56 protein-coding genes and 3 pseudogenes (2 of these 59 running past the window's edge) are annotated in these 54,713 nt (G+C 70.6%); 34 read left to right on the top strand and 25 right to left on the bottom strand.

The genetic code is table 11. The features are described 5' to 3' along the window. Positions 1–490 carry the 5' portion of a dihydrodipicolinate synthase family protein gene (locus tag H9Y04_RS25305; protein ID WP_187816307.1) on the bottom strand. It extends 428 nt beyond the left edge of the window, so the window shows 490 of its 918 coding nt (coding positions 1–490); it begins with the start codon at positions 488–490; its stop codon lies off the left edge, out of view. A gap of 2 nt (positions 491–492) precedes the next feature. After that, complete coding sequence (locus H9Y04_RS25310; protein WP_187816308.1) at positions 493–1,659, bottom strand: mandelate racemase/muconate lactonizing enzyme family protein; 1,167 nt, start codon at positions 1,657–1,659, stop codon at positions 493–495. A 157-nt stretch (positions 1,660–1,816) separates the two neighbouring features. On the opposite strand from H9Y04_RS25310, the gene H9Y04_RS25315 reads away from it, so the two are divergent. The 3 genes from H9Y04_RS25315 (at position 1,817) to H9Y04_RS25325 (ending at position 5,125) form a co-directional block, all read left to right on the top strand. Further along, positions 1,817–2,470 (top strand): bifunctional 4-hydroxy-2-oxoglutarate aldolase/2-dehydro-3-deoxy-phosphogluconate aldolase, encoded by a 654-nt coding sequence (locus tag H9Y04_RS25315; protein WP_187816309.1) that lies wholly within the window; start codon positions 1,817–1,819, stop codon positions 2,468–2,470. After that, on the top strand, positions 2,467–3,477 hold the full coding sequence (locus H9Y04_RS25320) for a sugar kinase (RefSeq protein WP_308801094.1): 1,011 nt from the start codon (positions 2,467–2,469) through the stop codon (positions 3,475–3,477). Before H9Y04_RS25315 ends, H9Y04_RS25320 begins: the two co-directional genes overlap by 4 nt. Positions 3,478–3,796: 319 nt before the next feature. Then, positions 3,797–5,125 carry an NsdA family TPR-like regulatory protein gene (locus H9Y04_RS25325; RefSeq protein ID WP_187816310.1) on the top strand — a complete coding sequence of 443 codons (1,329 nt, stop codon included), beginning with the start codon at positions 3,797–3,799 and terminating at the stop codon, positions 5,123–5,125. 188 nt (positions 5,126–5,313) lie between these two features. On the opposite strand, the pseudogene H9Y04_RS25330 reads toward H9Y04_RS25325, so the two are convergent. From H9Y04_RS25330 to H9Y04_RS25350, 5 genes and pseudogenes are all read right to left on the bottom strand, one after another. Next, a pseudogene (locus tag H9Y04_RS25330) lies at positions 5,314–6,245 on the bottom strand (IS256 family transposase); the annotation flags it as partial. Positions 6,246–6,265: 20 nt separating this feature from the next. Beyond that, a pseudogene (locus H9Y04_RS25335) lies at positions 6,266–7,095 on the bottom strand (IS5 family transposase). Positions 7,096–7,142: 47 nt separating this feature from the next. Further along, a pseudogene (locus tag H9Y04_RS25340) lies at positions 7,143–7,493 on the bottom strand (transposase); the annotation flags it as partial. A gap of 111 nt (positions 7,494–7,604) precedes the next feature. Continuing rightward, positions 7,605–7,949 (bottom strand): hypothetical protein, encoded by a 345-nt coding sequence (locus H9Y04_RS25345; protein ID WP_187816313.1) that lies wholly within the window; start codon positions 7,947–7,949, stop codon positions 7,605–7,607. Between the two features lie 254 nt (positions 7,950–8,203). After that, positions 8,204–8,749, bottom strand: coding sequence for a GNAT family N-acetyltransferase (locus H9Y04_RS25350; protein ID WP_187816494.1), 546 nt, complete (start codon positions 8,747–8,749; stop codon positions 8,204–8,206). A 115-nt stretch (positions 8,750–8,864) separates the two neighbouring features. On the opposite strand from H9Y04_RS25350, the gene H9Y04_RS25355 reads away from it, so the two are divergent. The 3 genes from H9Y04_RS25355 (at position 8,865) to H9Y04_RS25365 (ending at position 11,556) form a co-directional block, all read left to right on the top strand. Beyond that, complete coding sequence (locus tag H9Y04_RS25355) at positions 8,865–9,995, top strand: LacI family DNA-binding transcriptional regulator (RefSeq protein WP_187816314.1); 1,131 nt, start codon at positions 8,865–8,867, stop codon at positions 9,993–9,995. Positions 9,996–10,200: 205 nt separating this feature from the next. Then, positions 10,201–10,659 (top strand): SUKH-3 domain-containing protein, encoded by a 459-nt coding sequence (locus tag H9Y04_RS25360; protein ID WP_187816315.1) that lies wholly within the window; start codon positions 10,201–10,203, stop codon positions 10,657–10,659. 234 nt (positions 10,660–10,893) lie between these two features. Continuing rightward, the gene (locus H9Y04_RS25365) at positions 10,894–11,556 is read left to right on the top strand and encodes an HAD family hydrolase (RefSeq protein ID WP_308801096.1); all 663 of its coding nucleotides are present in this window, start codon (positions 10,894–10,896) and stop codon (positions 11,554–11,556) included. A gap of 352 nt (positions 11,557–11,908) precedes the next feature. On the opposite strand, the gene H9Y04_RS25370 is transcribed toward H9Y04_RS25365, so the two are convergent. After that, the gene (locus H9Y04_RS25370) at positions 11,909–12,907 is read right to left on the bottom strand and encodes an acetylxylan esterase (protein WP_187816316.1); all 999 of its coding nucleotides are present in this window, start codon (positions 12,905–12,907) and stop codon (positions 11,909–11,911) included. Positions 12,908–13,368: 461 nt separating this feature from the next. Between H9Y04_RS25370 and H9Y04_RS48960 the strand changes: the two genes are divergently transcribed. The 6 genes from H9Y04_RS48960 (at position 13,369) to H9Y04_RS25395 (ending at position 20,766) form a co-directional block, all read left to right on the top strand. Further along, entirely contained in the window at positions 13,369–13,545 is a 177-nt protein-coding gene (locus H9Y04_RS48960; protein ID WP_498067167.1) for a DUF8847 domain-containing protein, read from the top strand. Between the two features lie 1,067 nt (positions 13,546–14,612). Beyond that, positions 14,613–15,860 (top strand): sugar ABC transporter substrate-binding protein, encoded by a 1,248-nt coding sequence (locus H9Y04_RS25375; protein WP_187816317.1) that lies wholly within the window; start codon positions 14,613–14,615, stop codon positions 15,858–15,860. Positions 15,861–15,921: 61 nt separating this feature from the next. Then, positions 15,922–16,896 carry a carbohydrate ABC transporter permease gene (locus tag H9Y04_RS25380; RefSeq protein WP_187816318.1) on the top strand — a complete coding sequence of 325 codons (975 nt, stop codon included), beginning with the start codon at positions 15,922–15,924 and terminating at the stop codon, positions 16,894–16,896. Beyond that, positions 16,893–17,801 carry a carbohydrate ABC transporter permease gene (locus tag H9Y04_RS25385; protein WP_236071371.1) on the top strand — a complete coding sequence of 303 codons (909 nt, stop codon included), beginning with the start codon at positions 16,893–16,895 and terminating at the stop codon, positions 17,799–17,801. Before H9Y04_RS25380 ends, H9Y04_RS25385 begins: the two co-directional genes overlap by 4 nt. Before the next feature lie 63 nt (positions 17,802–17,864). After that, the gene (locus H9Y04_RS25390) at positions 17,865–19,067 is read left to right on the top strand and encodes a glycoside hydrolase family 1 protein (RefSeq protein WP_187816319.1); all 1,203 of its coding nucleotides are present in this window, start codon (positions 17,865–17,867) and stop codon (positions 19,065–19,067) included. Positions 19,068–19,359: 292 nt separating this feature from the next. After that, positions 19,360–20,766 (top strand): glucoamylase family protein, encoded by a 1,407-nt coding sequence (locus H9Y04_RS25395; protein ID WP_187816320.1) that lies wholly within the window; start codon positions 19,360–19,362, stop codon positions 20,764–20,766. Positions 20,767–20,790: 24 nt separating this feature from the next. Here H9Y04_RS25395 and H9Y04_RS25400 read toward each other — a convergent pair whose 3' ends face one another. Both H9Y04_RS25400 and H9Y04_RS25405 read right to left on the bottom strand, forming a co-directional pair. Beyond that, positions 20,791–21,468: an ABC transporter ATP-binding protein gene (locus H9Y04_RS25400; RefSeq protein ID WP_187816321.1), complete on the bottom strand. Its 678-nt coding sequence runs from the start codon at positions 21,466–21,468 to the stop codon at positions 20,791–20,793. Continuing rightward, the gene (locus H9Y04_RS25405) at positions 21,465–22,553 is read right to left on the bottom strand and encodes an ABC transporter permease (RefSeq protein ID WP_187816322.1); all 1,089 of its coding nucleotides are present in this window, start codon (positions 22,551–22,553) and stop codon (positions 21,465–21,467) included. Before H9Y04_RS25405 ends, H9Y04_RS25400 begins: the two co-directional genes overlap by 4 nt. A gap of 184 nt (positions 22,554–22,737) precedes the next feature. On the opposite strand from H9Y04_RS25405, the gene H9Y04_RS25410 reads away from it, so the two are divergent. Both H9Y04_RS25410 and H9Y04_RS25415 read left to right on the top strand, forming a co-directional pair. After that, positions 22,738–23,982: a sensor histidine kinase gene (locus tag H9Y04_RS25410; RefSeq protein WP_187816323.1), complete on the top strand. Its 1,245-nt coding sequence runs from the start codon at positions 22,738–22,740 to the stop codon at positions 23,980–23,982. Then, positions 23,979–24,638, top strand: a complete 660-nt coding sequence (locus H9Y04_RS25415; RefSeq protein ID WP_187816324.1) for a response regulator — start codon at positions 23,979–23,981, stop codon at positions 24,636–24,638. Before H9Y04_RS25410 ends, H9Y04_RS25415 begins: the two co-directional genes overlap by 4 nt. Here the strand turns inward: H9Y04_RS25415 and H9Y04_RS25420 are convergent. Further along, entirely contained in the window at positions 24,625–25,641 is a 1,017-nt protein-coding gene (locus tag H9Y04_RS25420; RefSeq protein WP_187816325.1) for a helix-turn-helix transcriptional regulator, read from the bottom strand. The two genes, H9Y04_RS25415 and H9Y04_RS25420, sit on opposite strands and share 14 nt — an antisense overlap. 96 nt (positions 25,642–25,737) lie before the next feature. On the opposite strand from H9Y04_RS25420, the gene H9Y04_RS25425 reads away from it, so the two are divergent. Then, on the top strand, positions 25,738–26,133 hold the full coding sequence (locus tag H9Y04_RS25425; RefSeq protein WP_187816326.1) for a RidA family protein: 396 nt from the start codon (positions 25,738–25,740) through the stop codon (positions 26,131–26,133). An 86-nt stretch (positions 26,134–26,219) separates the two neighbouring features. On the opposite strand, the gene H9Y04_RS25430 is transcribed toward H9Y04_RS25425, so the two are convergent. From H9Y04_RS25430 to H9Y04_RS25445, 4 genes are all read right to left on the bottom strand, one after another. Beyond that, the gene (locus tag H9Y04_RS25430) at positions 26,220–26,837 is read right to left on the bottom strand and encodes an isochorismatase family protein (RefSeq protein ID WP_187816327.1); all 618 of its coding nucleotides are present in this window, start codon (positions 26,835–26,837) and stop codon (positions 26,220–26,222) included. A 106-nt stretch (positions 26,838–26,943) separates the two neighbouring features. Continuing rightward, positions 26,944–27,936, bottom strand: a complete 993-nt coding sequence (locus H9Y04_RS25435; protein ID WP_187816328.1) for a GlxA family transcriptional regulator — start codon at positions 27,934–27,936, stop codon at positions 26,944–26,946. A gap of 82 nt (positions 27,937–28,018) precedes the next feature. Next, positions 28,019–28,639, bottom strand: a complete 621-nt coding sequence (locus H9Y04_RS25440) for an L-threonylcarbamoyladenylate synthase (protein ID WP_187816329.1) — start codon at positions 28,637–28,639, stop codon at positions 28,019–28,021. Between the two features lie 36 nt (positions 28,640–28,675). Then, positions 28,676–29,167, bottom strand: a complete 492-nt coding sequence (locus tag H9Y04_RS25445) for an FBP domain-containing protein (RefSeq protein ID WP_187816330.1) — start codon at positions 29,165–29,167, stop codon at positions 28,676–28,678. Between the two features lie 73 nt (positions 29,168–29,240). Between H9Y04_RS25445 and H9Y04_RS25450 the strand changes: the two genes are divergently transcribed. The 3 genes from H9Y04_RS25450 to H9Y04_RS25460 all read left to right on the top strand — a co-directional run bounded on the left by H9Y04_RS25450 (position 29,241) and on the right by H9Y04_RS25460 (position 31,481). Next, on the top strand, positions 29,241–29,870 hold the full coding sequence (locus H9Y04_RS25450; RefSeq protein ID WP_187816331.1) for a TetR/AcrR family transcriptional regulator: 630 nt from the start codon (positions 29,241–29,243) through the stop codon (positions 29,868–29,870). 3 nt (positions 29,871–29,873) lie between these two features. After that, positions 29,874–31,055 carry a GDSL-type esterase/lipase family protein gene (locus H9Y04_RS25455; RefSeq protein ID WP_187816332.1) on the top strand — a complete coding sequence of 394 codons (1,182 nt, stop codon included), beginning with the start codon at positions 29,874–29,876 and terminating at the stop codon, positions 31,053–31,055. A gap of 162 nt (positions 31,056–31,217) precedes the next feature. Continuing rightward, on the top strand, positions 31,218–31,481 hold the full coding sequence (locus tag H9Y04_RS25460) for a DUF6221 family protein (protein WP_187816333.1): 264 nt from the start codon (positions 31,218–31,220) through the stop codon (positions 31,479–31,481). A 193-nt stretch (positions 31,482–31,674) separates the two neighbouring features. On the opposite strand, the gene H9Y04_RS25465 is transcribed toward H9Y04_RS25460, so the two are convergent. Continuing rightward, on the bottom strand, positions 31,675–32,052 hold the full coding sequence (locus tag H9Y04_RS25465) for a peptidoglycan-binding domain-containing protein (RefSeq protein ID WP_187816334.1): 378 nt from the start codon (positions 32,050–32,052) through the stop codon (positions 31,675–31,677). 489 nt (positions 32,053–32,541) lie between these two features. Beyond that, entirely contained in the window at positions 32,542–33,036 is a 495-nt protein-coding gene (locus H9Y04_RS25470; RefSeq protein ID WP_187816335.1) for a hypothetical protein, read from the bottom strand. Positions 33,037–33,322: 286 nt separating this feature from the next. On the opposite strand from H9Y04_RS25470, the gene H9Y04_RS25475 reads away from it, so the two are divergent. After that, positions 33,323–33,700, top strand: a complete 378-nt coding sequence (locus tag H9Y04_RS25475) for a hypothetical protein (protein WP_187816336.1) — start codon at positions 33,323–33,325, stop codon at positions 33,698–33,700. 49 nt (positions 33,701–33,749) lie between these two features. On the opposite strand, the gene H9Y04_RS25480 is transcribed toward H9Y04_RS25475, so the two are convergent. The 3 genes from H9Y04_RS25480 to H9Y04_RS25490 form a co-directional block, all read right to left on the bottom strand. After that, positions 33,750–35,321 carry a helix-turn-helix domain-containing protein gene (locus H9Y04_RS25480; RefSeq protein WP_187816337.1) on the bottom strand — a complete coding sequence of 524 codons (1,572 nt, stop codon included), beginning with the start codon at positions 35,319–35,321 and terminating at the stop codon, positions 33,750–33,752. Between the two features lie 266 nt (positions 35,322–35,587). Next, positions 35,588–36,838 (bottom strand): RNA polymerase sigma factor, encoded by a 1,251-nt coding sequence (locus tag H9Y04_RS25485; RefSeq protein WP_187816338.1) that lies wholly within the window; start codon positions 36,836–36,838, stop codon positions 35,588–35,590. A gap of 49 nt (positions 36,839–36,887) precedes the next feature. After that, positions 36,888–37,472, bottom strand: coding sequence for a TetR/AcrR family transcriptional regulator (locus tag H9Y04_RS25490; protein WP_187816339.1), 585 nt, complete (start codon positions 37,470–37,472; stop codon positions 36,888–36,890). Positions 37,473–37,552: 80 nt separating this feature from the next. Here H9Y04_RS25490 and H9Y04_RS25495 point away from each other — a divergent pair, with 80 nt between their 5' ends. Both H9Y04_RS25495 and H9Y04_RS25500 read left to right on the top strand, forming a co-directional pair. Next, a complete protein-coding gene (locus H9Y04_RS25495; RefSeq protein WP_187816340.1) occupies positions 37,553–37,966 on the top strand; it encodes a VOC family protein in 414 nt (137 codons plus the stop codon). A gap of 33 nt (positions 37,967–37,999) precedes the next feature. Further along, entirely contained in the window at positions 38,000–38,518 is a 519-nt protein-coding gene (locus tag H9Y04_RS25500) for a GNAT family N-acetyltransferase (protein WP_187816341.1), read from the top strand. A gap of 71 nt (positions 38,519–38,589) precedes the next feature. Here the strand turns inward: H9Y04_RS25500 and H9Y04_RS25505 are convergent, their stop codons facing one another. Further along, complete coding sequence (locus H9Y04_RS25505; RefSeq protein ID WP_187816342.1) at positions 38,590–39,045, bottom strand: MarR family winged helix-turn-helix transcriptional regulator; 456 nt, start codon at positions 39,043–39,045, stop codon at positions 38,590–38,592. A 229-nt stretch (positions 39,046–39,274) separates the two neighbouring features. Between H9Y04_RS25505 and H9Y04_RS25510 the strand changes: the two genes are divergently transcribed. The 8 genes from H9Y04_RS25510 to H9Y04_RS25545 all read left to right on the top strand — a co-directional run bounded on the left by H9Y04_RS25510 (position 39,275) and on the right by H9Y04_RS25545 (position 46,601). Then, positions 39,275–40,054 (top strand): CoA transferase subunit A, encoded by a 780-nt coding sequence (locus H9Y04_RS25510; protein WP_187816343.1) that lies wholly within the window; start codon positions 39,275–39,277, stop codon positions 40,052–40,054. Further along, entirely contained in the window at positions 40,051–40,704 is a 654-nt protein-coding gene (locus H9Y04_RS25515; protein ID WP_187816344.1) for a CoA transferase subunit B, read from the top strand. The genes H9Y04_RS25510 and H9Y04_RS25515 overlap by 4 nt, the downstream gene beginning before the upstream one ends. Continuing rightward, positions 40,701–41,909 carry a thiolase family protein gene (locus tag H9Y04_RS25520; protein ID WP_187816345.1) on the top strand — a complete coding sequence of 403 codons (1,209 nt, stop codon included), beginning with the start codon at positions 40,701–40,703 and terminating at the stop codon, positions 41,907–41,909. Before H9Y04_RS25515 ends, H9Y04_RS25520 begins: the two co-directional genes overlap by 4 nt. A 91-nt stretch (positions 41,910–42,000) precedes the next feature. Further along, the gene (pcaH, locus tag H9Y04_RS25525) at positions 42,001–42,768 is read left to right on the top strand and encodes a protocatechuate 3,4-dioxygenase subunit beta (RefSeq protein ID WP_187816346.1); all 768 of its coding nucleotides are present in this window, start codon (positions 42,001–42,003) and stop codon (positions 42,766–42,768) included. Continuing rightward, positions 42,768–43,322 carry a protocatechuate 3,4-dioxygenase subunit alpha gene (pcaG, locus tag H9Y04_RS25530; RefSeq protein WP_187816347.1) on the top strand — a complete coding sequence of 185 codons (555 nt, stop codon included), beginning with the start codon at positions 42,768–42,770 and terminating at the stop codon, positions 43,320–43,322. The genes pcaH and pcaG overlap by 1 nt, the downstream gene beginning before the upstream one ends. 81 nt (positions 43,323–43,403) lie before the next feature. Next, entirely contained in the window at positions 43,404–44,717 is a 1,314-nt protein-coding gene (gene pcaB, locus H9Y04_RS25535; protein WP_187816348.1) for a 3-carboxy-cis,cis-muconate cycloisomerase, read from the top strand. After that, positions 44,714–45,820: a bifunctional 3-oxoadipate enol-lactonase/4-carboxymuconolactone decarboxylase PcaDC gene (pcaDC, locus tag H9Y04_RS25540; RefSeq protein ID WP_187816349.1), complete on the top strand. Its 1,107-nt coding sequence runs from the start codon at positions 44,714–44,716 to the stop codon at positions 45,818–45,820. The genes pcaB and pcaDC overlap by 4 nt, the downstream gene beginning before the upstream one ends. 37 nt (positions 45,821–45,857) lie before the next feature. Next, entirely contained in the window at positions 45,858–46,601 is a 744-nt protein-coding gene (locus H9Y04_RS25545) for a phosphotransferase (RefSeq protein WP_308801097.1), read from the top strand. A gap of 68 nt (positions 46,602–46,669) precedes the next feature. Here the strand turns inward: H9Y04_RS25545 and H9Y04_RS25550 are convergent, their stop codons facing one another. Continuing rightward, the gene (locus H9Y04_RS25550; protein ID WP_187816351.1) at positions 46,670–47,341 is read right to left on the bottom strand and encodes a CBS domain-containing protein; all 672 of its coding nucleotides are present in this window, start codon (positions 47,339–47,341) and stop codon (positions 46,670–46,672) included. Positions 47,342–47,418: 77 nt separating this feature from the next. Then, positions 47,419–47,859 (bottom strand): cyclic nucleotide-binding domain-containing protein, encoded by a 441-nt coding sequence (locus H9Y04_RS25555; protein ID WP_187816497.1) that lies wholly within the window; start codon positions 47,857–47,859, stop codon positions 47,419–47,421. 441 nt (positions 47,860–48,300) lie between these two features. On the opposite strand from H9Y04_RS25555, the gene H9Y04_RS25560 reads away from it, so the two are divergent. Beyond that, complete coding sequence (locus tag H9Y04_RS25560; protein WP_187816352.1) at positions 48,301–49,179, top strand: universal stress protein; 879 nt, start codon at positions 48,301–48,303, stop codon at positions 49,177–49,179. 17 nt (positions 49,180–49,196) lie between these two features. On the opposite strand, the gene H9Y04_RS25565 is transcribed toward H9Y04_RS25560, so the two are convergent. Next, on the bottom strand, positions 49,197–49,919 hold the full coding sequence (locus tag H9Y04_RS25565) for a dienelactone hydrolase family protein (RefSeq protein WP_187816353.1): 723 nt from the start codon (positions 49,917–49,919) through the stop codon (positions 49,197–49,199). Between the two features lie 260 nt (positions 49,920–50,179). On the opposite strand from H9Y04_RS25565, the gene H9Y04_RS25570 reads away from it, so the two are divergent. After that, positions 50,180–50,683 carry a universal stress protein gene (locus H9Y04_RS25570; protein ID WP_187816354.1) on the top strand — a complete coding sequence of 168 codons (504 nt, stop codon included), beginning with the start codon at positions 50,180–50,182 and terminating at the stop codon, positions 50,681–50,683. 64 nt (positions 50,684–50,747) lie between these two features. Further along, positions 50,748–51,557, top strand: coding sequence for a universal stress protein (locus H9Y04_RS25575; protein WP_187816355.1), 810 nt, complete (start codon positions 50,748–50,750; stop codon positions 51,555–51,557). A 61-nt stretch (positions 51,558–51,618) separates the two neighbouring features. Here H9Y04_RS25575 and H9Y04_RS25580 read toward each other — a convergent pair whose 3' ends face one another. Further along, positions 51,619–52,626, bottom strand: a complete 1,008-nt coding sequence (locus tag H9Y04_RS25580; RefSeq protein ID WP_187816356.1) for an Acg family FMN-binding oxidoreductase — start codon at positions 52,624–52,626, stop codon at positions 51,619–51,621. Positions 52,627–52,857: 231 nt separating this feature from the next. Here H9Y04_RS25580 and H9Y04_RS25585 point away from each other — a divergent pair, with 231 nt between their 5' ends. Further along, a complete protein-coding gene (locus tag H9Y04_RS25585; RefSeq protein WP_187816357.1) occupies positions 52,858–53,061 on the top strand; it encodes a hypothetical protein in 204 nt (67 codons plus the stop codon). Positions 53,062–53,079: 18 nt separating this feature from the next. After that, positions 53,080–54,713: the 5' portion of an acetate--CoA ligase gene (gene acsA, locus H9Y04_RS25590; protein ID WP_187816358.1), read on the top strand. Its footprint extends 163 nt past the window's final position; 1,634 of the gene's 1,797 nt are visible here — the first part of the coding sequence; it begins with the start codon at positions 53,080–53,082; the stop codon falls past the right edge of the window.

The following is a 54,713-nucleotide window of genomic DNA, read 5'->3' on the forward strand; positions in this document are numbered from 1 at the left end:
AGGTGATGCCGTCGACGGCGGCGAGCGTGGTGATCGCGGCGACGTCGATCGGGACTCCGGTGACTCCCGGTGCGTCCTGGATCATGACGCTCGCGTCGGTGGCCGCGGCGACCTGCCCGTAGAAGTCGATGACCTGCTGACGGCTGGGCTTGACGAGGAACGGCGGCAGCACCATCAGCTGGTCCGCGCCACCGGCCGCCGCCGACTGCGCCTGTTCGACGGCGATTTCGGTGCTGGTGCCGTTGACACCGGCGATCAGCGGGAAGTCGGCGCCGATGACGTCGCGGACCTCGCGCAGGATGAGGGTGCGCTCCTCGGTGGTCAGGGCGAAGCCCTCGCTCGCCATGCCGAAGACCGCGAGTCCGTCGACCCCCGACTCGAGTTCGAACTCCACGAGGGAGCGCAGCGAGGCGAGATCGAGCTGGCCGGCGTCCGTGAACGGTGTGGCGACGATGGGGATCAGGCCGGTGGGCGTGCTGCTGCGGGACATGGTCAGCTCTCCTTGGCGAGGTCGGTGACGGTCTCACGGTCGATCTCGACGCCGAGCCCGGGGCCGTCGGGCAGCGTGAACCCGGTGGGACCCGCGCCGAGCGGCTTGCGCAGGATCCGCTGCGCGAACGGCACGGTGGTGGGCTGGAATTCGAAGTACGGGCTGTCGGCGACCGCGGCCGATACATGCAGCCCGGCCGCGAGCGCGACACCGAGGCCGACGGAGTGGTGGCAGGCGACCGGCACATGATGGGCCTCGGCCAGTGCGGCGATGGTCATGGCCTCGGTGATGCCGGTGCGGGCGACATCGGGCTGGGCGAGGCCGAGGGCGCGCCGCGAGAGCCAGTCGCGGAACTCGTAGCGGTTGCGCAGGGATTCACCGACCGCGACGGGCGTGGTGATACGGGAGGCGAGCTCGCGGTGTCCGTCGGTGTCCTCGGGGGCCAGCGGGGCCTCGAAGAACAGGGCGCGGCGGCGGTCGAGTTCGTGGCCCAGCTCCAGGGCCTCGGCCAGGCTGTACGCCCAGTGGGCGTCCACGGCGATCCGTACGCCGGGTGCCGCGGCGGCCACCGCGTCGAAGGTGGCGAGGTCCTCGTCGACGCCCTTGCCCGCGGCCAGTTTCACGGCGAACGCGCCCTGGGATGCCCAGTCGGCGGCGAGGCGGGCGCGGCCCTCGTCGGTCGGCTCGGGCAGACCGGAGACGTACGCCGGGATCTCCGTACGGTAGGCCCCGCCGAGGAGTTGGGCGACGGGGAGGTCGAAGGCCTTGCCCGCCAGGTCCCACAGGGCGATGTCGAGTGCGGCGAGCGCGTCGGCCTGGTGGCCGACCAGGTGGCCCCGCTCGCGCATGAGGTCGCGCATGCCGTCCCACAGGGGGCGGACGGCGCGGGGGTCGCGGCCGGTCAGCCACGGGCCCAGCATCCGGTCGATGATCGCGGCGACGACCTCGGGGCCGACGGGGGCCAGCGCCTCGCCCCAGCCTTCGAGGCCGTCGTCGGTCGTGACGCAGACCAGCAGGGTCTCCATGTGGGGCGAGTAGAGGCTGCGCCACGGTGGCCGGACGAAGTAGCCGTCGTCGGCGCGGGGGCTCGTGCCGTCGTCCAGCTTGCCGAGATAAGCCGACTCCGTCGGCTGCTTGATGACGTAGGTCGTCACCTGTGCGATCCGCATGACTCTCCTTCAGGGCTTGAGCATGCGCATTATTGCTTGGCCATTGCGCATTGTGAAAGTAGCATCCACTAAGTTATTTCGAGTTCCAGTACGGACGCTGCTTCCGGTATGGACGCTGTTCCCGTACGGACTCCGTACAGACGCTGAGGGAGCACTTGTGGATCTTCTGGCAGAGCTCACCCGTCGCAGGGTGCTTGCGATCATCCGCGCGGGCGGCCCGGACCATGCGCTGGAGTGCATCCGCACCCTGGTGGGTGCAGGAGTGACCGCCCTGGAGGTCTCGCTCACCACGCCGGGTGCGCTGGAGGCCGTCACCAAGGCCCGTGCCGTGTACGGGCCTTCCGTACTCCTGGGCGTCGGCACCGTGCTGAAGGCGGCCGATGCCGATGCCTCAGCTGCGGCCGGAGCCTCCTTCCTCGTCACTCCCGCACTCACCGCCGGCGCGCGCCGCGGAGTCGAGACCGGCCTCCCCGTGCTGTGCGGGGCGCTGACGCCGACCGAGGTCATCGCCGCGATGGACCTGGGCGCGGCGGGAGTCAAGATCTTCCCCGCGGGAGTCCACGGCCCGCGCTACATACGCGAGTTGCTCGCACCGCTTCCCGATGCCCCGCTCGTCGCGGTCGGGGGCGTCGATGCCGAGAGCGCCCCCGCATACCTGGCCGCAGGAGCGCGGGCGGTCGGGGTGGGCTCGCCTCTGGTGGGCGACGCGGGCAGGGGCGGGGACCAGGATGCGCTCGCCGCTCGGGCCTCTGCGCTGCTTGCCGCAGTGGGCGTCCCTGCTCCGGGTTCCGACGGGCACCGATCGCAGTGACCGGCTCCGACAGCCAGATCGGCATCGACGGCAGCAGCACCACCGAGAGCAGTGAAGGGAACACCCACATGACGGCGACGGCCCTCACGATCGGCGAAGCCATGGCGTCGATCCGCACCGCGGCACCCCTCGAACTCGGGGGCGCCGCCCACCTGTCCATCGCCGGTTCGGAGACGAATGTGGCGATCGGGCTCTCCCGGCTCGGCCACGAGGTGTCCTGGGTCGGCGTGGTCGGCGCGGAGCAGCCCGGCAACCTGATCCGCCGGACCTTGCGCGCCGAGGGAGTCGGGACCCGGTTCGTCCGTACCTCTGAGGCAGACTTCACCGGTTTCATCGCCTTCGACCAGCCCGCGCACGACCTCACCAGGGTCAGCTACCACCGCGCCGGCTCCGCGGGTTCCACCTTGACCGCGGCGGAATGCGTCGCCGCGGTCAATGCGGCCGCCCCTCGCCTGCTGCACCTCACCGGCATCACCCCCGCGCTCTCCTCCACGGCACGCGAGGCCACCCTGGCCGCCGCGCGCGCCGCGCACCGGGCCGGGGTGCGGGTCACGCTCGACGTCAACTACCGCGCCCGGCTGTGGTCCCGGCCTGCTGCGGCCGCCGCCTTGCGCGAGCTCGTACCGTACGTGCACACGGTCTTCGCGTCCGAGGACGAGCTCGACCTGCTGAGTTCGGCGAGCAACCCGGGCGAGATGCTGCTGGCAGACGGCGTGGCCGAGGTCGTCGTCACGGCGGGCGCGAAGGGCGCCCACTGCCTCACACCCGACGGACGGCTGCACCAGCCCGCGCTCGATGTGACAGCGGTGGACAGCGTCGGGGCGGGTGACGCGTTCGTCGCCGGATACCTCTCCGGGGCCCTGGAGCGCCTCCCCGTCGCGGACCGACTGCGCCGCGCGGCGACGGCGGGTGCCTTCTGTGTCGGGACGCGCGGGGACTGGGAGGGGCTTCCGTATCGTTCGGATCTGGCCCTGCTGTCGCACGGCGGGGGTGCGGCTCTGCGCTGAGCGCGGGCTGCCGCCTGGCAGTCGTTGCGCGGGCGTTGGGACATGGGCCTCCTGGTGGTGGCCTGCCGAACCCGGCGCTTTCGGGGAGTGCGTCTCCTTCGCTGATGCCTCAGTGCGCCCATGGGCATCACGACTGAGAACACGCCCCCCAGGGCAAGGTGATGCGCATGGCTCCTATGTCCGACGGCAAGGGTGGTCCCGCTCACCGAGGCAGGCCCCATCACGGGCTCGCCTCGTCTCTTGGGGAGACCGCGGCGTCGGCGCTCCTCGGTGGGCTCCGCCCGAGTGCTCTTCCGCAGTCTCCGTGGGACGGGGCCCGGTGACCCGGCAGCCCAATCGCGCACTGGCCGCGCTCCTTGCCGAATCGGGATGGACCTACGGGGAGTTGGCTCTCGCGGTCAACGACCTCGGTGCGCATCATGGGCTGCGTCTGCGCTACGACCGCAGCTCCGTGGCGCACTGGCTCAAAGGATCGAGGCCCAAGGAACCGGTCGTGCAAGTGATGGCGCAGGTATTCGCGCAGCGCTGCGGGCGGCTCGTCACCCCGGCCGATCTCGACATGGCCACGGACGACTCCCCCGCCCCTGCTCCGGGACTTCACGCCGGGCCGCGCGAAGTACTGGAGAGCCTGGTGAAGTTGTGCCGCCACCAGAACACCGGCAAGGCACCTCCGCTCACCGGTCCGTCGGCCGTCGAGCGCGTCCGCGACCCCGGGTGGCACCCCCGCACGCGCACCACTTCCCCCGGGCTCTCGGAGGAACCAGTGGCCCGCCTTCACCTCGTATCGGAGATGTCCGACACCCTGCTGTGCCGCTATGGCAGCCACGGGCGTACTGCCCTCGAACGCTATGTCGCCGACGAGGCGGCATCCGCGCAGGTGATGAGGCGGCCGCGGCAGGCTGCGGCGCACCTCATCGTGTGCGCCCGCCTCGCGTACACCTTGGCGGCCATGACGGCCGACGAAGGCCGGGCCGGACTTGCCCTGCGCTATCACCGTGCCGCCTTGCTGCTGGCCCGGCTCGGCCAGGACCGCGGCCTCTACGCCATCACTCTGCGCGCGATGAGCGCGCAGGCTCTGGCACAGGGCGCTACGGCCAGGGCGGAGGAACTGATCACACAGGCGTTGCGTAACAGCGAGCAAGCCGCCCCGGCCGTCCGTGCGTTCGTCCTCGGGCAGCAGGCCCTCGTCCTCGCCCACAGCAGACGGCAGGCAACCGCGCTGGACACCTTGCGCGCGGCGGAAAGGGCCTATCGGCTGCACGGCGACACCGGCGCGGACGCGTTCACTCATTACCCGGTCGCAGGCCTTCACTACCAACGCGGGGAGCTCCTCTTCGCGCTGCGCGACAACCACGGTGCGGCCGATGCCTACCGTGAGGCGCTCGCGGCCCAACCTCGCACCCAGCATCTCGCGCGGGCTCTCACCCATCGCCGGCTCGGCAGCGTGTTCCACCGCCAGCACCGCTGGGACGAGGCGACGGTCCACTGGAACGAGTTCCTTGCCCGCTATCCGCAGGTCCGGTCCGCACGGGCGGACCGGGACCTCGCACGGGTCGTCAGAGAAGCCAGGACCGCCGGCGGTGCCCGGGGCGTCCTCGACCGGGCCCGCGCCCTCCAACGCGTCAACTCGACCGGCCGCGCTCTGTGACGGCCTCGGCGGGCGTGCCCGCCGAGCGGCCCACGCACCCGACGCTCACCCTGGCCGCTCAGCGGCCAGGAGCCGCTGGAGCGCTTCGCGAAACGAGGCAATGAACCGGTCGCGGGTGGGGGCGGACACCCGGTCGAGGGAGTGTCTGATTCTTTGTGTAAGCCCTGGTTGTGACGCTGCTTCTGTGTCTACTGGTTCTCGGTGACGCGGTCGCCGTAGTAGCCGGCGAGGACGTTGATCGCCTCCTTCCAATTATGGGTCCGCCCGGTGGGTTGCGCCGGTTCGGCTGCCGATCACGGATCACGAGGTAGAGCACCTTCAGCGCGGCCTCCTCCTTCGGGAAGTGCCCGCGCCGCCGAGTCGCCTGCCGGAAGCGGGAGTTGAGGCTCTCGATCATGTTCGTGGTGTAGACGATCTTCCGGATCTCAGGCGGGAACCTGAGGAACATGACGAAGTGCTCCCAGTTGCGGCGCCAGACCGCGATCAGCGCCGGATACCTCTTGCCCCAGAGCTCTTCGAACTCGGCGAACCGGGCCTCGGCGGCATCCGCGGTGGCTGCCGTATAGACCTGGCGGAGTCCCTTCGCGATCTGCGACCAGTGCTTGGTGGACGCGTACTTCAGTGAGTTGCGGACCATGTGCACGACGCACAGCTGGATGTCGGCCATCGGCCAGATGCTGTTGATCGAGTCGGGCAGGCCCTTCAGGCCGTCGCAGCAGGCGATCAGGACGTCCTCGATGCCGCGGTTCTTCAGCTCCGCGAGCCAAGCCATCCACTGCGTGGCTCCCTCGCCGCCGGAGCCGACCCACATCCCGAGCACGTCCCGTTCGCCCTCGATGTTGATGCCGACCGCGATATACACGGGTCGGTTCGCGACCGCGCCATCGCGGATCTTCAGCACAATCGCGTCGATCATCAACACCGCGTAGGTGCGATCCAGTGGTCGCTGCCGCCAGGCGTCGAGTTCCTCGGTGACCTTGCCCGTGGCCCGCGAGATCAGGTCCCGTGACACGTCGATGTCGTAGATCTCTGCGAGATGGGCCTGGATCTCACCCGTGGTCAGTCCCTTCGCATAGAGCGACAAGATCGCCTCGTCGAAACCTTCCACCCGTCGTTGATGCTAGGAGTTGTCTTCAAATGTCACGCCCACATCAGGAGCGAGGCGAGGGTGACTGCTGCCTGGTAGGACTCGACGGTCTTGTCGTAGCGGGTCGCGATGCCGCGCCACTGCTTGAGGCGGTTGAAGCACCGTTCCACGACGTTGCGCCGCTTGTAGAGCTGCTTGTCGAAAGTCGGCGGGCGCCCGCCCCGGCTGCCGCGTCGGAGCCGGTTGCGGACCTGATCGACGCGCTCGGGAATGGTGTGGCTGATGCCGCGACGTCGCAGCCAGGTCCGTATGGCACGGGAGCTGTAGCCCTTGTCTCCCAGCACGTGGGCGGGCCTGACCCGGGCCCGGCCTGGCCCGAGCCGGGGCACCCGGATCGCCTCCATTACGGCGGTGAACTGAGTGCAGTCGTTGGCGTTCCCGCCGGTGACCGTGAAGGCGAGCGGGCGGCCGAAGGCGTCGCAGGCCAGGTGGATTTTGCTGGTCAACCCTCCCCGGGAGCGTCCGAGCGCCGGCGGGCGGAGCCCCCTTTTCGAGCCCCGGCCGCGTGCTGGTGGGCGCGCACGACGGTGGAGTCGACCGAGACCAGCCAGTCGATGTCTCCGGCCGCGTCCGCCCTGGCCTGCGCGGCCCGCAGCAGCCGCTCGAAGGTTCCATCCAGCGCCCACCGCCGGAAGCGGGTGTGGAGTGTCTGCCACGGCCCATACCGCTCGGGCACATCCCGCCATGCCGTGCCGGTACGGAACTTCCACACGATCCCGTTGAGGACCCTTCGGTCATCCAACCGCTTGCGGCCCCGCAAGGACGCGGGCAGCAGCGGTGAGACGAACTCCCACTCCTCGTCAGACAGTTCATGGCGACGTATCACCCGACCATGATCCACCACTCAAGATCAATTGAAGACACCGCCTAGGGCACGACCGCCGGCTCGAAGTTCCCGGCTCGATCCCGGGGCACCTCGATATCGACCGCCCCGACATCGGTCAACACCCGTTTCCGCGAGCTGCCGTTGCGGGAGATCCCGCTGCCGTGCCCGGCCAGATCTCCTCGCTCGTAGCCGAGGTGATCACTCATCTCGGCCTCCAAGGCGCCCTCCAGGACCAGCTTCACCAGCCCTTTGAGCAGCCCGTTCTCCCCGACCAGGTTCAGCCCTTCGCTGCGGGCCCGCTCCACCAGCTGCTGAGCCAACTCCTGGTCCTGCTTGGACAGTCGTGCCAACTCGGCTCCCGTGCGTACGATCGGCCGTTCATCCCTGTTGCCCATCGTGATCCTTCCCGGCAGAGACCACGTCTCACGCCAGACCGGTCACACCGGGCTTACACGATCTTTCTGACAGTCCCAACACCCACACTGCGGGGGTCGTTGGTCAACGGGTCATTCCTCGTGGACAGCCATTCTCTGGGCCAAGGTCTCAGGGTTCGGCAGCCGTGTGGCGAGGCGGCCAGGAATCTCCAGGTCCGCAGGGGCGCGCATGATCAGCCTGCGCGGTGGTGTCAGGAGAGAAGCGATCGCAGTGAACACCTCCAGCATGCTGTTCGAAATGCAGGTGACTCGAGTGAGATCGACGGTGATGTCGTGGCGCCTTTCGGCGAGCAGCACCGCCAGGTCTCGGGTCACGGAGGCCTTGTATGCGCCGGTGAGGGCGCCGCCCAGCCACAACGTGGAGGTCTCGGGGTCGGTCTTGAGGCTGGGTGAGCCGTTGAGCGATGTCGCGTCCATCTCAACTCCGAAGAGGACGCATCGTGAAGCCGAAAGCGTGGGTCTAGGCAAGGAAGCCGACGAAGGCGCACGGCGAGCGCGATGCAGGAAAAGCGGAAAGACCGCTGATGAATCCGCTGGCGGTGGGCACTCCCGGGCCCTGTTCTATCCGCCCGATGACCTCTCGCTGCGCCAACAACGCGCGCCACCCACGGTAGCCATGACACTACTCGCCTGGCTGCTCGCCAACTGCCCTTTCACTGAAGACGCTCAGGTCACATCGGGAGGGACCGCAGACGAACCGGACCCGACGGCCAGGAAGCGTCCTTGTGCAAGGGAGTCACCATGGTGCGCAACGGCATGGTCACCACGCGGGATCCGGGCTGCTCCACGAGCACCTCTCCCTCGATCACACGCCATCCGAGGCGCTGATACAGCCCCACCAGGGGTGGCCTGCAGAACAGGAGCGCGTGCCGGGGCCCCATCGTCCGGGCGTGGTCGAGTGCCGCGCCGACCACCGTACGAGCGAGGCCTCGGCCCCGTACATCGGGTGCGACCGCCACTCCCCCGACCCCGATCACCTCTGTCGCCACGCCACCCACGGCGATCGGCAGGCGCCGCAGACCGGCGTGGGCCACCAGGCGGGCGCCGTCCTTGACTCCGAAGTGATCTTCCTTGGGCAGCCAGGTCAGGCCGAACTCAGCCACACCGAAGGGGTCTTCGCCGCCGCCGAGGATCTCCTCCAGCTCGGCCTTCGTGTAGCGGGGGAGGCGTACAGCTGCCAGCGCGCGATCAGGGGCCGACGGCTGCGAGGGGGGCATACTCATCACCCCCGCCACGATGCCAGGTCCGCACACCTCCCCCGCCCTCGCCCCTGCCTTGCCCGCGTACCACACCCCCACCTAAGATGAATGCGCTTTCATTCACCTGTTGCCCATGCGAAGGACTCGGGGGCCCCATTCCGTGAGCACCACCCCCACGGTGTACGACGTCGCCGAGCGTTCCGGCGTCTCGATCGCCACCGTTTCCCGGGTCTACCGCAACCCCGACTCGGTCCGCGCACAGACGCGGGAGCGGGTGCTCGCAGTCGCGCGCGATCTCGGTTACGTGCCCAGCGGCAACGCGCGCGGGCTCGCCAGCCGTTCCACCGGCGTGCTCGGTCTCTGCTTTCCCGACTACTCCGACCCGGACGCGGAATCGGAGGCCGAAGCCGGGGCCGGCGGCCATGGGGACGAGGCCGACGACGAAGCGGCGATGCTCTACTCCGACCAGATCATCCGCGGCATGGAGCGTGCCGCACGACGCCACGGCTACGCACTGCTGATCGCCGCGTCCCTCAAGGGCGGCCCCGAGAGCCTCGTCGCGAAGGTCGCGGGCCGCGTCGACGGTTTCGCCGTGCTCGCCCGCACCGTACCGACGGAGGAGCTCGAGGTGATCTCGCGTCGTCAGCCGGTCGTGATGCTGGCCGGACCGCGCGAGTCGAACGATCTCGACCACCTCGACCACATCGAGGTCGCGAACGCGGACGGCCAGCGGGAGCTCACCCGCCATCTGATCGAGGACCACGGCTTGCGGCGGCTCGCATACGTCGGGTTCGCCGAGGAGTCGCCGGATGTCGAGGCGCGGTTCCGCGGCTACGTCGAGGCGTGCCGGGCCGCGGGGATCGAGGTCGGTGCCGAGCCGGATCTAAGGGTGGCGATGATGACGCAGGCGGAGGGCGCGCGAGCGGCCGAGGCGCTGCTCGACCGGCCCGGGGAACGTCCCGAAGCACTGCTCTTCGCCAACGACCAGATGGCCGTGGGCGCGCTGCACACGCTGGACCGGCGGGGGCTGCGGGTGCCGCAGGACGTGGCCGTGACCGGGTTCGACGGCATCGCCCTCAGCCGCTTGGTGCGGCCCGCGCTCACCACCGTCCGCCAGCCGATGCGGCGGATGGGCGAGGAGGCGGTCGAGCTCCTGGTGCGCAGGCTGAGCGACCGGGCGCAGGGAAAGACGGAGGACCCGGTGTCCATGACGCTGCCGGTTTCCGTGGCACGCCGGGCGAGCTGCGGCTGCCGAGCTGCCTGAGCAGAGGCTCGCCCCGCCCTCGCATGCCAACGGCCGGCCGGCAGTCATGTGCGGCGAGCCTCGCATGTGCGCGAAGGCTCTGATCGACGGGAGACGATCTGAGCGGCCTCGATATCGTGACCGGCAATCAAGAGGGCGAGTCATTCGCCATGCGTAAGAACTGCAAGGCGTGAGAGCCGGGCATGGTCAGAAAGTTGCACACCGTATGAGTGACGAGCACAGCAGGGCGAGGGAGGAGTCCTTCGGCAGGGTGTTCGCCGGTGCCTCGCGCGTCGCATGCAGCCCTGTGGACGTCGAGGCGGCCCGTCGGGCCTATGAGCAGGCGGGCTTCGATGTCACCGACGAGCTCGTGGAGTTCCTCGGGACGTACGGCGAGACCACGGTCTTCTGGCCGTCGCATGTCACCGGAGACGAGACGTCGCTGACGGTCTCGGTCGAGGAGGCCGCTGAGGCATTTGCGCCGAACGTGCGGTACTTCGAGAAGCGCCTCGGCATGTCCGCCCTGCCGGTGGGCATCGCCTTCGAGACCGAGGAGATGGTTCTCCTCGCAGAGAACGGTGACATCGTCCTCGGCGGTGACGCAGGAGTTCAGCGGGTCGCGCACGGGTTCGAGGAAGCCGTGCGGGCCCTGATCTCGGGCGACTGGGACATGACGTTCTTCTAGGACTCGTGACAGTCCTGGTCGCGTGGGGTCTGGCTTCGATCGGGGTGAACCCGCCGCGCGAACGTCCCCGTCCGTGATCACGGGGCTCGGTGGAGACGCCACCTGGTAATTCTTTCTGCCTGGCATCACTCCTGAACCTGGCCGCTTGACCAGCGGCTCGCCCCGCCCCTGGACGTGCACCGCGAGTGGGAGGGACACCCCCGCCCCGGCGTCAGCCAGTGGCATCCTTGGTCGGTGCTCTCATCCGATCACGTAGGTGCTGTGTTCTTCGACGTCGACGGCACTCTCGTCCCAGGTACGAGTTCGTCGGTGTTTCTGGCCGGGTTCCTCGGCCACCGGGACGAGTTGGCCGAGGCTGAGGACGCCTACGCCCGCGGCGCCATGGACAACCGGCAGGTCTCCGAACTGGATGCCGCGGGCTGGAAGGGGACTCCCGAAGATCAGGTCGCCGGCTGGCTCGACGGGCTTCCCTTGGTCTCGGGCATTCCGGAGACCGTGGCCTGGTGTCGGCACAACGGCTTGGTGCCCGTCCTGGCCACCCTCGCCTGGTCGCCGGTCGGCAGCTACCTGACCGACCGCTTCGGCTTCCACGCGTTCAGCGGTCCTCGGCTGGAGACCGTCGACGGCCGGTTCACGGGCCGGGTCGCCCGCCACTCCAACGAGTACGGCAAACGCGATTTCGCTCTCACGCAGATACGGGAGTTGGGGCTGGCTCCCCGTTCGTGCGCGGCCGTCGGAGACAGCCGCTCCGACCTGCCGCTGTTCGCGTCGGTCGGGGTCAGCGTGGCATTCAACGCCTCGGCGGGAGCGCGCGATGCGGCAACCGTCGCGGTGGACGACGACGACCTGCGGGGCGTGCTTCCCGCCTTGAGTCGCCTGGTCACAGCCGCTCGTTGACGGCCGCGACGAGGACGGTCGACTCGGACCGAGCGGTCACTCGTGGCGGACCGCCACATCCCTCCGGACGGCCGCCTCACGGTGGATCGCCACCTCGGACCGAACGGTCACTCGTCGCGGACCGCCACATCCCTCCGGACGGCCGCCTCACGGTGGATCGCCACCTCGCTCCGGACGACCGCCTTGTGACGGACCGTCACCCCTTAGACGACGGTCACCTTGTGGCGGACGGTCGGATTCCACCCAGCTCCAACCATCCGCCGCTCACCCCTCCACCCGAGCCGAGCTCCTCCCCCGCTCAGCGCCGCCTGAGCTCCTCCCCCGCCCAGCCCCACCTGAGCTCCTCCTCCGCTCAGCCCTTCCGACCCAACACCCGCCCGAAGAACTCCCCCTTCGCACGCGCGAGTTCGGCCGTGGAAGCCTTCGCCCCGGGCCACTCGAAGTGCCCCGCGTCCAGTACGTGGAGTGCGCGCCCGGAGTCGGCCGGCAGGCCGTTGTACACGGCGAACTGGCCCGGCGGCGGCACCGACGGATCGAACAGCGCGGGCGCCGCGAGCACCGGCTTGCGGATCCGGGTCGCGGCCGTCGCCGCGTCGAAGTACCGCAGTACGTCGAGCACTTCAGGGTGCTGCGCGTGATACCGGCGCACCGTGGCACCGCTGCCCACGCAGTCCAGGGTCAGCCGCAGCGGATGGTTGCCGAACGTCGGGACGGTGAGCTGGCCCGCCGCGAACCGTTCGTCCCACGGCAGCGCCAGCGCGCCGAGGCCGCCGCCGAAGCTCTCCCCCAGGTAGCCGAGCCGCGGCGCCAGGCCGGGCACCAGTTCCAGCAAGGCCGTCGCCGCGCACCAGAGATCGGCGACGCATTCGCCGATGACGTACGACTCCCGCGCGGTGATGCCGTGCAGGACATGCTCGTCGGATACGGACGGGATTCCGGGCTGCAGGCCGCGCGTTCCCATGCCGCGTACGCAGGGCAGGAGGGCCGCCGACCGCGGCAGCGGCAGGGGGACGTCGCGGCCGGGTTCGTCGCGGCCGCCGTAGCCGTGGCCGATGACGAACCCGTGCTCCACCGGTCCTGCCGCCGGCAGTACCAGCCAGCCGCCCAGGCGGACGTCCCCGACCGAGGTGTACGTGACCTCGTGGACGCGTACACCGTCGCGCTCCTCCACGACGCGTCCCACCTCGGGGGCGGGCCGCACACGCAGCGCCCTGGCATGGCGCTCGCGCCAGAAGTCGTCGAAGTCCGCGGGGGCTTCGGGGACCGGCACGGCCAACAGATCGTCGAGCGTGCTGCCGTAGGCCGGGTCGAACGGGAAGTCGTGCGCGAAGGCTGTACCGGTGCGGGTCATGAGCATGACCCTAATCACCGGCCTCCACCCCTGACCGCCCGGCTCCCCGCCCTGCCCACCCCGCTGACCACCCGGCCACCCCGGCTCCCCGCCCTGCCCACCCCGCCGACCGCCCGGCCACCCCGGCTGCCCGCCCTGCCCACCCCGCCGACCGCCCGGCCACCCCGGCTGCCCGCCTTGCCCACCCCTCCGACCGCCCGGCTACTCCAGATACCTGCCTCGCCCGGCGCCGGACCGGCGTCTTGCTCGCCATGGTCTGCGACGGAACCCTCTACAAGCCCCTTCCTGTTCGGGCGACTTGACCCCTGCTTGCCCTCCGCTCAAGCCCATGGTCAGCTTCGGGCATGAGGGGCGAGAATCCCGAGCACCTGACACTCATCCGGCGCTGGCTCGCGGGCGAGATCGTCAATAACACCGTCGGCATCAAGATCGTCGGCGGCCCTTACAACGGGTGAACCAAAATCGTCGAGCTCGACGAGACAGGACTGCCGCCCACAGGCTTCCGAGTCCGCGCCGGTCGAGCACCGGGATCTGGAAACCCCGCCGCCAAACACACCTACCTGGCAGCCCGAGCCCCCGACGCCTCGGCGGGATGGATCTACGAACACACCGGGGCCGACACCACCGCGGAAGACTGACGCCGCCGATCCTCCAGCGCCCCGCGGGCACTTACTCGAGCCCCTACGGGCACCACCCAGCGCTCGGCTTCTTCGACGACTCGACGTCCCGGGACGACCTGGACTCGGCCAACAACCTCGCGTACCCCGGCGAACTGGACCAGGGGCGCCGACGCGGTCGAGACCCCCGAAAGCGGCCGGAGTGTGAGGACGGGAAGGCGCTCGGCCACGCGAGCCCCGGACCGCGCTCACGAAGCAGATCTGCGCGGTATGCACCCGGCTACCTCAGCCTGCCCACCCCACCTACGACACGCCCACCGGAGCCCGGAGCCCGGAGCCGGGAGCTCGGAGCCCGGATCCGGGAGCCCGGATCGCGGAGCCCGGAGCCCGGATCGCGGAGCCCGGATCCCGGAGCACGGATCCCGAAGTCCGGATCCCGGATCGCACGTAAAGCGCTCGAACGCGTCCCGGATCGACGCGGGGCCGAGATGGGCCAGGCGGAGCAGCTGGCAGGTCGACGTCCGCCAGGGTCAGGCGCTCAGCGAGGACGGCTTGGCGGCAGTCCGGTCCACGGCAGGAGAGCCAGCAGCCGAGTGCCTGGTGAAAGAGCCCGGCGGCAATCCGGTCCAGCGCGGGACAGGCAATAGCCGAGACCAGGCGAGAAGGCCTCGGTGGCAGACCGGTCCGCAGCGGAAGAGGCAGCAGTCGGAGTGCCCACGAGGAGAGTCCCGCGGCAGTCCGGTCCGCAGCGGGTGAGGCAGCAGCCACCGCCCAGCCACACCCCTGCCCTCCCCGACGCCCTGACCATCCCCACAGACCCGACGATGCCCACCCCTCAATCCCCACCCTCAATCCCCACCCTCAATCCCCACCCTCAATCCCCCACCCGCACGCCCCTTCGACCAGGCCACCCCACCCCCCACCACGACCCGCCAGGTACTTTCGTTTAGCAAACAACCGGCACCATCCCCCTCCCGTTACGGGAGTGTGACCAAGGCCCCCCTTGTCACACCCGAGCGGTTGCCACAGAGTTATGTATGCGCTTACAGACAGCGCATACATCGGAAACGCTCAAGGAGGAGCCCTCCATGACCCGCGCCGCCACCAAAGCTGCCGTGGCCCTCACGTTGGCGTCCGCGCTGACCCTTACCGCCTGCGGCGGCTCGGACGGTTCACAAGTCTCGGCCGACTCGAAGCAGACGCTGAGCGTGTGGGCGATGGGCACCGAGGGCGAGAAGCTCGCCGATGTCGCGAAGGTCTACGAGAAGGCCAACCCGAACATCCAGGTGAAGGTCACCCCGATCGGCTGGGACGTCGCCCACCAGAAGCTGGTCGCCGCCGCCGCTGCGGGCAAGCTGCCCGACGTGATGCAGATGGGCGGCAGCTACATGACCGAGTTCGCGGACATGGGCGCCCTCGAGCCCGTCGACACCAAGACCTTCCAGGAGAAGGACTTCTTCCCGGCCGGCTGGAAGCAGAGCCAGTACGAGGGCGAGACGTACGGCGTGCCGTGGTACGTCGACACCCGGGTCCTCTTCTACCGCACCGATCTCGCGCAGAAGGCGGGCATCGACAAGGCCCCGGCCACGATGGCGGAGCTGCAGCAGGCCGCACAGAAGTACAAGGACAATGCCGGGACCAAGTGGGGTCTTTCGATCCAGCCCGGCGGACTCGACACCGTGCAGAGCTTCTACCAGTTCCTGTACTCCGCCGGCGGCGAGATCGTCACGCAGGACGGCAAGGCCGTCGCCAACAGTCCTGCCGCCGTCAAGGCCCTGGAGAACTACGCCAGTTACTTCGACAAGGGCCTGAGCGAGAAGTCGGTGCGTCCCGGTTACGACGTCACCAAGGACTTCAACAACGGCTCCGTGCCGATGTTCTTCGGCGGCCCCTGGATCATGGGCCTGATCGACGAGAACTACCCGGACCTGAAGGGCAAGTGGGCCGTCGCCAACGTGCCCACCGACGAGTCCTCCAGCGCCATGGCGGGCGGCTCGGCCCTCACGATCTCCGCGGACAGCGAGCACAAGGCCGCCGCGCAGGAGTTCATCAAGTACCTCACGGACGCGAAGGGCCAGGCCGACTGGTACGAGCGCACCAAGGACCTCCCGGCCAACGTGAACGCCTGGAAGTCGGGCGACCTCGCCTCCGACCCGGCCATGCAGGTCTGGAAGACCCAGATGGAGTCGGCCAAGGCCTCGCCGGCCCAGCCCAAGTGGACCGAGATCACCTCGAAGATCGACACCGCGATCGAGAAGGCCGTCCAGGGCAAGGCCTCCGCGAAGAGCGCGCTCGACGCCGCCAACGGCGAGATCGAGGGCCTCGTGGCGAAGTAGCCGCCTCGCGACGTCACTCACCACCCCCGGCACCGCAGGCCGGAAGCCCGAAGGACGGACCATGTCCACCACGACACCCACTCCCGCCAAGTCCGGGGCCGTCAAGGCCCCGGGCGGCGGCCCCGACCGCAGCGACGGTCGGCGCAGAAGGCGCTCGACGGGGAAGCAGAACCTGGCCGGCTGGCTGTTCTCCACCCCGTTCCTGGTGCTGTTCGGCGTCTTCATGCTCTTCCCGATCCTCGCGACGCTCCTGATGAGCTTCACCGACTTCGGGCAGCGGCATGTGAGGCGCCCGCTGGACGCCGAGTTCATCGGCTTCGAGAACTACGTGAAGCTGTTCGGCGACGAGCAGTTCCTCAAGGCCCTGTTCAACACGGCCTACTTCGTGGTCGTCGGGGTACCGCTGACCATCGGGCTCGGCCTGCTCGTCGCGGTGCTGCTCAACAACGGCATCGACCGGGCCCGCACCTTCTTCCGCGTCGGCTTCTACGCTCCCGTGGTCACGACGATCGTCGCCGTGGCGATCGTGTGGCGTTTCGTCCTCGATCCGTCCGACGGGCTCATCGCCGGCCTCGGCGACGAACTCGGCTTCACAGCACCGGACTTCCTCGGCTCGGAGACCTGGGCCATGCCGTCCCTGATCGCGATGGCGGTGTGGCGCAACCTCGGCACCGTCATGGTCTTGATGATCGCGGGTCTGCAGGCCATCCCGCAGGAGGTGCGCGAGGCGGCCCGGCTCGACGGGGCGAACGCCTGGCAGGAGCTGCGCCGCATCACGGTGCCGCTGCTTCGCCCGACGCTCCTGTACGCCACGGTGATCACGACCATCGGCTACCTCAACGTCTTCGAGGAGCCCTTCGTGATGACGCAGGGCGGCCCTTCGGACGCCACGCTCACCGTGTCCCTCGACATGTACAAGCAGGGCTTCAGCTTCTTCAACATGGGCTACGCGAGCGCCATGGCGTATGTCCTCTTCGTGGTGATCATGGCCATCACGGTGCTGCAGCTGCGACTGATGAAGGACAACACGAAATGAGCGCCGCACCCACCGTCGCACCCGCCACCGCCCCGGACGGCAACAGGCAGGTCACCGGCCCGAGCCGCCCCCGGCGCCAGGGCCGCGTGAGCAAGCCGGTCCTGTACGTGGTCGCCTCGCTCGGTCTCCTGGTGATGGCCACGCCCTTCCTCTGGATGGCGCTGAGCGCCTTCAAGACGAAGAAGGACCTCACCGCCAGCCCGCCGGTGTGGCTGCCGTCCGAGTGGACCCTGCAGAACTTCCGGGATCTGCTCGACCAGTTGGACATGCCGCAGTACTTCCTGAACTCGGTGATCGTCGCGGTCCTCGTGACCGTATGCAATCTCCTGTTCTGCTCGATGCTCGGCTATGCACTTGCGAAGCTGAACTTCACCGGGCGCTCGAAGGTGTTCGGGATCGTGCTGGCCGCCCTGATGGTGCCGGCGAACCTGATGGTCCTGCCGCTGTTCGTCCTCATCAACCAGCTGAATCTGCTCGACACGTATGCGGGGCTCGTCCTGCCCTTCGCGGCCGGCGCGTTCGGTGTCTTCCTGATGCGGCAGTTCATGCAGGCCATCCCCGACGAGCTGCTCGAAGCGGCGCGGATGGACGGCGCCGGCGAGTGGTACATCTTCTGGCGGATCGTGCTTCCGCTGGTCAAGCCGGCCCTCGCCACGCTGACGATCTTCACGTTCCTCGGGTCCTGGAACAACTTCATCTGGCCCCTGATCGCGACCAACGACCCCGAGAAGTACACACTCCCGGTAGCCCTCGCGACCTTCGCCAACGACCCCAACCGCACGGTGGGCGGCGCCAACGGCATGCTCATGGCCGGTTCGCTCCTGGTCGTCCTGCCCGTGCTGCTCGTCTTCGCCGTTCTCCAGCGGCACTTCACCCAGGGCATCGCCACCGCCGGCATGAAGTAACCACCGGCCGGCCCGCGCGACGTCCGCCCCTCCCCCCTCGTACGCAGAAAGACAGGCACCACCATGACGCCCAGCCCTGCCCGCACGCCCTTCCCCGACGGCTTCCTGTGGGGCGCCTCCACCGCCGCCCACCAGATCGAGGGCAACAACGTCAACAGCGACTGGTGGCGCAAGGAGCACGACCCGGCGGCCGGGATCGCCGAGCCCAGCCTCGACGCCTGCGACAGCTACCACCGCTGGGAGCAGGACATGGACCTGCTGGCCGAACTCGGCTTCACCGACTACCGGTTCAGCGTCGAGTGGGCCCGCATCGAGCCCGCCCGCGGCCACTTCTCGCGCGCCGAGATCGCGCACTATCGACGGATGGTGGACGGGGCGACAGCCCGTGGGCTGCGCCCGATGGTGACCCTGCACCACTTCACGATCCCGCAGTGGTTCGAGGACCTCGGCGGGTTCACCGCCGACGGCGCCGTGGAGCTCTTCGCCCGGTACGTGGAGGAGTGCGCACCCATCATCGGCGAGGGCGTACGGCATGTGTGCACCATCAACGAGCCGAACATGATCGCGGTGATGGCCGGCCTCGCCAAGCGCGGCGAGCAGGGCTTCCCGCCCGCCGGGCTGCCGTTCCCCGACGAGGAGACCACGTACGCCCTCATCGCCGCGCACCACGCCGCCGTGAAGGCCGTCCGCGCCATCAACCCCGACATCCAGGTGGGCTGGACCATCGCCAACCAGGTCTACCAGGCCCTGCCCGGCGCCGAGGAGGTCACGGCCGCCTACCGCGGCCCGCGCGAGGACGTGTTCATCGAGGCGGCGCGCGGGGACGACTGGATCGGTGTGCAGTCCTACACCCGTACGAAGATCGGCGAAGAAGGTCCGGTGCCCGCGCCCGACGACGCCGAGCGGACGCTGACGAGCTGGGAGTACTATCCCGAGGCCGTCGGACACGCGATCCGGCACACCGCCGAACTCATCGGCCCCGGCACCCCGCTGATTGTCACCGAGAACGGCATCGCCACCGGCGACGAACAGCGCCGCATCGACTACTACGCCGGCGCGCTCGACGCCGTGGCGGCCTGCCTCGACGACGGCATCGACGTACGCGGCTATCTCGCGTGGAGCGCCCTCGACAACTACGAGTGGGGCACCTACAAGGCCACCTTCGGGCTGATCGGCTGGGACGGCGAGACCTTCGCCCGCACCCCCAAGCCGGCCGCCCACTGGCTCGGCGGCCTGGGCCGCGAGCGGTCGCTGCCGCGCCTGTGACGCCTTGTAAGTGATCCCTGGTATGTGACGCCTCGGACGTCACGCCGAGGTCCTGCGGCCGGTCGCGCGCCGCAGTACGACCCGTCCCGGAGCGATGCCCCTAGACCGCTCCGGGACGTACGGGACCGGGAGCACACACCCCGCCGTCCCGGTCCCGAGGGCCTGCGTACCTGACCCCGCAGGCCCGCACCGGGGCGGGGGCCGACGCCGTGACAGGCGTCCGGCCCCCGCCCCACCAGCCCGCACGAGCACCACGAACTGCCTTTCCGTCACCGCCCTTTCGGAGGACTTCATGGATCGCCGTACGTTCCTCATGGCCGCCTGCGCCGGCACCGCGGCCCTCACGCTCGGCTCGGTCTCCGCGGCCGGTGCCGCCCCGGCCCGCTCCGACGCGGCGCTGTTGCGCACCTGGTTCCGCTCGACCTTCCGCTCGATCGAGGCGATGACCACCGACTTCGGTCTCGTCACCGACAAGATCGACGTCAGCCGGGGCGCCCCCGTACCGTCCGTGCAGACCTCCCCCACCAACATCGGCTGCGGCCTGTGGGCCACGGCCGCCGCGGGCGGACTCGGCGTGATCGGCCGGGACACGATGGAGCGCCGTCTGACGCGGACCGTCGCCGCGGTCGAGCGGCTGGAGCGCGCGCACGGGTTCTGGTTCAACTGGTACGACGCGCACGACGGTTCGCTCTTGACTGCCTGGCCCGAAACCGGCGACACGGTCCGCCCGTTCCTGTCCTCCGTCGACAACGCCTGGCTCGTCACGGGCCTGCGGATCGCCGCCGACGCCGCGCCCGCCCTGCGCCCGCGGGTCGCGAAGCTGCTCGCCGACGCCGACTGGTCGTACTACTACACGCCGTACGACCCCGCCGACCCGGTGGCGGGCCCCGGCCAGCTGCGCGGCGGCTACTGGCCGGACAAGCCGGGCAAGGGCGAACCGACGGTCCACCATTACGGCGCCCTCAACACCGAGCCCCGGATGGCCAGTTACCTCGGCATCGCCGACGGCAGCATCCCCGCCGACCACTACTGGCACCTGTTCCGCACGATGCTGCCCGGCATGGGCCAGGAGCAGGACCCGGCCGGCGCCTACGCCACCATCGACGGCGTCCGCGTCTGGCAGGGGCACTACACCTATCGCGGCCGCAGGCTGATCCCCACCTGGGGCGGGTCCATGTTCGAGGCACTGATGGTGCCGCTGTTCGTGCCGGAGCCGCAGTGGTCGCCGCGTTCGTGGGGCCTGACCCACAGCCGGTTCGTACGCAGCCAGATCGAGCACGGCATGGACGAGGCGGGGTACGGCTACTGGGGCTTCTCCCCCGCCAACATCCCCGAGGGCGGCTACCGCGAGTACGGAGTCGACGCGATCGGCATGCAGGAGGAGGGCTACCACTCCCTCGGCGTCGTCACGCCACACGCCTCGTTCCTCGCTCTGCCGTACGCCCGGTCTGAGGCGATCGCCAACCTCCGTGCCCTCGACCGGGACTTCGGCGCCTACGACGACACGTACGGCTTCCGCGACTCGGTGAACGTCGCCACCGGCCGGGTGAGCGACTTCGTCCTCGCCCTCGACCAGGGCATGGTCGCCGCGGCCCTCGCGCAGCAGCTGAGCGCCGGACTGCTGCAACGCCCGTTCCGTACAGGAGGATTCGCCGCCAAGGTGCGTCCGCTGCTGGAAGAGGAGCGCTTCTCGATCTAAGGGCGGGCGCTCGACCCGCCCCGCTCACCGGCACGGCACCCGCAGCCTCCCGTCCTGCACCTCCGCCACTTGGTCCACCGCCGTGAGGTGGGCCGGGTCGTGGGTGACGAGGACGGTGGCGGTCGCCTGGCGGTGCGTGAGGTCGGTGAGCAGGTCGATGACGGCGGCGCCGCGTTCGTGGTCCAGGGCGCTGGTGGGTTCGTCGACGAGCAGCACCCGGGGGGCGTTCATCAGTGCCCGTGCGATGTTCACGCGCTGCCGCTGGCCGCCGGACAGCTGGTGGGGGCGCCGCCCTGCCTGGTCGGCGAGGCCGACGGCGTCGAGGAGTTCGAGGGCTCGGGTGCGGGCCTGCGCCGGGCTGCGGCCGTCGATCCGGGCCATGACCTGGAGCTGTTCGGCTGCGGTGAGCGAGGGCAGCAGGTTCGGCTGCTGGAAGACGATGCCGATGGTGTGCCGGCGCAGCTCGGTGAGTGCGCGGCGGGACAGACCGGTCGTGGACGTGCCGTCGATGGTCACCGTGCCGTGATCGGGCGTGATCAGGGTGGCCGCGACGGCGAGCAGGCTGGACTTGCCCGAGCCGGAAGGACCGACCACCGCGGTGACGCTGCCCGCCGGCACGTCCAGGGTGACCCGGTCGAGGGCGGTGAGCCGGGAGTCGCCGTCGGGGTAAGTGAGCGTGATATCGGTCAGGTTGAGGCTCATCGGGCACTTCCCAGCGCGGTCAGCGGGTCGACGGACGTGATGCGGCGGATGGACAGCGCGGCCCCGAGTGCACCGAGGAGGATCGTCACCGCGGCCGGGACCAGGACGGTCGACGGAGTGAGGAGGAACGGCACCTCGCTCGCGGCGGCCAGCGCGCCGAGGCCCACCGCGAGACCGGTGCCGATCAGCGTGCCGAGGAGGAGCAGGACGACGGCCTGGCCGAGCGCGTCCTTGAGGAGGCTCGCGGTGGAGGCGCCGAGTGCCTTGAGCACCGCGACATCGCCGCTGCGCTGAATGGTCCAGACGGTGAAGAAAGCACCGATGACCAGCGCGGAGATCGCGAACAGGAAGCCGCGCATCAGCTGCAGCGAGCCGTTCTCGGAGGTGTACGAGCCGATCGCGGCCAGCGAGTCGTCCTTGGCGACCGTCTCGGTGCCGGCGGCCTTGTCCGCGGCGCCGATGTCCGTACCGGAGTCGCTGTCGATCGCGAGGACGGTCGCGAACTCTTCGTCGCCGGCGGCCGGGGGCGCGATGCGCTGCCAGGTGTCGAGGCTGGTCCAGATCACCGGGGTGTGGCTGAAGTACGCATCGCCCTTGACGGCGGCAACCTTCAACTTCTGCCCGGCCAGGGTGAAGGTGTCCCCGGGCCGCAGGCCGAGGTCGTCGGCGGCCGCGGTGGACAGCACGGCCGACTCTCGGTCGATCCTTTTGCTGTCGGGCGCCAGGGCCGAGCCCGGCCGGACGCCGAAGGCGGTGACCCCGCTGCTCGTGCCCGCACCGGCGGAGGCCTCGGTGGTGGTGATACCGAGCGGTTCGGCGCCGGTAACACCGGGCGTGCGCTGCCACTGCCGCCACTGCGCGGCGGTGATCCGGGAGTTCGCGTACGACAGGTCCTGGCCTCCGGTGGGTGTCTGGAACGCGATCCGGTCGGCAGGCAGGCCGGTGATGGCGGAGATGTTCTGCTGCCCGAGGCCCGCGGTCAGACCGGAGAGCAGCCCGACGAGCAGGGTGATGAGCACGATCACGGTGCCCATCAGAGCGAACCGCCCCTTGGCGAACTTCAGATCTCTCCAGGCGACGAACACGGACTTGCCTGCCTCCTTCGGCGGTGGGCCGCGGTGGTGGACCGCGCCAGTGCCTCCACCCTCGTCGGCGGCCGCTCCCGGGACATCTGCCGGGCGAGGTCACTTCGCGGACCGAAAGACGCCACGCGAGTTCTAACTTTCGATGGAGGCCCGCAGGCGTCCGCCTCCTTAGGGTGGGAGGACTGTGAACGCCGCCGCTCCGCCTCTCGCCCCCACCAGCCGGGCCCTGACCTGGTGTCTGCATCTCCTCGTCGTCGGCCTGCTCGCTCTCGCCGCCGTACGGGCCGTCGTCGACAGCCGGCCGCACGCGGGACTGGTCGTCGCCGCGGCCGCGGCCTGCGGCCTGGGGTACGCGGCCGGTCAGCTCCTGCCCGGTGTCCGCAGCTCCCGGCGGGCCGCCGCATGGTGGCTGGCCGGGGTCGGCGTGCTCTGGCTCCTCCTGCTCGTCCTCACCGCGGACGGGATCTGGCTGGCCTTCCCGCTGTACTTCCTGCAGCTGCACCTGCTGCCGCGGCGCGCGGGGCTCACGGCAGTGATCGCGACCGCGGTCGCCTCGATCGCCGCGTTCAGCGCGCATCAGGGCTCCTTCACCGCGGCCATGGCGATCGGACCGGCACTCGGCGCCGCCGTCGCGGTCGCCGTGGTGTGGGGCTATCAGGCCCTCTACCGCGAGTCGGACCAGCGCCGGCAGCTGATCGAGGAACTCACCGCCACCCGCGCCGACCTGGCCGCCGCCCAGCACACCGCCGGGGTGCTGGCCGAACGTGAGCGTCTCGCCCGCGAGATCCACGACACCCTCGCCCAGGGCTTGTCCAGCATCCAGCTCCTGCTCCGCGCCGCCGAGCGTGCGCTCCCGGGGACACCCGACACCGCGGCCCGCTATGTGGACCAGGCACGCCGCGCGGCCGTGGACAATCTCGCCGAAGCGCGCAGGTTCGTCGCCGCGCTTGCCCCGCCCTCTCTGGACGGAAGCACACTCGCGAGTGCGCTGGAGCGCCTTTGCGCCGGTACCGGTTCGGACGACGGGCTCACCGCCCGTTTCCACCTCACCGGAACCCCGGTACCGCTGCCGACCGCCCACGAGGTCGCCCTGCTGCGCATCGCCCAGTCGGCACTGGCCAACACCGTGCGCCATGCTGCCGCGACCACCGCCGACATCACGCTCGGCTATGACGGCGGCCACGTCGGCCTCAGCGTCGTCGACGACGGTGCCGGGTTCGATCCGGCCCGGCTCCCACTGCCCGACCCCGAGTTCGGCGGTTTCGGGCTGGCCGCAATGCGGGCCCGTATGCGCGCGCTCGGCGGCACGTTCACGCTGGCCTCGGCGCCCGGCGAGGGCACGGCGCTGACCGCCCGACTGCCGCTCGCCGTATCCACCGGGGTCGAGCCCTCGGCGCCGACCGTCACCGAGCCGGAGGACCGATCGTGACCGAGCCGAAGGGGCCGCCTGCGGCCGACGCCCCCATCCGTCTGCTGCTCGCCGACGACCATCCCGTCGTACGGGCAGGTCTGCGCGCGGTCCTCGAGACCGAGCCCGGACTCACGGTGGTCGCGGAGGCCGCCACCGCCGAGGACGCTGTGGTCCGCGCGGCCGCGGGGGACATCGACGTGGTCCTGATGGACCTGCAGTTCGGGAAGGCCATGGGCGGCGCCGAGGCCACCGCGCTGATCACGGCCCGGCCGGGCGCGCCACGTGTCCTGGTGGTCACCACCTACGACTCCGACGCCGACACGCTCCCCGCCATCGAGGCCGGGGCGACCGGCTATCTCCTCAAGGACGCTCCGCCCGAGGACCTGGCCGCCGCCGTACGGACGGCCGCCGCGGGGCGCACCATCCTCGCCCCCGCCGTCGCGGACCGGCTGATGCACCGGCTCCGTACTCCTGCGGTGGCGCTGACCCGGCGCGAGACCGAGGTCCTGTCGCTGGTCGCGGAAGGTCTGTCCAATCAGGCGATCGGCAGCCGGCTCCACCTCACGGAGGGCACGGTCAAGTCCCATCTGGCGCGTGTGTACGCCAAGCTCGAGGTCGATTCGCGTACGGCGGCCGTGGCGCGGGCGGCGGAGCTGGGACTCATCCGTCGCTGACGCGGTCGGCAGGGACTGATTCCTCGCTGACGGCCTCGGACGCGTAGCGCCCGGCAAGCGCGGCGGCGCGTTCGGCCAGGGTCGTGCGCAGCCACTGGGGGCTCAACGCCTCGGCCCGGGTGCCGAGTTGCCACAGCGCCCACTCCGCGTGCCGCGCATCCTGGAACGCCGCCTCGATGCGCAACCTGCCGTCCGCGTCGGACTGTTCGCCGAGGACGGCCACGGCCGTGCCGACCAGCTCTTCCCTGCGGTCCTTGTCCACCCGTACGAGCACGGTCACTTGGTCGCCACCGCTCCGGAACCGTGTGCTGCGCTCCTGCCAGGCCCGGTCCAGATCGACCCGGTCCGGCCGGTCGGCGGGCTCGGCGAGTTCCTCGGCGGCCTGGATACGGGAGAGCCGGTACGTGCGGTCCTCGCCGGAGCGCGTGGCGAGGAGGTAGCCGCGGTCGCGGACGGTGACCAGGCCCACCGGGTCGACCGTGCGCCAGTGCGGCGGCTGATCCGCGGTCGCGTACCGGATCCTCAGCTTGTGTCCGGTGAATACCGCGCGCAGGATCTCGGCCGCGACCGCGTCCGGTATCTCGTCGGCGACGAGCCGGCGCGAGAGGAGGTCGGTCTCCGGGTCGATGAGCAGGCGTTGGGCGACACCGGCCGCCGTGTCGCGGTAGCTGTCGGGCAGTGCGTCGACGACCTTGAGCATGGCCGAGGCGAGTGCGGAGCCGAGGCCGAGGGTCTGCGCGCCGCGCCGCGATCCGGCGACGAGGAGGGCCAGTGCCTCGTCGGGGTTCAGGCCGGTGAGCTCCGTACGGAAGCCGGGCAGCAGGGCGAAGCCGCCGTGCCGGCCGCGCTCGGCGTACACGGGGACGCCGGCCGCGGAGAGTGCCTCGACATCGCGCAGCACGGTGCGGGTGGAGACCTCGAGCTCCTCGGCGAGGGCGGTCGCGGACATCCTGCCCTGTTGCCTGAGCAGCAGGACCAGGGACACAAGGCGGTCGGCACGCATGCCGGAACTTCATCACATACATGACAGAGGATGTCGTGAATGCTTGGCAGGCTCGGCTCCGCACGAGGAAGACAACTCGAGGGAGCTGAAGTGGGCGTGGAGCGAACAGCGGTCAACCCGTGGGCGTGGTCAGGGGAGTTGGGCTACAACCAGGGCGAGCTCGTCACTGGGCAGACCCGGACTCTGTACTGCTCGGGGCAGGCCGCGATGAGCGCCGAGGGCAAACCCGAGCATGCCGGTGACATGGCGGCTCAGGTGGCGCTGAGCCTCGACAATCTGGAGGCCGTGCTCGCCGAGGCCGGGATGTCCCTGACGAACCTGGTGCGGCTGACCGTGTACACGACTGATGTCGACCGGCTCTTCGAGCACTACGGTGTCCTGGCGGCGCGGCTGGGCGCGGCGGGGGCGGCGCCGGCCACGACGATGCTGGGCGTCTCGCGGCTGGCGATTCCGGACCTGCTCGTGGAACTCGAAGGGACCGCCGTCGCCTGACAGTTGAGCCATCAGGCACACCGCACGGTGACGACGGCAGGGGCGGGGCGGCGTGCTGCCGTCCCGCCCCTGCCGTCGTGTGCGGATCAGGCCTGCAGCGCGTCCACCGTGGGTGCCACGACCCCGAAGAGGTCCGCGATCGTGGTGAGCGCGGCCGTCTGGAGCGCGGCCGCGGGGACCACGCTGCCGTCGGGGGCCGGGAGGCTGCGGGTGGCGGTGGCCTCGGCGACGACCGTGGGGCGGTAGCCGAGGTTGAAGGCGCCCTGGGACGTGTAGTTGACGCACATGTGCGTCATGAAGCCGGCGATGACCAGGTTCCTGCCGCTGCCCGGGGCGGCGCCGAGGCCGGTCAGGACATCGGTGAGGGTCGTCTCGTGGAAGGAGTTCGGGAAGCCCTTGACCACGACGGCCTCGCCCTCGGCCGGGGCGACCTCGTCGCTGATCGCACCGATCTCGGCGCGGATGTCGTACGGGGTGCCTTCGCCGCCGTCGTTGATGACGTGCACGACGGGCGCTCCGGCGGCGCGGGCACGCTCCAGGAGACGGGCGCCGGCCGCGAGGGCCTCCTCCGCTCCTTCCAGGGCCATGACGCCGGTGCGGTAGGTGTTCTGGAAGTCGACCATCACGACGATCGACTCGCCGAGCTTCGGCAGGTCGTTGTCGAGTCCGACAACCTCGCGCAGGGACTTCGAGGGCTGGGACATGGGGTGCCTTTCGTGTGGTGGGGTGCCGGTGTGCGGGCATGGCGAAGCCACGCTCCGTGCCGGTGGATTCGGATGGCTGGTGGATCAGATGGCCGGTCGTGCGCCGTCAGACCGAGCTGGTGCGGAAGCGGCGCCGGTAGCCGGCCGGTGTGGTGGCGAGCTGCCGTTTGAACGCGCGGTGCAGGGTTTCAGCGGAGCGGAGTCCGGCCGCCGCGGCGATGCGGTCGAGCGCGTCGTCGGTCGTCTCCAGGAGACGGCGTGCGGTCTCGACGCGCGCGGCCTCGACGTAGGCGGCCGGGCTCTGCCCTGTCTCCTGTTTGAAGACGCGGGCGAAGTGCCGCTCGCTGAGACACATGCGTTCGGCGAGCACCTCGGCGGACAGGTCCTGGTCGAGGTGGTCGGCGATCCACACGCGCAGTTCGTCGATGTCGCGGCGGGTCGCGGCCGGGCGGCTGAGCGGTACGGAGAACTGGCTCTGTCCGCCCTGCCGCTTGAGGTACATCACCAGCTGCCGCGCGACCGCGAGCGCGACGGCCTCGCCGAGGTCCTCGGCGACCAGGGCGAGCGACAGGTCCAGGCAGGCGCTGATGCCGGCGCCCGTCCAGAGCCGGCCGCGGTCGGCCCGGACGAAGATCGGGTCCGGGTCGACCGTGACGTCGGGGTGGTCGGCCGCCAGCTGAGCGGCCGTCGACCAGTGCGTGGTGGCCGTCCTGCCGTCGAGCAGCCCGGCCGCCGCGAGCAGATGCGCCCCCACGCACACCGAAGCCACGCGCCGCGAGCGCGGTGCGACCTTCTCGATCCAGGCCACGATCTCCGGATCGATCCGGGGCACGGGACCTTCGTCGCCGGCGTCGACCGCGCCGGGGACGATCAGGGTGTCGACCTGACCGTCCACCTCGTCGAAGCCGAGATCCGCCACGACCCGTACGCCCGCCGAGGTGCGCACCTCGCCCGCGGCGGGTCCGGCGAGCCGGACCTCGTACCCGGCACGGCCTGCGGTCTCGCGGTTGGCGAGCGAGAAGACCTCTGCCGGTCCGGTGACGTCGAGGAGGTCGACATCGGGGAAGACCACGATGACGACCCGGTGCTTGAGGGGCATGTCCCCATCCTCGCCCGTGGCCTCGATGGCGGCAATGACGGCTCTCTGTCACATTCGGACATGACCCGTCTGCGGCGGTCCCCTACTCGAAGCGGGAGGTGTCCCCCGCCCCGCGCCGTACGATCTCGACGTCCCCACCGGAGAAGTCGATCACCGTGGTGGGCTCGGTGCCGCAGTCGCCGGAGTCCAGGACGGCGTCGACGACGTGGTCGAGGCGTTCCTTGATCTCCCAGCCCTGCGTGAGGGGCTCGGGCTCGCCGGGCAGCAGCAGCGTGCTGGACAGGAGCGGTTCGCCGAGCTCCGCCAGGAGCGCCTGCGTGACGACATGGTCGGGGATGCGCACTCCGACGGTCTTCTTCTTCGGGTGCATCAGCTGCCGCGGCACTTCCTTGCTCGCGGGCAGGATGAAGGTGTACTTGCCGGGCGTGGCCGCCTTGATGGCACGGAACACGTCGTTGTCGATGTGCACGAACTGGCCCAGCTGCGCGAAGTCCTGGCAGACCAGCGTGAAATGGTGCCGGTCGTCGAGCTGGCGGATGGAGCGGATCCGGGCGATGCCGTCACGGTTGCCGAGCTGACAGCCCAGCGCATAGCAGGAGTCGGTCGGATACGCGATGAGCGCGCCCCCACGGATGCTGTCCGCCACCGTGGTCACGGTGCGACGCTGCGGGTTCTCCGGGTGGACGTCGAAATACGTTGCCATCCGGCGAGTTTACGGCGAGCGGGGGGCGCAGCCCGGTCAGTGGGTGACCTTCGTCAGAAAGGCTTCCAGATTGGTGACCATGCGCGCGACGCGTTCCTCCACCGTGAGCGTCTCGCCGAGCCGCATCGAGGGCCTGACCTGCTTGATGCCGCGGGCGTAGAGCGAGCAGTCGAGTTCGCCGCACATGTAGACGCCCACGGAGTTGCCCTGCTTTCCCGCTTCGCCCGCGCGAGGGGCCACCATCAGCGGGACGCCTCCCTCGTGGGCGGTGAGGCAGATCCGGCACATGCTGGGGCGCGCCTGCCCGGTCCGTCGCGCGCCGGCCCGCAGAACCACGCCCTGCAGCCGGCCGTCGATCTCTGCCACGAGGTACGCGCGGTCGGGGGCCTGCGGGTCGCGCCAGCCGAGGTAGTCGAGGTCGTCCCACGGGCGTTCGGCCAGGTCACGCGGAATGTTCAGGCGCTTGGCCTCTCCCTTCGAGCAGTTCACGAAGGAGGTTCGGATGTCTGATTCGGTGAGCGGCTTCATGAAAGCGATCGTAAGTTGCCTAAAACCTGTAGGCAAATGAATAATGACCGTAGGCAGAGGCGAGGAGACCGGAATGGCACGAGCAGGGCTGACGCCGCAACGGCTGACGCAGGCGGGTGCGGAGCTCGCCGACGAGGTCGGCTTCGAGCAGGTGACCGTGTCGGCGCTGGCACGCCACTTCGACGTGAAGGTCGCGAGCCTCTACTCGCACGTGAAGAACTCGCATGACCTCAAGACTCGTATCGCCCTGCTCGCCCTGGAGGAGATGGCCGACTGCGCGGCCGAGGCGCTCGCCGGACGCTCGGGCAAGGACGCGCTAACCGCCTTCGCGAACGTCTACCGGGACTACGCACGCGCGCACCCGGGCCGCTATGCCGCCGCGCAGCTGCGCCTGGACCCCGAGACGGCGGCCGCGAGCGCCGGTGTGCGGCATGCGCAGATGACCCGGGCGATCCTGCGCGGCTACGACCTGGCGGAGTCCGAACAGACCCATGCCGTACGGCTCCTGGGCGGCACCTTCCACGGCTACGTCAGCCTCGAACTGTCCGGCGGCTTCGACCACAGCGCACCGCCCGCGGCGGTGAGCTGGACGCGGATCGTGGACGCCCTCGACGCCCTGCTGCGCAACTGGCCCGCCGCGCCTGCCGCACCGGCCCCGTCCGCCGCTCCTTCCGCGCCCGCACAGAACGACCGAGAGATCTGACCCATGAACGACTGGATCACCACCCCGCTCACCCCCGCCCTCGTGCGCGGCGCACTGGAGCTGGAGGAGACACCCCAGGGCCTGCTGCCGCACCGGCTGCCGGCGCGCGCCCGCGCCCAGTGCACCGACGGACAGCTGGCGATGGCCGAGTCACAGGCCTCCGGAGTACGGATCGCGCTCCGCACCCGCGCCACGGCACTGGAGCTGGACACCCTGCCCACCAAGCGTGTGTACGTGGGTGCGCCGGCGCGTCCGGACGGGGTCTACGACCTGCTCGTCGACGGTGAACTGGCCGCGCAGGCAAGCGTCAGCGGCGGCAGCACCCTGACGGTCGACCTGACGAACGGTTCCATCGAGCACACCGTGGGCACACCGGGCACGCTGCGTTTCGCAGGGCTGCCCGACCACGACAAGACCGTGGAGCTGTGGCTGCCACACAACGAGACCACCGAACTGGTCGCGCTGCGCACGGACGCACCGGTTCAGCCGCTCGCCGACGGGAACCGCAAGGTCTGGCTCCACCACGGCAGTTCGATCAGCCACGGCTCCGACGCCGCGAGCCCGAGTGCCACCTGGCCCGCCCTGGCGGCCAGGCTCGGCGGGGTGGACCTGGTCAACCTCGGGTTCGGCGGCAGCGCCCTGCTCGACCCGTTCACGGCGCGGGCCATGCGGGACACTCCGGCGGACCTGATCAGCGTCAAGATCGGCATCAACCTCGTCAACCTGGACCTGATGCGCCTGCGCGCCTTCGGCCCGGCGGTGCATGGATTCCTCGACACGATCCGTGAAGGCCACCCGACCACCCCGCTGCTCGTGGTGTCGCCGATCCACTGCCCGATCCACGAGGACACCCCTGGCCCCGGCGCCTTCGACCCCGCATCCCTCGCAACGGGCAAGCTCTCCTTCGTGGCCACCGGCGACCCGGCGGAGGTCGCGGCCGGCAAGCTCACCTTGCGCGTGATCCGCGACGAACTCGCCCGCATCGTGGCCCAGCGGGCGGCTGACGATCAGCACCTGCACTATCTGGACGGCCAAGACCTGTACGGCGAGCCGGACTTCGCGGAACTCCCCCTGCCGGACCAGCTCCACCCGGACGCCGCCACCCACCTCCGCATCGGAGAACGCTTCGCGAAGCTGGCGTTCGACGGACCGTTCGCCGGGACGGGGCCACACACTGCGGCGTGACAGCATGCGGCCATGGCCATCCCGCGCGCTGACGGTTGAGCTGGACCGCGTGGCGGCGGCGCAGGAGTTCACCCCGATCGCCCGGCTCGCGCTCCCAGAGATCCCTGTTCGGGGCAGTGCAGGAGCATCTCGACGAGGCCCTCTCTCAGGGGAGGGTGCGGGATGAATGACCTTGTGGAGCGGTTCGGCGTCCAGCTCGACGAGGGCACGATCATCGACTGCCACCGGTCTGCCGACGCCGCTCACATCGCCCGACACGACCCGTCGCGGGTACTCGCGGCGGTCGCCGCGAAGCGGCAGCTCCCCGCCGATCTGGTCCAGGCCGCAGAGAGCCTCGGCGCTCAATGGTGCCGCGATCGCGCGCTCCAAGCGCTCACCGTGGCCTACGCGGACCGGCCCGGTTACCGAGACGAGTGGCGGCCGTGACCTACTGGAAGCGGATGGACTGGCCACGGAACCTACAAGGGATGCTGGTTGCGGCGTGGCCGGCGCGCGATCTTGCGTCGACGTCGGCGGCGATGCGCCCGCCGGCCGTTTCCTAGGCAGCGGTTCTCGGCGAGCAGGACTCGCGCAACAGGTTGGCTGCCCCGCGCCAGATGGTGCGGGGCAGCTCCGCGCCCTACGCGCCGGGTGTGCGCAAGTGGTACCAGGTGTTGGGTCCGACGATGCCGTCAGGCGACAGTCCGCGATCCGACTGGAATCTGATCACCGCAGAGCGAGTGGCGGTCCCGAACTGCCCGTCGACGCCAGAGCGCCCGATCGAGTAGCCGAAGACATCGCGGAGGAGAGCCTGGATCTCCTTGACCTTGGCCCCGCTGTCGCCGTAATCGGAGTAGGCGGTGCCGTAGTAGTAGTTGCAGGTGAAGCCGATGAAGTCGGCGAGCTCGCAACGCCCAGCCGTGGCGGCGGGGCTGACGGTCGTCGCCGATGTCGACGGAGCGGCGACGGCTACTCCCGGCGTGAAGACTGCCGCCGCGAGGACGATAGAGGCAGCCAACGTGCGGGGCCTGGAAACGAGCACTGGTCTCCTTCAGGGTCGATGGACGTGCAAGGAATTGGCCTCTCTTGCGTGTCCATGCCAAGCGTCGGGAGATCAGCCTGCGCCCTCCGTCAGGCGATAGGAGAAATGCGAAGGCCAGGCCACCCAGCCGCCCCTCTCGCCGGCGCCGGCCAGTGCCGCCAGGGACGGGTGATGAGCCCCCTCGCCCCGCAGTCGGCGGGCATCCTGTCGGGCCGCGACCCGTTCTACGAGCGGGGGTTGCAGGACTTCTGCGTGCCCCTACTACCTGCCGAAGCGCTGACATGACGAAGCCCCGAACCCTGGGAGGGGTTCGGGGCGTCGGTTCGCCGGGAGCGCCGTCGGCCCGAGCAGCACCAGTACGACGTTCAGCGATGCGGCTCAGTCAGGGTTGCGCTGCACTGCCGCGCGTTGAGGTCGGCAGTCATTGCCCGCTTCGCCCCTGTCTGTGGTCATAGCCCTGGGCGGTCAGCGCCAGCCAGAGCATGCGATCTTCTTGTGTGGCGTGTAGCGCCACTGCTCCGTGCACACCTGCACCCAAACGTTTTCGATGAGGGTCCACGTGTCTTGGTAGTCCCAATAGGCCTGGCTTACGTCGCCCTTCGGTGTGGCGTTGGCTACGTAGACGTCGTGCTTGCTGCGGGGTCCCTTGATGATCTGGCAGCCCAGGTCGTTGCAATTGCCTTCGTATAGCGGCACAAGTTCGTAATGGATGTAGGCAACTGCGCGGTAGTCGTCGCCGGCAGTGTCTTCGACGTGGGCGTTGTAGATGAACGCGCGCGACGAGAGGTTCGGGCCCTCTTGCCATTCGAGGCCGCCGGTGAAGCGGGCGCCCGGCACGCTGGCCGAGAAGCCGCGTGCACCGGCGGCTTGTGCGGGTGGAGCGGTACCGAGGGTGCCTACGGTGGCGAGAAGTAGGGCTGTTGCCCCTACGCCCCCGAGTCGTTTGGCGAGTTGCCGCATGGTCCACCTCTTGTCATGTCCTGCACAGATGCAGGGAGGCTGAGTTTGGACGGTCGCGGTGGTCCGTGTCTTGGAAGATTCCGCTACGCGCGCGAACGGCCATCCTCGGCAAGCTGCGCCGCCGCGCCGTCGCGGGGAGAGCTCGTTCGCCGCGGGGGCTGCTGCTGGAGGCGGCTTTCGGACGCCGTCCCTACGGGGGTGCGGTGCACGGTCCGCATGCGGAAAGCGGTTCTGGCAGCGCGATCCAGGAACTGCCTCTGGGCCCGTCCATGAGATCGTCGGGCTCGTGAGCGAGTCCTGGGTGATCGACGACGACGGCTCTGTGCCGGTGTCGGCCGGGACAGTGCTGGAGGCACTCCGGACGCGGATCGACAGCGGTCGGCTGGAGACGCGGCTGAGCAGTTCGTCCGGGCGGTCGCTGGTCTTCGTGACGAATACCGAGCGCGTGATGGTGATGCTTCTCGAAGAAGAGGGCGATCCGGGCGAGCATGCGGTGACCCCCGGAGCTCACGGCTCGAGCGACGGGTTCGTCCTCTCGAACGGGCAGCTCGACGTGTACGCGGATGAGGACACCGTGCCCCTCGGCGAGGCGTTCAGGCTCGTGGAGGAGATCCTGAGGACGGGCTCTTGGCCTGCAGACGCCCATTGGGTTGTCGACCGCTGACAACCATCTGTCGACAGGGCCGGACGAGGGAGGCGCCCAGGCAATCGTTTCAGGCGTCCGCCGGGAGCTCCGCTTCGCGCTCGCCCAGGTGGTAGACGTCCTTGACCTTGACCTCGGTCACCGCGCGGCCCTCCGTGAAGATCTGGCGCCAGTCGCCCGAGACGTGGAGTTCGTCGGTGCCCATCGCGCGGACGACGACGAGGCCTTCGTCGAAGCACTTGTACGCCTTCATCCAGAGGTTGGCGAAGGCCTGCGAGCGGATGAGGTGCATCCAGTCGCTGCGGTACAGCTCCCGGTTGTAGTTCGACTCCCCCATCGTCGAGACGAACTTGGCGTACATCGCCTTCACGTACTCGAGCGTGACCGGGTCGTCCTCGGCGATCGCGCGGTCGCGGGCGTCCTTGAGGGCGATACGGAACTTCTCCAGGAGCCCCTCGGTGGCCCCCGAGGTCCAGGACTCGTGGATCACGGGAGGCTCGCACAGCCCGTACGGATCGGAGGACAGGCGGAGCAGCAGGCGCAACGTCGGTTCGGTGACCCAGAGTTCGCCTGCCTCGTCGCGGTTGCCGAGGGGGTTGGGCAGGAGGTGTTCCAGGTCCCAGGACGGCGGGGTGATCAGGTGGACGCCCGCACGGCGACGGTCGTGGACGTTGCCCGTGGAGTGTTCGAGCGCGCCGATCGGCAGGTGCGTCTTGAGCGCCGAGAGGTAGGCGCCGTTGATATCGAGGGCGGTGACCTCATGGAGGCCCGCGGGAAGTTCGGGACGCGTCCAGTTCGGGCGCGCCTCCCAGATGTCGTCCGGGCCCTTGGCCGTCTTGCGGCGCAGGATGTCGGGCATCGGCGGGTGGGCGATCACCTGGTAGCGGGCGCCCTTGCGGGTGTCGTCGAGCAGCGCCATCGCATCGGGGATGGCGCGCTTGACGAGGGCGGCCGTGGCGGCGTCGACGTCTCCGCTGTGGGCGGCGAGCGCGGCGTCGACGGCGCGAGCGATGAGGTCCGGGGAGTCGGCTTCCTTGGCGCGGCGGCCGGCGGGGACGATCTTGGTTGCGGCCGTGTCGGTGGCCGGTCGTCCGGGCGTCGCGATCACAGCTTCGGGCGTCACTGTCACAGCAGCGGCTGACTGCTCCCGCGGCCCGGCCTCGGACGAGGTCGCCGCCTCGCACTGCGCCGCATCCAAGTGCTGCGCGAATCCCTCGACTTGATGCACGGCAGGGGCGCCGCACAGCACACAGGGTGCGGGATCGTGTACGGGCTCGGGCTCGTGTGCGGGCTCGCGCTCGGATTCGTGCACGGGCTCGCGCTCAGGCTCATCGCCGGGTTCGCGCTCGGCAACGACCGCCCCCGCAGGCTCCGTACCCCCGGCGCCCTGATCGGCCACGCCACCCACCTTGGACTGCGCGCCCTCCAGGAAGTACCCGTACTTCGCACGGATCTCCCCGCTCGGCTCGCGTCCGCTCTCCCACCCGCCGACGGTCGACGCGGACACCCCGAGCACGGCCGCCACCTGCGTACGCGACAGTCCGAGTGCCTCGCGCAGCCGCCTGCGTTCCTCGGCCGGGGGCAGGGCGGTCTCTTCCTGGACCGAGGCCAGGAGCGCGTCGATCGCGTCGAAGTCCGTCACGGCGCTTCCTTGTCGGGGCGGTCTGGGGCGGTGGGCGGGAGCGGTCTCGGGGTGCTGACGTGCCCGCTCGTGGCGACACACGGCAACCACTCGGGGCGGCGCACGCGGCAACTATAGGTCGCATCGGCTGTCCTGTTTCGTACGGCACCCCACGCGCCACCGCACCGCAAGCGCCGGTTGCCCCGGTGTCCGTACGCCAACAGCCGCCGCACGCCCCGTGCCCGTACGCCGACAGCCGCCGCCGCACGCCCCGCATCCCCACACCGTCAGCCGCCGGCCTCCCGGGCCCGCGCAAGGAGCAGCTCGCGCTCCCGGGCGTTGCGCGTCAGGGACGCCGCCCGGGCGAACTCGGCCCGCGCCTCCTCGTGCCGGCCGAGCCGCGCCAGAAGATCACCGCGCACACTCGGCAGCAAGTGGTACTCCTTGAGGGCGCCTTCTTCCGCAAGCGCGTCCACCAGCTTCAGCGCCTGCTCAGGGCCCTCCGCCATCGACACCGCCACCGCCCGGTTGAGCTCGACCACCGCGGACGGCGTGAGCTGGGCGAGCCGCCCGTACAGTGCGGCGATCGCCTTCCAGTCCGTGTCCTCGTAACGCAGCGCCTGCGCATGGCACATGGCGATCGCGGCCTGCACGGAGTACGGGCCGGTGCCGGCCCGCTGCAGGGCGTCGACGCCTCGGTGGATCAGCATGCGGTTCCACTTGGTGCGGTTCTGGTCGGCCAGGAGCACCGGCTCTCCGTCGGGGCCGGTGCGGGCCGGCAGCCGGGAGGCCTGGAACTCCAACAGGGCCGCGAGTCCGTGCACTTCGGGCTCGCGCGGCATCAGTGCGGCGAGCACCCGCGCGAGCCGCAGCGCGTCCTCGCACAGGGCGGGCCGCAGCAGATCCTCGCCGGCCGTGGCGCTGTAGCCCTCGTTGAAGATCAGGTAGATGACTTCGAGCACCGAGGCGAGGCGGGCCGGGCGTTCGTCGGCTCCGGGGACCTCGAAGGGGACGTCCGCCTTGGCGAGAGCGCGTTTGGCGCGCACGATGCGCTGGGCGACGGTCGGTTCGGTGGTCAGGAGCGCGCGGGCGATCTCGTCGGTGGTCAGACCGCCCAGCAGCCGCAGGGTGAGGGCGATACGGGCCTTCGCCGAGAGCACCGGATGGCAGGCCGTGAAGATCAGCCGCAGCAGATCGTCGTCGATGTCATCGGGATCGGACGGCTCGGGCGGCGGTACGTCCTCCAGGGTCCGGCCGACCTCGGCGAGCTTGCGCGCGTAGGTCTCCTTGCGGCGCACGAGGTCGATGGCCTTGCGCCGCGCGGTCGTCATCAGCCATGCGGCCGGGTTGTCGGGGACGCCGTCGCGGGGCCACTGCTCCAGTGCGCTGATCAGGGCGTCCTGGGCCAGTTCCTCCGCTATGCCGACATCGCGTACGACCCGGGTCACGGCCGCGATGATCCGCGCGGATTCCATCCGGAAGACCGCCTCGACCGTCACGGTCGTCCGGTCCTTTCCTGCTGCTGTCACGTGCCCCATCCCAACACCCGCCCCCTGCCGGGGCAAGCACGGCCGATGTGCGCGTACGTCAGGCGGCGCGCAGGCCTTCGAGGATGCGGGTCAACGCGGCCTGGGCATCGGCGAGATCGGCCGGCCCGGAGGAGGAGGCGAGCCAGAGGGCGGTCTCGTTCATGGCTCCGGACAGGAGGCGGGTGAGGGGCTCGACGGGTTGCGGGCTGAGGATGCCTGCGTCGATGAGGGAGGTGAGAGCCTCGGCGAGGTGTCGGGCCGATGCCGCTTCGTCGAGGGCGCGCCACTCGTTCCAGCCGAGGACGGCGGGGCCGTCGAGCAGCATGATCTGCTGCACCTCGGGGTCGGCCGCGGAGGCGAGGAAGGTGCGGCATCCGGCGAGGAGCTGCTCCCAGGGATCGTCCTCGGCGTCGGCGGCACGCGCGACGGCCTGGGCCACTTCCTGCTGCACCTCCTCGAGTACGGAGCGGAAGAGGGCGGTCTTGCCGCCGTCGAAGTGGTGGTAGAGCGCGCCCTTGGTGACTCCGGCAGCGCGGACGATCTCGGCGAGACCGACGGCGGCGTATCCCTGTGCCGCGAAAAGGCGCCTGCTCTCGCGCAGCAGTGTGCGGCGGGTGTGTTCGCGCTGCTCGGCCCGGTTCACCTGAGCCTCCCCTTTTACATACCGACGGTATGCGAGTAGCCTTCATTTGACATACCGATGGTACGCGAAATGGGGTTCCCATGAAACTCACCAGCATGTATCCGGTGATCTGCACGTCGAAGCTCCAGGAATCGGCGCGCTTCTACACCGAGCTCCTCAGCTTCGAGACGACCTTCGAGGCCGACTGGTACGTGAGCCTGCGACGACCGGGGACGCCCGCGTACGAACTCGCCCTCCTGGACCACACCCACCCCACCCTGCCCGCGCCGTATCGCACTCCGGTCCAGGGGCTGCTCCTCAACTTCGAGGTCGAGGACGTCGACGCGGAGTGGGACCGGCTGGTCGTGCGGGGCGGCCTGCGGGCCGAACTGGAGCTGCGCAGCGAGGAGTTCGGGCAGAGGCACTTCATCGTGGCCGACCCCAATGGGGTCCTGATCGACGTGATCACACCCATTCCCGCAAGCGGCGAGTTCGCGGAGCAGTACACGCAGTAGGAGGCCCTGACGCCCCTGGTGGAAAATGCGGCGATGGAGATCAGGACTGCCGCACCGACCGATGCCGATGCCGTCGCCGCGCTGCACACCGCCAGCTGGCGGAGGGCGTACGCGAATCTGTTCCCCGCGGAGTACCTGGCCGGTCCGCTGCTCGCGGAGCGCCGCACGGTGTGGCGGGCGCGGCTGGCCGAGCCCCTGCCGGGTGCGGCGCTGTTCCTGGCCGAGGATGCCGAGGACGCCGAGGAGTTGGCCGGCTTCGTCTACCTGGAACCGCGGCCGGACGGCCGGATCCTGCTCGACAATCTGCACGCCCGCCCGGGCAACACCGGCCGCGGCCTCGGCAGCCGACTCCTCGCGCACGCCCTGGCCTGGTCCGCCACCGCACATCCGGGCCGGGACGTCTACTTGGAGGTCCTCCAGGGCAACACCCGCGCGGTCGCCTTCTACGAACGCCACGGAGGCCGCCGCACCGACTCCCGTACGTGCCGTTTCGACCAGGGATTCGAGCTGCCCGAGTACGAGTACACCTGGCCGGCCACCGGGACCCGGTGACGACCGGCGCGGGCCGGCCACCTGGGCCGCACCGAGGGGGCACAACCCCGCTCGGGCGGCACCGAGGGGGGTCACACCCCCACCCGATCCGCCCCCTTCAACTCCTCCGCCGCATCCGCGACCCGTCGCAGCATGTCGAGGAACACGGCCTGCTCCTCGCCGGAAAGGGGCGCCAGGAACACGTGGTTCATGCGGGCCGTGCGGACCGTGAGTTTGCGGTGCACGGCGGCGCCCTCGGGGGTGAGGCGCAGGAGCCAGCGGCGGGCGTCCGACGCATCGCGGACCTTCTCGATCAGGCCGCGCCTGCACAGGCGGCTGACCACCTCCGCGACCGTGGAGCGGTCGAGGCCCACCCGCTCCCCCACCGTCCGCTGATCGAGGCCCGGCTCGGCCGTCAGTGCGTTGAGCACCCCGTACTGGGGAGAGGTGATCTCCTCGGAGACCATCGTGGTCCACAGCAGGTAGTGCGCCTGCTGGAGCCGGCGGGCCAAGTGGCCCGGGTGGGTGGTGAGGTCCACGGCCGCCATCGTCATCTCCCGCTACCAGGTTCATCTGTGCACTGAACAATACTCATGGCGTCGGAAGCCGCGCGCCAGGTCGCCGCATCAAAATCCTCAGTAGACAAAGAACTTCTTGACGGACCACTGCTCCGATGCCAGCATGACCGACCGGAAGATATTAATCAGTGTACTGAGTAATTCGGCCGGACCCGGTGAGCCGCACGGCAGGCCGGCGGTCCGCGGAAGGGTGCTCGTCATGGACAAGGTGGTCGCCACCGCCGAGGAGGCGGTGGCCGACGCGCGCGACGGAGCCACCTTCGCCGTCGGCGGCTTCGGGCTCAGCGGCGTGCCCAACGTGCTCATCCAGGCGCTGTACGAGCGAGGCGTACGCGAGCTCGGCGTCGTCTCCAACAACTGCGGCGCCTTGGACTCCGGGCTCGCCGTGCTGCTCTCGGCGGGCCGGATCGCCCGGGTCACCGGGTCGTACATCGGGGCGAACAAGGAGTTCGCCCGGCAGTACCTCGCCGGCGAGCTGGAGGTCGAACTGATCCCGCAGGGCACGCTCGCCGAGCGGCTGCGGGCGGGCGGCGCCGGGATCCCCGCGTTCTACACCCCGGCCGGTGTCGGCACCCAGGTCGCCGACGGCGGGCTGCCGTGGCGGTACGACGGTCAGGGCGGAGTCGCGCTCGCCTCGCCGCCGAAGGAGGTGCGGGAGTTCGACGGCACCGAGTACGTCCTGGAGCGCGGCATCCGTACCGACTTCGCGCTGGTCCGCGCGGCGCGCGGCGACCGGCACGGGAATCTCGTCTTCAACAAGTCGAGCCGCAACTTCAACCCCCTGGCCGCGATGGCGGGCCGTATCACCATCGCCGAGGTCGAGGAGCTCGTCGAACCCGGCGAGATCGACCCGGACCATGTGCATCTGCCGGGGATCTTCGTGCAGCGGGTGGTCGCCCTCACCCCGGAGCAGGCCGCCGACAAGGGCATCGAGCAGCGCACCGTATCCGTACCCGTGCAGGCCGAGGAGGCGCGATGAGCTGGTCGCGAGAGCAGATCGCGGCGCGCGCCGCCCTGGAGCTGGAGGACGGCAGCTATGTGAACCTCGGGATCGGGCTGCCGACGCTGATCCCGAACCATCTGCCGCCGGGCGTCGAGGTGGTCCTGGAATCCGAGAACGGGATCCTGGGGACCGGCCCGTATCCGCTGGACGAGGACGTCGACCCGGATCTGATCAACGCCGGCAAGGAGACCGTCACGGTGCTTCCGGGCGCCTCGTTCTTCGACTCCGCGCTCTCCTTCGGGATGATCCGCGGCGGGCACATCGACGCCGCGGTGCTCGGCGCCATGCAGGTCTCCGCGCAGGGGGATCTCGCCAACTGGGCGGTGCCCGGGAAGTTGATCACCGGGATCGGCGGGGCGATGGATCTGGTGCACGGCGCGCGGCGCGTGATCGTGGTCATGACGCACACCGCGAAGGACGGCTCGCCGAAGATCGTCGCGGAGTGCTCGCTGCCGCTGACCGGGCGCGGCTGCGTCGACCGGATCATCACCGATCTCGGGGTACTCGACGTGGTGCCGGACGGGCTGCTCCTGGTGGAGACTGCGCCGGGGGTTTCCGTGGCCGAGGTGATCGCCGCGACCGGAGCCCCGGTCCGAATCGCAGACACAGTGGGGAGCAGGGCATGAGCACGCGCGATGTGTACATCGTGGACGCCGTCCGTACGCCGATCGGCCGCTACAACGGGGCGCTCGCGAGCGTACGGCCCGACGATCTGGCCGCGCACGCGGTACGGGAACTCCTCGGCCGCTCCCCCGAGTTGGACCCGGCGCGGATCGAGGACGTGTACTTCGGCAACGCCAACGGCGCCGGTGAGGAGAACCGGAATGTGGCCCGTATGGCGGGGCTCCTCGCCGGGCTGCCGACCTCCGTGCCGGGCGTGACGGTCAACCGGCTGTGCGCCTCGGGCCTCGAGGCCGTGATCCAGGCGGCGCGCGCCATCGCGCTCGGCGATGCGTCGATCGCGCTCGCGGGCGGGGTCGAGTCGATGACCCGCGCCCCTTATGTCCTGCCGAAGAGCGACAAGGCCTTCCCCGCCGGGCACACCGAGATGTACTCGACCACGCTCGGCTGGCGCATGGTGAACCCGAAGATGGCTCCCGAGTGGACGATCCCGCTCGGCGAATCGGCGGAGCTGATCGCGGACAAGCACCACATCACGCGCGAGCAGCAGGACGCGTTCGCGCTGGCCTCGCACGAGAAGGCCGCGGCCGCCTGGAAGAACGGGCTCTTCGACGCCGAGGTCGCGCCCGTGCCGGTGCCGCAGCGCAAGGGCGAGCCGGTCGCGTACGCGCGCGACGAATGCGTACGGGAGAACGCCTCGATCGAGGCGATGGCCAAGCTGAAGCCGTCGTTCCGCAAGGACGGCGGCACCGTCACGGCGGGCAACACCTCCCCGCTCAACGACGGCGCCGCGGCGCTGCTGCTCACCGACGAGGCGGGGCTGCGGGCCACCGGGCGCGAGCCGCTGGCCCGTATCTCGGCGACCGGTGTGGCCGCGGTCGATCCCCAGTACTTCGGCCTCGCGCCCGTGCCCGCGGTGGAGCGGGCGCTGGCCAAGGCCGGGAAGTCCTTCGGCGATCTCGACACCCTCGAACTGAACGAGGCCTTCGCCGCCCAGGTGCTCGGCTGCGTGGCCGAGTGGCCGGAGTTCGACCCGGCGATCCTCAACCCGCAGGGCGGAGCGATCGCGCTCGGCCATCCGCTGGGCGCGTCCGGTGCGCGTCTGGCCGGCACGGTGGCGCATCAACTGGCCCGGCGCGGCAGCGGAGTGGGTGTGGCCACGCTGTGCATCGGCGTGGGCCAGGGCCTGGCCCTGATCCTCGAACGCTGAGTCCGCGGGGGCCCGGCCACGGCGACTCCTTCGTCGCAAGACAGTCGTGGCCCCCGCTTCCCTCATTCGATCCCGTAATCGGAGCTTCACGATGACCGACCTTCCCGTGGCCCTGCCCGACGGGCTCTCCCAGGAACAGATATCCGCCGAGGTGGCCAAGGTGCAGGCCGGCGCGGACGGTGCGGTGCACCCGCCGCGGGACTTCCCGCCGTACCGCAGCAGTACATTCCGCCACCCGCGACAGCCGCTGATACCGCTGCGCGACCCCGAGGCCGTGGAACTGTCGGGCCCCGCCTTCGGGGTGACCGATGTGACCGCGCTCGACCGCGATCTGACCCGGCAGCACCTGGGCGAGCCGCTCGGCGAACGCATCACCGTCACGGGCCGGGTCACCGACCGCCAAGGGCGCCCGGTACGCGGCCAGTTGGTGGAACTGTGGCAGGCCAACGCGTCCGGCCGGTACGCCCACCAGCTGGACCAGCACCCCGCGCCGCTGGACCCCAACTTCACCGGTTTCGGGCGCTGCCTGACCGACGACGACGGCACGTACACCTTCACGACGATCAAGCCCGGCGCATATCCCTGGCGCAATCACGTCAACGCGTGGCGCCCCGCGCACCTGCACTTCTCGGTGTTCGGCACGGCATTCACCCAGCGGCTCGTGACGCAGATGTACTTCCCCGGCGATCCACTGTTCGCCTACGACCCGGTGCTGCAGTCGGTGACCGACCTCGCCGCCCGTGAACGCCTCGTCGCCGCCTACGACCACGACCTCTCCGTACCCGAGTGGTCGCTCGGCTACCGCTGGGACATCGTGCTCGACGGCCCGTCCGCCACGCTCTTCGAGGAGGACCACTGATGTCCCTGATCCCCACGCCGTCGCAGACCGTCGGCCCGTTCTACGGGTATGCGCTGCCGTTCGCGGGCGGCGCCGAGGTCGCGCCCGCAGGGCATCCGGATCTGATCACCGTGCATGGATACGTGTACGACGGCGCCGGACAGCCGGTCCCGGACGCGCTGTTGGAGACCTGGCAGCCCGCACCGGACGGATCCCGCTCCGGCGCGCCCGGTTCGCTGCGGCACGACCCGGTGACGGGCAAGGTGATCGGCCGGGACGGCGTCGCCTTCACCGGCTTCGGGCGGGTCTCCAGCGATGCGGACGGGCACTATGCGGTGCGGACGCTGCCGCCAGGGGGTGTCCCGTACATCTCGGTGCTGGTCTTCGCCCGCGGGCTGCTGCATCACCTGTACACCCGCGCCTATCTGCAGCCGCCGGCCGACGACGCCCTGCTCGCCTCGCTGCCCGACGACCGGCGCGGCACGCTGCTCGCGGTCGAGGAGCGGCCGGGCACGTATCGCTTCGACATCCGGCTACAGGGTGCGGGCGAGACGGTCTTTCTGGACTTCGGATGAGCTGGGACTTCGGATGAGCTGGGATTTCGCATGAGTGTGGGTTTCCTATGAGTGTGGGTTTCCTATGAGCGTGGACTTCGGATGACGGCGTACGAGGAAGGCGGCGGGCTGCTCGCACCCGGCTGGGCCGGGTCGCGGGTCGAGGCTGCGGTGAGCGATCTCGCTTACGTACAGGGCCTGTTGGATGCCGAGGCAGCACTGACGCGGGCGCAGGCGGCGCTCGGTGAGGCACCCGTGGAGGCGGCCGAGTCCGTGTCCGCGGGGGCCCGGGCCGAGCGGTACGACGTCCGGTCCCTGGCCCTGCGTGCGCGCGCGGCCGGGAATCCGGTGCTCGCGCTGGTGTCGGACCTGAAGGCCGAACTGCCCGAGCCGCACCGCGAGTTCGTGCATCGCGGGGCGACCAGCCAGGACATCGTGGACACGGCGACGATGCTGGTCGCGGCGCGCGCCCTCGACCTCGTACTGGATGATCTCGCGCGCACCGAGCGGTCATTGGCGGCGCTGGCCGCCGCACATCGGGACACGGTGATGGCGGGGCGGACGCTGACGCAGCATGCGGTGCCGACGACGTTCGGCCTGAAGGCGGCGGGATGGCGGTCGCTCGTCCTGGACGCCCGCGATCGCGTGCGGGCCGTCCGTGATGCACTGCCCGCTCAACTCGGCGGTGCGGCAGGGACATTGGCCGCTCTCGGTTCACCGGAGCTGGTGGCGGAGTTCGCGCGCGAGACCGGGCTCGCGGCGCCCGCGCTGCCGTGGCACACGCTGCGTACGCCGGTCGCGGACCTCGCCGGTGCGCTGGCGTTCACCGCGGGCGCGCTCGGCAAACTCGCCGCCGACGTACTGACCTTGTCGCGTACGGAGATCGCCGAGGTGTCCGAAGGTGCCGGCGGCGGCTCGTCGGCGATGCCGCACAAGGCCAATCCGGTCCGGGCCACGCTGATCGCGGCCGGCGCCCGTCAGGGATCCGGCCTCGCCTCGGCCCTGTACGGGTCGCTGGTCGCCGAGGACGAACGACCCCCGGGCGCCTGGCATGCGGAGTGGGCACCCCTGCGGGACCTGCTGCGGATCGTCGGCGGCGCCGCCGAGAACGCCGGGGACCTCATCGCCGACCTGCGCGTGGACACCGAGGCCATGCGCCGCAACCTGGACCTCACCGGCGGCCTGATCGTCTCCGAACGCCTGACCGCCGCACTCGGCGCACGCGTGGGCAGGGCCCGCGCCAAGGAGCTGCTCACCTCGCTCGCGGCGCGCGTCCGCCGCGGCGAGGGCACGCTCGCCCAACTCCTCTCCGAACCACCCGAGTTCAAAGACCTCGACCTCGACGACCTGACCGACCCGGCCGGCTACACGGGTGCGGCCGGCGTCCTCACCGACCGAGCGCTGGAGCGACGTTGACCACCTTGCACCACACCGCGGAAGGACCGTCCACCGCTCCCCCGCTGATCCTCGGCCCGTCCCTCGGCACCTCTGCCGCGCTGTGGGACGCCGTCGCACCGGAACTCTCCGCCACGCACCGCGTGATCCGCTTCGACCTGCCCGGCCACGGCAGCTCCCCCGCCTCGCTCATCGAGGCCGGGGCGAGCGTCGGCGACCTCGCGTCCCTGGTCCTCGCCCTCGCGGACTCCCTCGGCATCGAGCGTTTCTCGTACGCGGGTGTCTCCCTCGGCGGCGCCATCGGCCTGCATCTCGCCGCCCGGCACCCCGACCGCATCGACCGCCTGGCGGTCCTGTGCTCATCGGCGCATTTCGGCGACCCGCAGCGGTGGCTCGACCGGGCCGCACTCGTGCGCCGCGAAGGCCTCGAATCGGTGGCGAAGACCGCCCCCGAGCGCTGGTTCACGCCCGGCTTCACCTCGGCCGGACTGCTCGACGACCACCGGGCGGCGGACCCCGAGGCATACGCCGCCTGCTGCGACGCGCTGGCCTCGTACGACCTCCGCGGCGGGCTGGAGCCGATCACCGCTCCGACGCTTCTGGTGGCGGGCCGCGAGGACCCGGCCACCCCGCCCGCTCATCTACGCGAACTCGCCGACTCCATCGGCGACTCGACGCTCGTCGAGATCCCGGGGGCCTCGCACCTCGCGGTCGCCGAAACCCCGCTCCCCGTCCTCGCCGCCCTGCGCGGCCACTTCGTCGGGCCCGCGCGGAGCGGGATGGCGGTCCGTCGCGAGGTGCTCGGCGATGCGCACGTCGACCGCGCGCAGGGGCGCCAGAGCGCGTTCACGGCGCGCTTCCAGGACTTCATCACCCGCTACGCGTGGGGCGAGATCTGGACCGACAACACCCTCTCCCGCCGTGAGCACAGCCTGGTCACCCTGACGGCACTGGTCGCGGGCGGCCACCTCGACGAGCTGGCCATGCACGTACGGGCCGCGCGACGCAACGGGCTCACGGCGCAGGAGATCGGGGCGGTGCTGCTGCAGTGCGCCGTGTACGTCGGAGTGCCGGCGGCCAATGCCGCCTTCGCGGTGGCGCAGCGGGTGCTCGAAGAGGACTGAACCAGCGCTGCCGTGGGTGACCTGGCAGGGTGGCGGGGTGAACGAGGAGTCAGCGCTGCCCGGTGGTGCCGTCAACGAGGTCGTCCGCGTCGGCGCGACCGTACGCCGGCCACGGCCTGAACGGTCCGCGTTCGTGCATGAGCTCCTGGCCCTGCTCGAACACCGGGGCTGGTCCGGCGCGCCCCGCTTCCTCGGCTGGGACGAGCAGGGCCGCGAGATCCTCAGCCATGTCGAAGGCCAGGCGGCCTGGAGCGCGGACCGCCGGCGGGCGGTTCGCACGGACGCGAGCCTGGTCCGGGTGGCCGAACTCGTCCGCGAGTTCCACGATCTGACGGCCGGCTCACCACTCGCCGGCTCCCACGGCGTGGTCTGCCACAACGACCTGGCGCCGAAGAACACGGTCTACGCGGTCGACGGCGCGCACTGGCACCCCATCGCGTTCATCGACTGGGACCTGGCCGCCCCCGGCGAACGCATCCACGACGTCGCCCACCTCTGCTGGCAGTACCTGGATCTCGGCCCGGCCATCACGGACGTACCGGAGGCCGCCCGGCGGATCGCGCTGATCTGCGACGCGTACGGCCTGGCGGGCCCGCGACCCATCGTGGACACGGTCCTGTGGTGGCAGGACCGCTGCCGCCGCGGCATCGAAGCGGCCGCCGCACAGGGCGATGCGGCCATGATCCGCCTGCGCGACCGAGGCGTTCCGGAGGAGCTGCGGGCTGCGTATGCGTGGGTGTCGGCCCACCGCGCCGCACTGTGCGAGGCCATCGCCGACTGACTGTCGGGCAGGACACGTCCGGAACCGTCGAAGGAGTCGACGAGTTCGGACCTCGCTCGCCCTGCCGTTCAGAGCCTCGGCAACTGATCGGCCCGGCGGTGATCGTCGTGCCCGAAGTCGATACGGACGTCGATGACGCCTTCCACGGCTCGTACGGCACGCGCAAGGACCGGTATGAGCGAGGTGTCCCGCGGCAGTCCGTACAACTTCACCACGCCTTCGTCCACATCGGCACGCACCTCTGCCACCGCCGGGATCCTGGCGATGACGGTACGCCGGACCTCGTCCGCGATCTCCTCGTCCGGTCGCAGGAACACCTTGAGCAGATCGCTGCGGCTGACCACGCCCTGCAGCAGACCGACGCCGTCCACGACAGGCAGCCGCTTGACGCGGCGCCGGACCATGATGCGGGCCGCCTCGGCGAGCGTGGCGTCCGCGTGGACGGTGACAGCAGGGCTGGACATGAGCTCGCCGGCCGTCATCGCGCCTGCCTTCTCCAGATCGGCGAGGCGGCGCCGCGACTCGTGGAGGCACAGGCCCGCGGTGCGGAACTCCTCCTTGGGCAGCAGATCGGCCTCGGAGACCACGCCGATGACGCGGCCCTCGCCCTCCAGGACCGGGAGTGCGCTGACCTTCCACTCTCCGAGCAGTTCGACGATGTCCTTGAAGGAGGCGTCGCGGCCGACGGCGATGGCGGTATGCGTCATCACGTCGCTGACGGTGTGCGGTGAGTCGGGCATCGGAGTCTCCCCACCTCAGGCGTACGAGGGGTGCTGTGGGCCGCGGTGCCGCGCGACGGCCCGGCCGGTGGCCGGGTTCATCGCGGACTCCCGCTGCCATAGGGGGCGTACAGGTCGAGCAGCCGGGTGCGGGTGGCGGTCAGCCGGTGGGCGAGGACCTTGCCGACCCACAGCCCGATCTCCTTGCCCAGGCCCTTGTCTTCCTCGCACATCGCGCGCACGGCGGTCGCATCGAATTCGTACGCGCGCACCAGGGTGGTGGCCTCGGCGCCCAGCTGCCACACATGCGGCGGGAACAGCCAGGACCAGCCGACCAGTTCACCGAAGCCGAGGCGTTCGATGACCGGGGCGCGGCGGCCGGGTACGTACATGTCGAGGGCGATCGTGCCGGAGCGGATGATCCAGAACCGGTCGGCCCGGCCGCCCTCGTTGAACAGGCGGGTGCCGGCGGGGATGTTGACCTCGCGGGCGATGTGCATCAGCCGGTTGCGGTGCTCGGCGGATAGGCTCTGCACCATCCGGGGGGTTGCGGTGGTCAGGGTCACAGCCGCCTCCTCGTCGGACCGTTCTCATCCGTCCTGCACAACCAGCGTCCAGCGCGAACGGCTCATGGAGCAGGGGCCGTTCGGGCGGAAGGGGTGGCCGGTCAGGTCATTCGGCTGCCCCACTCGGGCCCGATGCGCTCCCAGGCCACCTGCCAGCTGTGCAGACGCCGACGCATGCCGGCCCATCGCAGGCCAAGGCGTGCGAGCAAGGCCGCCGCGAACACACCGGCCGCGACCGCGCCGCCCGTGCACGTGAGTCAGCGCTCTCCGATGACTTCAGCGTCCGGCCGGAAACCGCACCGCCCCAGGGGTCCACCGGGCAGCAGGCAGGGCCGTCCGGCCCCTGCCGCGGGACCGGTGGTCGGTGCGACCGTCGAAGCCGGACGACACCGACGGATTCGTCATGGCAAGGAGATGAGAACCGTGGAGCGACCACTGGTCGTGGGAGTCGACGGCTCGGAACCCAGCCTGCATGCCCTGGACTGGGCCGTGGAGGAGGCCGTGCGCCGCGGCACGGAGCTACGCATCGTGCACGGCTCCACCTGGGGGTGGTACGAGGGCCACGGGCCGTCGTTCGGCATCGACCGCACCCATGTGCGCCAGTACGCCGAGCACATCGCCGCCCAGGCAGTCGAGCGCGCCCAGCGCCTTGCGGGAGCCGTCAAGGTCACCGGTCAGGTGCTGCCGCAGGACCCGGCGCTCGCGTTGACACAGGAGAGCCGCGAGGCGTGTGCCGTCGTCGTCGGCAGCCGGGGGCGGGGCGAGGCGGCCGAGCTGCTGCTCGGCTCGGTGAGCCTGTCGGTCGCCGCACATGCCGAGGTCCCGGTGATCGTGGTGCGGGGCGCCGAGAAGAGCCGCACGGGCGGCCACAAGAGGGTGGTCCTCGGTATCGACGAGGCCGACGGCTCCGCTCCGGTCGTGGACTTCGCCTTCGCTGCTGCGGCTCGGCGCGGCGCCGCAGTGCGCGCGGTGCACGCGTGGCGCTGCCCGGCCCACGAGCTGCCCGATTTCCCCCAGGGCGCGGAGATCTTCGAGCCGCACCGGCGGCGCGCCGAAGCCCTCCTCGGAAAGTCGCTGCGGCAGCACCTGGAAACCCACCGCGCCCTCGTGGTCCGACGTGACGCAATCGAGGGCAAGCCCCGCTCGGTCCTGCTGAATGCCGCACAGACCGCGGACCTCCTCGTGGTCGGAGCGCGGCGGCGCAACGGCCACGTCGGCATGCAGCTCGGCCCGGTCAACCACGCGGTGCTCCATCACTCCGCCTGCCCGGTGGCCGTGGTGCCGCACGACTGAAGCCGTCCAGTGGCTGATCACGACCCCAGATGAGCGTGGAAGAAGGCGGCGATCCGCCGCTTGGCGTCCCGCGCCGAAGGCTCGTGGAAGCGGGTTCCGGAGATCTTGCTGAGCATCATCGTCAGCGGAGTCATGTCGGAGGGCGGATGGTTGTTGAGAAACCCGTGGCCCGCACCGGAGTAGACCTTGATGTCGTGCTCCACGCCGTTGGCGGTCAACGCCCGCTCCAGCCGGCCCGCAGCCCGGTATCCCATCGGCGAGCGATCCTTGCCGCCGTAGCTCGCCACGATCGGGCAGGCGTCGGCCAACAACCGCTCGGCGTCCTTCGGGCAGCCGCCGTAATTGCTGCTCGAAGCGGCGAAGCCGCGGCCGGGGGCCAGCGCCAGTGCGTACCCGCCCCCCATGCAGAAGCCGATCACGCCGATTCTTCCGGAGCACGCGTCCTGGTCGGCCAGCCAGGACCGAGCGGCTTCGATGTCGTCGAAGGTGCGCCCCTGACCGGCATCGAGGTCACGGACGACGGTCCGCAGGCACCGCAGCATGCCGCCCCACCAGTACTGGTCGGGAGCGGCGGCCACAAACCCTTCGCCCGCCAGCCAGTCGGCCTGGTCACGGGTGTCCTGGCTCATGCCTCCGAAGTCATGGAGCACCACAACGCCCGGCCAGGGGCCCGGTCCGGTCGGTGCGGCCAGGTAGGTGGGCATCGAGCCCCTCGGCGTGGGGACCGTCACCAGGGTCATGATGTGCTCCCGTCTGTCGCCGGCCCGCCGGACTCCTGTCCGAGCGTCCGTGGTGGCGCAGGGCGTGGATCCGGAGCTGTGGCCCGGGCTCAAGTGCGCGCGGGCCGCACGTCCATGGAATCAGGCTCGGCCTGGTGCGCGGAACCGAAAGGGGCCGTTCGTCCCGTCAAATGGCCCGCGCAGTCCCGCCCTTGCGGACGGCCCGCGCCGCAGGATGGAGAGGGAGCAGAAAGCCGGCCGGCGCTTCGGAGGTGGTACGCATGCCTGGGGATCCCCTGTACGGCGGACTGATCGTCGGGGTCGACGGCTCGGAAGCCTCTCTGGCCGCCCTGCGCTGGTCGGCGGCCAAGGCACGCTTACTCGGCGCGCCGCTGGTCGCGGTGCACGCGTGGCTGCCCGCAGGTCCGCACCGCGCACCTTATGCACCCTCCTCCGGGCTGCCGACAGCGGAACAGGAGCACATGCGAGCGCTGCGCACCCTCGACGCGACCGTCGCGCGGCTGGCCGAAGTCGACCCGGACGCCCAGGTGTTGGCCCTGCTCGACCAGGGTCCGGCGGCCACCGTACTGCTGCGCAGGGCCCGGCACGCGCTGCTGCTCGCGCTCGGCAGGCGAGCGCGCGAGGACGTCATGCTGCCGGCCCTCGGAGCAGTGGCCCGCGAGTGCGTGCGCCATGCGGTGTGCCCGGTCGTGACCGTGCCCGACCCACCGGAGGATGCCAAGCCACGGGATCTGCCCTGGCTGGCGCGGGCCGCTCTCCTGTGACGGGCTCTCGTGCCACCAGGGGCGCTCCCGGCCGCTCCCTCTCGTCCCGTGGAGGTGAACCCGCATGGAGAAAGCAGTCGTTGTGGGCTACGACGGATCCGCGCGCAGCGAGGCCGCCGCGCGTCTGGCGGTCCACCAGTCGGCATGGCGCGGCTGCGCCCTGTATGTGGTGCATGTGATCTCGACGCACGAGAGCCCTGCCGTGGACGCGGCCGCGCTGGTGGCGCAACTGCATGTCGTCCGGCCGGACCTGCCGATGAAGGCGATCGAGCTCACAGGGCCCCCGGTCCATGCCCTGCTGGGCTTCGCCGCAGCCGCTTCACCGGCCTTGTCATCCGTGTCCTTCCCCTCCCCCGCCGAGCTCCTGGTGCTCGGAGTGCGGGGTGCGGGAGGATTCGCCGGGCAGCGGATCGGATCAGTGGCCGAGGCGGTGGCCGCGCGGGCAACCGTGCCCGTGGCGCTGGTTCCCGGCGGGACCGCAGGCCGTCGTGGCCGGGGGACCCTCTACCCCGTTGCGCTCGGCGTCGACGCCCATCGCCCCGTGGACGCGGCGCTCGGCTTCGCTTTCGACACGGCGCGGCGCCACCATTGCGGGCTGCGCACGATCTACGCCTGTCGCCGGGCCGAGCCGGCCACCGCCTGGGAGTACGAGGAAGTGCAGGCCCTCGCACGGACTCTGGAACCGTGGCGGCACAAGTACCCGACGGTGAAGGTTCTGGAGGACATGGTGACGGCCCCGGCCGACGAGGCTCTGTCACGGCTCTCCGGCTGCTCGGATCTGCTGGTCGTCGGCCGGCGCGGCGTCCGCCTCGGGGCGGTGGCACGTGCGTTGATCGAGCAGGCCGAGGGGCCGGTGGTGGTCGTTCCCGAGTGAACTGCGGTCCGGGCGGTCAGCGACGGCGGCAGACCGCAGGAAGCCATCGCGCCCCTCCACTTCATGCCGGGGTCTGCGGGCACCACAGCACTTGTCCGACTCTCCGGCGCGGTGTGCGCAACGTCCAAGGGGCGCTTCCCAGACGCAGGATCATTTGCGGCACCTGGCCGGACGCGACCAGCTCGCGCACCTCGCCGCGCAGATACGGGATCTCCAGCGGCTGGGTGTGAAATCCCGCCGCGACCTGGTGTGCGGCCGCGTACAGAAGGACGCGCTGCAGGGCCTGCCCCGCGAGCAGCCAGTCCCTCGGGGTGTCCTGCGGGGTGTTGATCAGCGCCATGCGGCCGGTGTCCCCGGCCCGGCGCTCCGGTGGTCCTCCGCTCGTCCCGCCGTGCGTCCACCCTACGAAATCCCGGCCCGCGAGCAGGGTGGCATCCGGATGGAGCGGCGCCGCACCGGCCGGCACCCCGTCACCGTCCTCGGTACCGAACGGCCGGGTCCAGCGCGCCAGTTCGACGCGGTGGGCGAGATCGGCGCGCTGCAGGGTCTCCGCCTCTTGCACCAGTCGGGCCAGCCGCCGTTCCTCGCGTCGTGTGGTCAGCGCAGAGAACTCGGCGCCCTCGAGCCGCGCGTGCCGTGCGAGGCTCTCCAACAGCGGGGCGGGCAGAGGCGTGGGCCGGAACGGGCCGCGGTGCGTGTGCCTCCTGCGAAGGCTGCGATACATGAGCTCCTCGGCGGGACTGATCCTCGCGCGGGCTCCCCATGTCACCCGGGCAAGCAACGCCGGCACACGCGGATCAGGACAGGGCTGGACGACCGGCTGGAAGCCGAGCTGCCGCATGGCAAGCCTCAGGTTGAACAGCGCCGCACCACAGCTGACCACCAGTTCACGCCCCTGCGGATCGGTCGCCGTCAGATGCCGGGTGGTATCCGCGTAGAGGCTGATCTCGCCGCCTCGGCACAGGAAAATCCAGGGCTGGGTGTTGTGCAGCGACGGCGCGGTGACAGCGGCACGCACGACATGCCGTGCGGCGTACAGCTCGTCTGGTGCGGTGTGCGGTGTGGTCATGGCACACCCCCTGCTCGATGGGCGGATGCGGGCTGCCACCAGCATCGGCCCGTGTGCCCGCCGGGCGCAGGGGCCGACCGGCCTGGAGCAGGGGCTCTCCGGCCCGCGACAGCACCGCGGACCATTCGACCGATCCCCCTGTACCGCTCGGACCCCGGCCAGGGACCAACGGCCCACCGCCGTGGGGCAGTCGAGCGTGTTCGCTGGAAGCAGGACGAAGGGAGGCACGTCATGCAGACCACGCTGACCCCTGAGTTCTGGCGGATGTTCTTCACCACACTGCTGCTCGCGATGGCGGTGCTCGGGCTGGTTCTCGTCGCGGCGCTGGAGCGCTACGAGCTCCACCGCCGGCGGGGGCACCGGCCGCGCGCGAGCGTCCACGCGCTCCCCAGGGAGCGCAAGTCCTCCGACGCCGAGCGCCGGAACGCGGCCTGAGCCCGAGGGGGCACCGGCATGACGCGACACATGATCCACAAGCCGGAGCGGCCGCGCGTCGCCCCGAATCTCACCGACTACGCCCGGGAGCGGGCGGAGTTCAGCTGGTCGAAGGCGCGCGAGCGGCTCGCCGGCCTGCCCGGTGGCGGGCTCAACATCTCGTACGAGGCCGTCGACCGGCATGTCGCCGAGGGACGGGGCGGGCGGATCGCGCTGCGCTGTGTGCGCCGTGACGGTTCGGTCGACACTGTCACGTACGCGGAACTCGCCCTGGAATCCAACCGGTTCGCGCACGCAATGCGCACGCTCGGCGTCGGCCGCGGCGACCGGGTGTTCACGCTGCTCGGGCGCTGTCCCGAACTGTTCACGGCCGTGCTCGGGACCCTGAAGAGCGGCAGCGTCCTGTGCCCCCTGTTCTCCGCTTTCGGCCCCGATCCGGTGGCCCAGCGGATGACGCTGGGCAACGCCCGTGTCCTGGTCACCACGGCCGCGCTGTACCGGCGCAAGGTGGCCCCGGTGCGCGAGCGGCTGCCCGAGCTGGAGCACGTGCTCATCGTCGGCGAGCCGTCGGACCCGCTGCCCGGCACCCAATCCTTCGACGCGCTCCTCGCCCGCGCTTCCGAGGAGTTCGCACCGGTGCACACCGAGCCGGAGGACATGGCGCTGCTGCACTTCACGAGCGGCACCACCGATGTCCCCAAGGGCGCGGTGCACGTCCACGAGGCCGTCGTGGCCCATCACGTCACCGCCGCGTATGCGCTCGATCTGCATCCGGACGACGTGTACTGGTGCACCGCCGATCCCGGCTGGGTCACCGGTATGTCGTACGGGATCATCGCGCCCCTCACGCACGGGGTGACGCTGGTCGTGGACGAGGGCGACTACGACGCGCGGCGCTGGTACCGGATCCTGTCCCAGGAGCGCGTGACCGTCTGGTACACCGCACCCACCGCGATCCGCATGCTGATGCGGTCGACGCCGCGCGAGGGTCCCTACGACCTGCCGCGCTCCTTCGACCTGTCGGCGCTGCGCTTCATCGCCTCGGTCGGCGAACCGCTCAACCCGGAGGCCGTGGTGTGGGGCGAGGAGGTGCTCGGACTGCCGGTGCACGACAACTGGTGGCAGACCGAGACGGGCTGCATCATGATCGCCAACTTCGCCGCGAGCCCGGTCAAGCCCGGCTCCATGGGCCGTCCGCTGCCCGGTGTCGAGGCCGCGGTCCTGGCCCGCGGAGCAGACGGACGGGCCATACGCGGACCTGTGCGGGTGCTCGAAGAGCCGGACCAGGAAGGCGAGTTGGCGCTGCGGCCCGGCTGGCCGTCGATGTTCCGCGGCTATCTGCACGCCAAGGAACGGTACGCGGGCAGCTTCGCCGACGGGTGGTATCTCACCGGGGACGTGGTGCGCCGCGACGCCGAGGGCTACTTCTGGTTCGTCGGGCGCGCCGATGACGTCATCAAGTCGGCGGGGCATCTCATCAGCCCGTTCGAGGTGGAGAGCGCCCTGCTCGAGCACCCGCTCGTCGCCGAGGCGGGCGTGATCGGACGGCCCGACGAGACGGCCGGGGCCATCGTCAAGGCGTATGTCTCCGTACGTCCGGAGGCGGTGCCCGACGACCGGCTGCGCCGTGAACTGATCGCGTTCGCACGGCA

Source organism: Streptomyces polyasparticus, from assembly GCF_014493765.1.
GTDB classification, from domain to species: Bacteria; Actinomycetota; Actinomycetes; order Streptomycetales; family Streptomycetaceae; genus Streptomyces; species Streptomyces polyasparticus.

Bases quoted from the DNA above. Each gene is read 5' to 3' on its own strand.
- H9Y04_RS25310 (WP_187816308.1), bottom strand. From the start codon at position 1,659: ATGCGGATCGCACAGGTGACGACCTACGTCATCAAGCAGCCGACGGAG.
- H9Y04_RS25345 (WP_187816313.1), bottom strand. From the start codon at position 7,949: ATGGACGCGACATCGCTCAACGGCTCACCCAGCCTCAAGACCGACCCC.
- H9Y04_RS25350 (WP_187816494.1), bottom strand. From the start codon at position 8,749: ATGCCCCCCTCGCAGCCGTCGGCCCCTGATCGCGCGCTGGCAGCTGTA.
- H9Y04_RS25355 (WP_187816314.1), top strand. From the start codon at position 8,865: ATGCGAAGGACTCGGGGGCCCCATTCCGTGAGCACCACCCCCACGGTG.
- H9Y04_RS25360 (WP_187816315.1), top strand. From the start codon at position 10,201: ATGAGTGACGAGCACAGCAGGGCGAGGGAGGAGTCCTTCGGCAGGGTG.
- H9Y04_RS25370 (WP_187816316.1), bottom strand. From the start codon at position 12,907: ATGACCCGCACCGGTACAGCCTTCGCGCACGACTTCCCGTTCGACCCG.
- H9Y04_RS25375 (WP_187816317.1), top strand. From the start codon at position 14,613: ATGACCCGCGCCGCCACCAAAGCTGCCGTGGCCCTCACGTTGGCGTCC.
- H9Y04_RS25380 (WP_187816318.1), top strand. From the start codon at position 15,922: ATGTCCACCACGACACCCACTCCCGCCAAGTCCGGGGCCGTCAAGGCC.
- H9Y04_RS25385 (WP_236071371.1), top strand. From the start codon at position 16,893: ATGAGCGCCGCACCCACCGTCGCACCCGCCACCGCCCCGGACGGCAAC.
- H9Y04_RS25390 (WP_187816319.1), top strand. From the start codon at position 17,865: ATGACGCCCAGCCCTGCCCGCACGCCCTTCCCCGACGGCTTCCTGTGG.
- H9Y04_RS25395 (WP_187816320.1), top strand. From the start codon at position 19,360: ATGGATCGCCGTACGTTCCTCATGGCCGCCTGCGCCGGCACCGCGGCC.
- H9Y04_RS25400 (WP_187816321.1), bottom strand. From the start codon at position 21,468: ATGAGCCTCAACCTGACCGATATCACGCTCACTTACCCCGACGGCGAC.
- H9Y04_RS25420 (WP_187816325.1), bottom strand. From the start codon at position 25,641: ATGCGTGCCGACCGCCTTGTGTCCCTGGTCCTGCTGCTCAGGCAACAG.
- H9Y04_RS25430 (WP_187816327.1), bottom strand. From the start codon at position 26,837: ATGTCCCAGCCCTCGAAGTCCCTGCGCGAGGTTGTCGGACTCGACAAC.
- H9Y04_RS25435 (WP_187816328.1), bottom strand. From the start codon at position 27,936: ATGCCCCTCAAGCACCGGGTCGTCATCGTGGTCTTCCCCGATGTCGAC.
- H9Y04_RS25440 (WP_187816329.1), bottom strand. From the start codon at position 28,639: ATGGCAACGTATTTCGACGTCCACCCGGAGAACCCGCAGCGTCGCACC.
- H9Y04_RS25445 (WP_187816330.1), bottom strand. From the start codon at position 29,167: ATGAAGCCGCTCACCGAATCAGACATCCGAACCTCCTTCGTGAACTGC.
- H9Y04_RS25450 (WP_187816331.1), top strand. From the start codon at position 29,241: ATGGCACGAGCAGGGCTGACGCCGCAACGGCTGACGCAGGCGGGTGCG.
- H9Y04_RS25455 (WP_187816332.1), top strand. From the start codon at position 29,874: ATGAACGACTGGATCACCACCCCGCTCACCCCCGCCCTCGTGCGCGGC.
- H9Y04_RS25460 (WP_187816333.1), top strand. From the start codon at position 31,218: ATGAATGACCTTGTGGAGCGGTTCGGCGTCCAGCTCGACGAGGGCACG.
- H9Y04_RS25470 (WP_187816335.1), bottom strand. From the start codon at position 33,036: ATGCGGCAACTCGCCAAACGACTCGGGGGCGTAGGGGCAACAGCCCTA.
- H9Y04_RS25485 (WP_187816338.1), bottom strand. From the start codon at position 36,838: ATGGGGCACGTGACAGCAGCAGGAAAGGACCGGACGACCGTGACGGTC.
- H9Y04_RS25495 (WP_187816340.1), top strand. From the start codon at position 37,553: ATGAAACTCACCAGCATGTATCCGGTGATCTGCACGTCGAAGCTCCAG.
- H9Y04_RS25500 (WP_187816341.1), top strand. From the start codon at position 38,000: ATGGAGATCAGGACTGCCGCACCGACCGATGCCGATGCCGTCGCCGCG.
- H9Y04_RS25505 (WP_187816342.1), bottom strand. From the start codon at position 39,045: ATGGCGGCCGTGGACCTCACCACCCACCCGGGCCACTTGGCCCGCCGG.
- H9Y04_RS25510 (WP_187816343.1), top strand. From the start codon at position 39,275: ATGGACAAGGTGGTCGCCACCGCCGAGGAGGCGGTGGCCGACGCGCGC.
- H9Y04_RS25515 (WP_187816344.1), top strand. From the start codon at position 40,051: ATGAGCTGGTCGCGAGAGCAGATCGCGGCGCGCGCCGCCCTGGAGCTG.
- H9Y04_RS25520 (WP_187816345.1), top strand. From the start codon at position 40,701: ATGAGCACGCGCGATGTGTACATCGTGGACGCCGTCCGTACGCCGATC.
- pcaH (WP_187816346.1), top strand. From the start codon at position 42,001: ATGACCGACCTTCCCGTGGCCCTGCCCGACGGGCTCTCCCAGGAACAG.
- pcaG (WP_187816347.1), top strand. From the start codon at position 42,768: ATGTCCCTGATCCCCACGCCGTCGCAGACCGTCGGCCCGTTCTACGGG.
- pcaB (WP_187816348.1), top strand. From the start codon at position 43,404: ATGACGGCGTACGAGGAAGGCGGCGGGCTGCTCGCACCCGGCTGGGCC.
- H9Y04_RS25550 (WP_187816351.1), bottom strand. From the start codon at position 47,341: ATGCCCGACTCACCGCACACCGTCAGCGACGTGATGACGCATACCGCC.
- H9Y04_RS25555 (WP_187816497.1), bottom strand. From the start codon at position 47,859: ATGGTGCAGAGCCTATCCGCCGAGCACCGCAACCGGCTGATGCACATC.
- H9Y04_RS25560 (WP_187816352.1), top strand. From the start codon at position 48,301: ATGAGAACCGTGGAGCGACCACTGGTCGTGGGAGTCGACGGCTCGGAA.
- H9Y04_RS25565 (WP_187816353.1), bottom strand. From the start codon at position 49,919: ATGACCCTGGTGACGGTCCCCACGCCGAGGGGCTCGATGCCCACCTAC.
- H9Y04_RS25570 (WP_187816354.1), top strand. From the start codon at position 50,180: ATGCCTGGGGATCCCCTGTACGGCGGACTGATCGTCGGGGTCGACGGC.
- H9Y04_RS25575 (WP_187816355.1), top strand. From the start codon at position 50,748: ATGGAGAAAGCAGTCGTTGTGGGCTACGACGGATCCGCGCGCAGCGAG.
- H9Y04_RS25580 (WP_187816356.1), bottom strand. From the start codon at position 52,626: ATGACCACACCGCACACCGCACCAGACGAGCTGTACGCCGCACGGCAT.
- H9Y04_RS25585 (WP_187816357.1), top strand. From the start codon at position 52,858: ATGCAGACCACGCTGACCCCTGAGTTCTGGCGGATGTTCTTCACCACA.